Raw genomic sequence first — 57,671 nt, 5'->3', positions numbered from 1 at the left:
CGAAGCCGGATTAGCAAACATCTGGCAGGAATTGCTGGGCATTACTAAAGTAGGTATACACGATAATTTCTTTAGACTGGGTGGTGATTCTATTATCACGATACAGGTAGTCAGCCGGGCTAAGTGGATAGGATGTCATCTGAAACCTAAAGATGTATTCATCCATCAGACTATCGCACAGCTGGCAACTGTTGCTATTGCACGTAAAAATACAGCGGGGCTGGTTAAAGGAGAACAGGGACAGCTGGAAGGAACAGCTGGTCTTGCGCCGATCCAACAATGGTTCTTTGAAGAAGAACTGGTCGATAAAAATGCAATCAATCATTTCAATCAGAGTGTGTTACTGAACCTGGACAAACGTATTGATCAGGAAACATTATCCGATATACTGAAGCAATTACAGGAACATCATGATGCGCTCAGGTTCTCTTACCATAAGAATGAAAACGAATGGGTTCAAACTTATAGCGATGAATATGTACAGCTGAGTTATGAAGATCTGACTGTCGTAGCTCAATCAGCATTGGAAGAAACCATTACTGAAAACTGTGAAAATTATCAGGCTTCCCTAAATATTACCAACGGCCCGCTGATCCAGTTTGTGTGGATGGAAACTCCTGATTTCGAGGTGTATAACCGATTGCTTTTTGTAGTGCATCACCTTGCCGTAGATGGTGTATCGTGGCGTGTTTTACTGGAAGACATGGAACGCTTACTGGAAGCCGGGTTGAAAAAAGAAGTGATCAGCCTGGGTGAAAAAAGCAGCGCTTACAGACAGTGGCACAACCAGTTGGTACAGTACGGAAAATCTTCAGTATTGCGCTCACAATTGCCTTACTGGAAAGAGGTTGTCCGCTCAGCTACCTATTTGCCTACGGATAAAACTCCGGAAACTCTGGTTACGCTTAAAGACACTGGTTCGTTCGCTATGCAGCTGGATAAGGTGTTCACACAGCAGTTATTACAAGAAGTTTCAGCGGTTTACAATACGGAAATCAATGACTTGTTATTAACGGCGCTGGCCTTGACGATCAACGGTTGGAGTGGTGAAAAACAGGTGGTTATCGGACTGGAAGGTCACGGAAGGGAAGAGCTGGGAATTGATATAGATACGAGCCGTACTGTGGGTTGGTTCACTAACCTTTACCCGGTATTACTGGCTACTGATGAACGTGAAAGTAATGATACTGGTAATCTGATCAAAAGTATTAAAGAACAACTCCGACAAGTCCCTGACAAAGGTATTGGTTACGGTGTACTGAAATATATCAACAGAGAACCAGCACTTCAGGATGCTGCACCATGGAATATTGTCTTTAATTATCTCGGTCAATTTGATAACATCACTAGTGCGGATGGTGTGTTTACTTATGCAGAAGAATCTGCTGGTCAGGAAATAAGTACCAGTTATCCAATGCGTGAATGGCTTTCTGTAACCGGATTGGTGCAAGACGGACAGCTTTCTCTGAACTGGAGTTACAGTACGTGGCATTATGAGGCCTCTACGATTGAATCAATAGCTGTGCTTTATATCGTCCGTTTAAAAGAGCTGATTACACATTGTATCACGCAGGCCGGAAGTCAGCAGTCTTTAACACCTTCTGACTATGGATTAACAGGCGAAGTAAGTTATCAGCAAATGGACAAGTTTTTAAATAGCGACGAGGGAGATCTCGAAGACATCATTAGTTTTTAAAATTTATTACATGGAAATCAAAGAATTCATAGCCGAACTATATAACAGACATTTCTCTTTAAATGTACAGGATGGTAAACTCACTCTAAGAGGGGATAAAAACAAATTAACAAATGAACAGATCGCTGCAATCAGAAGTGATACTGAAGTGATCAATTATATAAAAAATAATAAACAAGCACTAATTGATTATCTGGAGCATGCAGAGGCACCTGAAACCAGGAAACGTCATCAGGGCATATCAGCTATTTACCGGCTGAGCGGTTTGCAGGAAGGCATGTTGTTTCATGGCTTATATGATGGCGGGGCCGCTGCTTATCTGGAACAATTTACCTGTGATTTATCGCAGGTAAATACCGGGCTGCTTCAGGAAAGCTGGAAGTTATTGTTACAGCGTCATACTATTCTGCGCAGTAGTTTTGATTATGAATCATTGGGTATGCCGGTGCAATGTGTTCATGAAGAGGTAGTCCTTCCTTTTCAGGTAGTCGATTTTCGCCAGCATAGCCCGGAAATCCAGCAAGCGGAGATCGCTTCCTTCATAGCGGCAGATCTGAAGAAAGGAATCGACTTTAAAAAGCCACCGTTAATGCGGATCAGCCTTTTGCAAACGGGTGAAGATACTTTTTTCATGGTATGGACTTATCACCACATCCTGCTGGACGGCTGGTCTATGTCAGTTTTAATGGAAGAACTGTTAGCATATTATGAACTGCTGGCAGACGGTCAGGAAGTGAAAATAACGGAACAGGATAAATATGAAGACTATATCCGTTATATAGAAAGCAGAGGTTTAGGGGCGCAGGAAGAATACTGGCGTACTTATATGGAAGGTGTAGAAGCTGGAAGTTTATTGCCATTTATTCAAACGCCGGAGGGAAGTACTAAAGGGGCAGGGAGCTTTAAGGAAGAACTGCTTGTGCTGGATCAGCAGCTTAAAGAAAAGGCAGATGCTTATATAAAGGCAGCTGGTCTGACCTTGAATACGCTGATACAAGGGGTATGGGCCTTTATTCTGCACAATTATACAGGTAAAACAGCTGTAACTTATGGGGTTACTGTATCCGGACGACCTGAGGAACTATCCAACATGGAAACCAGGGTAGGAATGTATATCAACACGCTCCCTTTACATACGGCAGTAAAACACGATACAGCAATTGCTGAATGGTTAGCTGCTATTCAGGATGGACAGATTATGTCCAGAGAATACGGTTATACCGCGTTAAGTACTATCCAGAAATGGACTGGTGTTACGGGAGATTTATTTGATAGTATCCTGGTTTTTGAGAACTATCCTGTTGGCAAAAGTGGCCCTTCTGGTCCGGGAAAATTATTGGTAGACAACGTGGTCATCAAAGAGCACAATAATTATCCGCTCTCTATCATTGTAGCGGTAATGGACGAGATCAATATTTTATTCATGTACAATGAAGAAATATTGGGGGAAGTATATGTGCAGCAGTTAAAAAGACATTTTGAACAGGTATTGTCGCAAATTATATCCCCGGGAAAAGACAAGGTAGGTGATTTGGTATTGGTCGAAGGAGAAGATAAAGAGCAGTTATTACATCATTTTAATGATAATTCTTCTGCATATGAACACGAAGATTCTATCGTTTCATTATTCCAAAAGCAGGTTGAACAGACACCTTCGGCGGTAGGCCTGGTGTTTTTGGAAGGCAAGTTAACCTATGCTAAACTCGATGAGCGCAGTAATCAACTGGCCAATTATCTGGTTGAACAGGGGGTTGAAACTGGAATGCTGGTCCCGCTTTGTATGGATAGAAGTTTGGAGGTGATGATCGCCATTCTGGCGATATTAAAGGCAGGAGCTGCTTATATGCCCATTGATCCGGGATACCCTAAGGAGCGGATTCGCTTTATGTTATCAGAAAGCAGCAGCCCGGTAGTGGTGACCACTTCGGACTATGCCGATCTGCTGGAAACACTCGGTGAAGGTATTGAACCGCTAAGTTTAGATAAACTGGCCTATCAGTTACATCAAAAACCAGTGACACCGACAGGTATTGTCTTGTCTGAACAAGAGCTGGCTTACGTGATTTATACTTCAGGTTCTACAGGTCAGCCTAAAGGCGTGAAAGTAACGCATGGCAATGTGGTGAGTCTGGTTCGGGGAGTAAACTATGTTTCTTTCAGTACGGATGATGTTTTGTTATCAACCGGAGCACCTTCTTTTGATGCAACGACTTTTGAATACTGGGGCATGTTACTCAACGGAGGCCGTTTGATCTTATGTGAAGAGCAGACATTGCTTGATCCTGTTTTATTGAAAAATGAAATAGTGGAGCAAAAGGTTACTCAAATGTGGTTTACCGCAGGCTGGTTTAATCAGTTGGTGGAAACAGCTATTGATGTATTTGAAACCCTGTCCGTTATTTTAGTGGGCGGAGAAAAACTATCAGCAAAACATGTACGTAAATTGCTGGAAACTTACCCTGCAATTGAGATTCTTAATGGTTATGGCCCTACAGAAAATACTACTTTTTCGCTAACCTATCCGGTTAAGCCAGGATTTGCTCAAAATATTCCTATAGGTTATCCCTTAAGTAACCGTACTGTGTATGTCTTAAATGAGCAGCAGCAATTGTTGCCAATAGGGGTAACAGGTGAAATTTATCTGGGGGGTGCTGGTTTGTCTGCGGGTTATCTGAACCGGCCGGTGCTGACTGAAGAAAAGTTTATTCCGCATCCTTTTGCCGAAAAAGAAGGAGAACGTTTATATAGAACAGGTGATTTGGGTAAATGGCTTCCGGATGGCAGCATTGCTTATGAAGGCCGTATAGATGAGCAGGTGAAAATCCGTGGTTTCCGTATTGAGCTTGGGGAAATAGAAAGTGTACTGCAAAAATGCGGGGCAGTGAGCCAGGCGGTAGTAACCGTTTTAACTGACGAAGAGGGTGGTAAACGTCTGATTGGTTATGTAGTTCCGAATGGTCCTTATAATCAGGAAAATATCATGGAGTTTTTACAACAAAAGCTACCTGATTATATGCTCCCATCCCTACTCGTCGAAATGGAATATTTGCCGTTAACAGCGAATGGTAAAGTCAATAAAAAAGAATTGCCTGCTCCTGAAGCCGGATCTCTGGCAGAGCAGGCTTACGTGGCCCCAAGAAATGAAACGGAACAAACGCTGGCATTCATCTGGCAGAAAATATTAAAAATCGAACAGATAGGGATACACGAAGATTTCTTTAAGCTTGGCGGACATTCTCTGCTGGCTATCAGACTGATCGGGACGATACGGGATCAAATGAAACTGGAAGTTACCGTCAAAGCGATGTTTGAAAATACAACGATCGCAGCCCTTTCTCAGTATTTACAGCTTAGTGGGAACAAAACATTGCTTCCGCCTATTACCGTGCTGGCAAGACCGGAGTTTATTCCTTTGTCCTTTAGTCAGGAGCGGTTGTGGTTTATAGATCAGCTGGAAGGGAGTGTGCATTATTATATGCCTTCCGTTCTGAAATTAAAAGGGAAGCTGAATCAGGATGCGCTTGCGCAGGCATTGCAAAGTATTGTCCGCAGGCACGAAGTGCTCAGGTCAGTCATCAAATCTACAGATGGTATACCTTATCAGGAGGTTATAGCAGCCGATCAATGGCAGCTTTCTACGATTGAAGTTAAGGAGGAATTGACTGCTGCTATCAACGCGCTTATCCTTCAGCCTTTTGAATTGTCTGCTGATTACATGCTGAGAGCAGGATTAATCAAATTGCAGGAAGAAGAACATTTGTTGGTATTGACGATGCACCATATCGCATGTGATGGCTGGTCAATCAATATCCTGGTTGATGAGCTAACTGCAAATTACCAGGCTGCACTACAAAATACAAAGGCTCAATTACCTGATCTGGCTATTCAATATGCTGATTATGCAATCTGGCAACGCACTTATTTAGCTGGAGAAGTATTAAAGTCACAGCAGGATTACTGGTCAGCAAAACTAGGCGATGCGGCTTTATTGGAGCTTCCGCTGGATTTTGAAAGACCAGCGATACAAAGTACCCGTGGTGCTTTGATGAGTTTTCATATCGATCGCTCATTGACCGATCAGCTGAATAAATTCAGTCAGCAGCAAGACGTTACTTTATTTATTACTTTGCTATCTTCATTTTATGTGCTGTTGTCCCGTTATAGCAGGCAGGATGATATTACGGTAGGTACCCCAATCGCCGGAAGAAGACAAAAAGAATCAGAAGCACTGATTGGGTTTTTTATCAATACACTGGCATTGCGATGTGATCTTAGCGCTTCACCAACTTTCCTGGAATTAGTAAAACAGGTCAAAACAACATCGCTGGAAGGTTATGACAATCAGGATATACCTTTTGAGAAAATCGTAGAAGCAGTAGTTAAAGACAGGGACCGCAGCAGAACCCCTTTATTCCAGGCGATGCTTGTGTTACAGAATACACCAGAAGAACCGGAACTGATATTAGGGGATCTGACGCTGAGCGGTGAAGCGGTAGAACACACTTCTGCCAAGTTTGACCTGAACTTCATGATGGAGGAAACAGCTGAAGGCCTGGATCTGACCATTGTTTACTGTACCGGTTTATTCAGGGAAACTACCATTGCCAGGATGGCTAAACATTATGAACAGTTATTAAAAGCTGCAGTAACCCTTCCTTCGCAAAATGTTAAAACCATGAAATTGCTTTCTTCACAAGAAGAAAATGAGATCGTTCACGTTTTTAATGAAACAGCAGCTGTACATCAGTATGTGCAGGATAAAACTATTATAGATCTGTTTCTGGAACAAGTCAATACGAATCCAGATGCAGTAGCTGCAATATATGAAGACCAGCAACTCACTTACCGGGAATTGGATCAGCGCACAGATGAACTGGGAAGGTATCTTCAAAAACAAGGTGTAAAAGAAGATACGCTCGTTGCTATCTGTATCAACAGAAGTCTGGAAATGGTCATCGCCATTATTGGAATATTAAAGGCCGGAGGTGCTTATGTGCCTATTGATCTGGCATTTCCTGAAGAGCGTATCCGTTTCATCCTGAAAGATACAGGTGCTGCAATTTGTATTACTGACGGAGCTGTTTATCCCGGCGAAGCTGTTACTTATCTGAATATTAAAGATGACTGGTCAGCTATCGGGAGTGAAATTCCACAAGAAGCCCCTTTAAATGCCAGTAAACCGACTAATCTGGTCTATGTAATTTATACCTCTGGTTCTACAGGTAACCCTAAAGGAGTGATGATTACACACGACAACCTGGTAGATTATATCTATGGTTTACAACAAAAATGTGCTGTTAATGCCTGCAGTTCATTTGCACTGGTACCTGCTATAGCTACCGACCTTGGAAATACGATTCTGTTTGGTGCTTTAGCTGCGGGTGGTACGCTTCACATTATCTCCGGGGATTTAACAACAGATGCGCTGTCACTTAACAATTATTTTGAAACCCATATTATTGATTGTCTGAAGATTGTCCCTTCGCACTGGAAAGCATTGTGTATCGACGGGAAGTTATTGCTGCCTGCTCAACTGCTGATTTTTGGTGGTGAAGCTTTGCAGGATGACGTGGTGAAGCAGCTCAGGTTATCTGAAACCAGTTGTGAAGTATTTAATCATTACGGGCCTACAGAAACTACCATTGGGAAATGTATGTATCAGCTGGATCTTCAGCAAGACTATACAGGCGTGCCGATAGGAAATGCTTTCTCTGATACCACGCTGTATATCCTGGATGCCGAAGGCGGAATTGTACCTGTAGGAGCAGGCGGCGAATTGTGCATCGGTGGACGCGGCGTAGCCAGAGGTTATCTGAATTTGCCTGAACTGACCACAGAAAAGTTTGTGCGTAATCCATACAGTACAGCTCCGGATGCACGGATTTATAAAACGGGTGACCTGGTTTGCTGGTTACCAGACGGCAATATCAGGTACATGGGACGGATAGATGATCAGGTGAAAATAAGAGGTTACCGGGTAGAACCAGGAGAAATAGAACGCGTACTGCAAGGAAGTGGTTTAGTAAACCATGCTGTAGTACTGGCTAAAACAGACCATGCCGGGAATAAATACCTCGCAGGATATGTAGTTCCAAAAGATGAGTTTAACAAAGAGCAGCTTATGGAATTCCTGTCAGGATGTTTACCAGCTTATATGGTACCTGCCATATGGGTTTCTTTAGCTGAAATGCCGCTTACCGTGAATGGTAAAATTAACAGAAAGGTGCTTCCCGAACCAGATACCCATAAATTAACGGATACAGCTTATGCTGGCCCCCGCAATATTATAGAAAGGAAACTGGCAGGTATCTGGCAGGAATTACTGGGTATTGAGACGATAGGTATTGATGATAATTTCTTTGAATTGGGTGGCCACTCCCTGATTACGGTCAGGTTACTGGCACAAATCAGAAAAATGGGCTATGCAATCCAATTGAATGCACTCATGATCCATAAAACTATTGAAACTCAGGCTGCCTTACTGACCGGGCTCTTGACGCAAAATGAAACCAGCCTCAATGAACACCTGATCTTATTAAGCAAGACCGAAGGAGATCAAAACTTGTTTATTCTGCCTGGTGGTGATGGAAACCCTGATTGGTACGATCAGCTTGCAGTAGAAATTCATCAGGAAGGCGCGGTATATGGACTTAAAATGATCGGTTTACTGGAAGGTGAAATTCCACTGGATACCGTGGCAGAAATTGCCGCACAAAATATTGAGTGGATCAAAGAAGTACAGCCAGAAGGCCCATACCGTTTAGCTGGCCATTCTTTTGGCGGATATGTCTTGTATGAAATGATCCGGCAGTTAGAAAACCTGGATGAGCAGGTAGAGCAAGCTATTTTACTGGATATACCTGTCAGAGCAAATATTTATCCGATCCCTGTGGATTCACTGGTCAATGATGCGCTTATTTATCTCGAAGAAAACAAGTTTATAACGCAACCTTATCCAGCCTGGATAGCGGAAATGAAAGCTGCTATAGAACAATTGCCTGTCCATGAAAGGCGCGCATTTATGCTGAACCATGTGAAAGTTCAATGTCTTGGAAAAGGTGTACTCACAGACTTCCTGGCCAGAACAGTTTACCTGATGATCTGTAATTCAACTATGGAATATTACATTTCCGGTAAAGTGAATGCGGCGCTGACTGTGGTCCGCGCACTGGAGCAGGAATGGGAAAAAATGGGCTTCGATGAAAACCTGGGATGGGCTCCTCACGCAGATGAAATTCAGCCAGTAGGTGCACCGGGAAATCACGTGACCATGCTCAAGGGTGAAAATGCCAGAACATTAGCCATTCGCCTGAATCAGTATCCCATTCATACCCCAATAACCAACCAAACGGAAGCTTAATCAGCTTCCATATAAAAATCTAATCATCTAACTATTAAATTATAAATTCTCTAATTTTTATTATTATGTCTACACAAGTTTTTGAAACTCTTGAATCCAATGTACGCAGCTATTCCAGAAGTTTTCCCCAGGTATTTCAGAAAGCAAAAGGTTCTTTCTTATACGGAGCAAACGGGGAAGAATATATTGATTTCCTGATGGGGGCAGGGGCGCTTAATTATGGTCATAACAATGATTACATTAAAGCGCAGCTCCTGGAATATATGGCAGGAGATAACATTATGCAGGGGCTTGATATGTTTACTGTGGCTAAAAGTGACTTTATCACCACTTTTAACGATTTGCTGTTGAAACCAAAAGGACTGGAATATAAGTTTCAATTCTGCGGGCCAACGGGTACCAATGCCATTGAAGCTGCACTTAAATTAGCAAGAAACTATACCAAACGTTCTAATGTGATTGCGTTTATGGGGGCATATCATGGTTTGTCGCAGGGTAGTCTTGCGCTGACCAGTAATCAATACCATCGCGATGTAGCTGGAGTAGGACTGCATAACGTTACTTTTCTTCCTTTTGAGAACTGTGGCCCTGAGGGTTTTGACAGTCTTGCTTATTTCGAAATGATTTTGGAAGATACCCATTCAGGAATTGAAAAACCAGCTGCGGTTATCCTGGAAACAGTACAGGCAGAAGGCGGGATTCATGTAGCCTCACCGGAATGGTTGTTTAAACTGAAAAAATTATGCGAAAAACATAGTATCCTTTTCATCTGTGATGATATTCAGATCGGTTGCGGAAGATCAGGTGACTTTTTCTCTTTCGAAAGAGCTCAAATTGCCCCTGATATTGTAGTGTTGTCAAAATCATTGAGCGGTTATGGCCTGCCAATGGCTATCTTATTAATTAAGCCTGAGCTTGACATCTGGCAGCCGGGTGAACATAATGGAACTTTCCGTGGTTATCAGCTGGCATTTATTGGGGGCAGAGCAGCGCTGGAATTCAGAGAAAAGACTGGTTTGGAAGCAGCTGTAAAAGAAAAAGCTTCTTTTATCAAAAGTATTCTTCAGGAAGAGATAGCGGCTGAGGATGAACGTATTGTAATCAGAGGTCTGGGCATGATGTGGGGGATAGATTTATCAAAATTCAGTGATCCGTTATTGGCGAAGAAAATTGCGAAAGACTGTTTTGAAAAGCATAATTTAATCGTAGAATGTGTGGGCCGTCATGATAAAGTGATTAAAATGCTTCCGCCATTAACGATAGAAAAAGAAGTACTTGAAAGGGCACTGGGAATCTTACAGGATACTATAAATTTACATGTTAACCAAAAAGCAGCATTACTTTCTTAACCATTTGGTGAGGCCTTTACCTTTTATCAATGAATAATAATGCCGCATTGCGGCAGAATATGTTTAAATTGCCGAAAATAGAAACGGGATGTCTAATTCAAGACTGAACAATAGTAATTTGAAACCATGAGTAAAGTAGTAAAAACAGAGGATAAAGCAGTAAAAGGTGATGTAGTACGTATCCCACGTAAATTGAAAAAATTAAACAAAAAGAATTTTGGTATTGTTTCTTTTAATGAAAAAGAAGCTTAAGAATTTAAAGCCTCACAGCGATGTGGGGCTTTTTTTTAACACTATAATTTAAAGGCCCCCTGCCTGTCTCTCTTTGCTCACATTTCCTGTAATCAGGAAATGAAATCCCAATCTGGTCTTTATAACCTGCTGTTTCAAACGTTTGAATTGAACAGAAAACGCAGTTTCCTTTTGTTTTATTTTTTCTTCTAAATCATTCTTTGTCAAATATTTATATTGCGTTAAAGTTCATATGCTTTGATTATTTATCGACGCGTACTGGATAAACCAAATATTTATTTACACTAAACTTCCCAGTGATCCCTCTTTGTATGAAGGCCCCTTCACACAAATACAATGCTGATAAAGCGCTTTTCTTTACAGAAAAATGGCTCTTAATCCTATATAACCAACCAACCTAACCAAAAACCAACCTCCAAAAATTAAACGTATGAAGAAAAAAATCAGCTTACTAACTGTGTTTCTATTCGCAGGTTTACTTGTTGCTACCGCTCAGGATATACAAGTGAATGGAATTGTTAAGGATGCTCAGGGAGAACCACTGCCAGGGGTTTCCGTAAAACTACAAGGCACAACAAAAGCAACCAGTACCACTGCCAAGGGTACTTTTACGCTCTCAGCTCCAGCTGCCGGGACTTTGATTTTCAGGAGTATAGGCTTTATAACCAAGGAACAGGCCGTAAACAACCGTCAGCAAATCAATATTACGCTTGAAGCTGACAATACCAATCTCGATGAACTCGTGGTTGTTGGTTACGGTTCTGTCAGAAAAAGTGACCTTACCGGGTCCGTTGCCTCCATCAGTTCCAAAGACATCAAAGCTACCCCGGTCGCTTCTTTAACACAAGCCATTCAGGGGAGGGCCGCAGGAGTCCGGGTTTCACAATCTTCCAATGCTCCCGGAGGCGGAATGAATATCCGTATTCGCGGAGGTAACTCTATTCAAGGCGGTAATGAACCACTCTATGTGATTGATGGTTACCCGCTTTACAATGAAAACGGGCCTGGAATTAACCCCAACGATGTAGAATCTATGGAGATCCTGAAAGACGCTTCTGCAGCTGCTATTTACGGTTCCAGAGGTGCGAATGGTGTAATTATTATTACGACAAAAAGAGGTAAAGCAGGACTTAACCGCATTCAGTTTGAAAGCTATTATGGGATTCAGAAATTAAGAAAAAAACTGGATCTTCTGGACGCATCCCAGCTTGCTACCTTGGTTAATGATGGAATTGCCAATGTAAACGGAGATAATATCGGGAAGCCAGGTTACCCGAAACCTTTAACTTATACTGATGCTCAAATTGCTGCGCTGGGTAAAGGAACTGACTGGCAGGATGAAATCTTCCAAACTGCACCTATTCAAAACTATCAATTGACATTTTCCGGTGGAACTGATAAATCGCAATATGCCGTAGCCGGGAATTATTTTAGCCAGGGCGGGATTGTCACCAACTCTGATTTTAACCGCGGCTCGGTAAGGGTAAATCTGGACCAGCAATTATCCAGCAAATTTAAATTCAGCAATAGCCTGACTGTGACCAATAGCAAGAGCAACTCTGTTGCCACAGACGGGGATGGCGGCGGTAATGGCGGTGTGGTCTATGGCGCATTATTTTTCTCACCAACAGTTCCTGTTTATGATGCCCAGGGAGACTATAGTATGAATAACAGGCCAGGCGGGCTTTTAATCAGTAATCCTTTAGCATTAGCAAAAGAACGTACCAATATTGAATTGAAAACCCGTTTATTGGGTAATACTTCGCTGGAATATAAAATTACTGAAGGCTTGACCTTGAAAACCATGTTTGGTGCAAATATGGCTTTCAATAAAACCAACTTTTACCTGCCAAGAACAGTTTATTCAGGACTGGCCACAAATGGAAGAGCAGAGATTACGAATTCAAGATACTTTGAGTGGTTAAATGAGAATACTTTAACCTATAAAAAGGTAATCTCTAAAATCCACAGCTTTAATTTCCTGGTAGGCTATACTTTTCAGAACGCTAACTATGAGGATGTAAAAGCCAGTGCGCAAAACTTTGCCAGTGATATTCAGAAGTACAATAATATGGGGGCTGCCCAGCAAACCAATCCCAATACTTCGAATGCCTACGACTGGAGTTTGCGCTCTTACTTAGGCCGTATCAATTATGACCTGGACAGTAAATATCTTTTCACCTTATCAGGAAGATACGATGGCTCTTCGAGATTTGGGGATGGTAAAAAATACTCTTTCTTTCCCTCAGGATCTGCGGCATGGAGACTATCGAATGAGCCTTTTATGCGCAAGCTGACTGCGGTAAGTGATTTAAAATTCAGGGCCAGTTATGGGCTCACAGGTAACCAGGAAATAGGTCAGTATCAGTCATTAGGAGCTTTGCAGACTGATGGTTATAACTTTGGAAATGTAATTGTTATCGGTTATGCACCAAATCGTATCGCTAATCCTAACCTGAAATGGGAAACTACCGCTCAGTTAAATTTCGGAGTGGACCTGGGTTTATTTAAAAACAGGATTACCCTGACTACAGACTGGTATCAGAAGAAAACCAAAGATCTCTTATACAACGTTTCCCTGCCTATTACCTCAGGATTTTCTACCTCACTGCAGAATATTGGAAAGGTTAAAAATGAGGGGCTTGAATTTGCTGTAAATACTGTCAATCTGAATGGTGCTTTCCAGTGGAATACGAACTTTAATATTTCCTTCAACAAGAATAAAATCCTTGACCTTGGGGCCGTTACAGATGATATTCCTTCAGGAGGGGCCAGTGGCCACTTGCAATTAGGAAGTTCTGGAATACTTCGTGTAGGACAGCCAATCGGGGTTTTTTACGGACTGGTTACGGATGGGATCTTTCAGAATGCAGCAGAAGTTGCCGCCTCCGGACAGAAAAATGCGAAACCCGGAGAACGCAGATATAAAGATGTCAATGGCGACGGTGTAGTCAACTCCACAGACCGTGTGATACTGGGACATGCACAGCCCGATTATACTTTCGGGTTTACCAATAATTTCTCTTATAAAGGATTTGATCTCTCTATATTCATTCAGGGCGTACAGGGGAATAGCATTTTCAACTTAAACAGGTATGAAATGGAATCCATGACAGGGGTTAGTAATCAGTCTGCCACTGTGCTTGACCGCTGGACTCCGGCAAATCCCGGTAATGATATGCCTCGCGCAAGTTCGGCAGGCTCTCCATACCAGGTAACCAGTCATCAAATAGAAGATGGCTCCTACATTCGTTTAAAGAATGTGCAACTGGGCTATAACTTTAGTCCCGGACTTTTAAAAAGGATCAGGCTCTCCAATGTTAAAGTATATATCAGCGGGCAGAACCTTATCACTAAAACCAAATACTCAGGCTATGATCCGGAAGTGAGCCGGTTTGGACAGGACAACTTAAGCCAGGGGACAGATTATGGAAGTTATCCATCGTCAAAAATATTCCTGGTAGGTATTAATATCGGGCTGTAAAAATTCAATAAACATTAAAAATTAAGCACATGAAAATCTTAAAATATATATTACTCCTGAGTGTGGTATGGATGTCATCCTGTAAAAAACTGGATGAAAACCCACAATCATTTATTTCACCTGTTAATTTCTATAAAACTAAAAATGATGCACTTTCAGCAATTACAGCGGTATACGCACCCGTTCGTTTAAATGGATTTGTGACCCGTAACTATGTTATTCTTGGTGAAATCACAACCGATAACATGTTTCCCCTAAATAACAGTGCGCCGAGAATTGAGCTCAATACCTATGTACATACTTCCCAAAATGGTATTCTGCGCGAAACCTGGGATAACTTTTATATTGGGATAACCAGGGCGAATGCTTCCATCAATAAAATACCTGCAATAAATATGGAAGAAGCACTGCGTACAAGGTTAGTTGCTGAAGCTAAATTTTTGAGAGCATTTTATTATTACCACCTGGTCCGTTTATTCGGGGATCTGCCAATTGTTACCGCCGAAGTAAGTTCCTTAGATCAGCTGACTTATCCAAAACGTGACCCTAAAGCTGATGTCTATAAACAGATTATTGCAGATCTTACCGCTGTAGAAAATGTATTGCCTGCAACTTATAGTGGTGCAGATCGTGGCCGGGCAACCAGTGGCGCAGCAAAATCCTTTCTGGCCAGTGTATATTTAACCTTAAAACAGTATCAGCTGGCTGCCGATAAAGCAAACGAAGTGACCACTTTAGCTGGTGCAGGTTATGGGCTCTGGGATACCTATACAGATGTCTTTGATATTAAAAATGAATTCGGAAAAGAAGCCATATTTGACGCGCAGTTTGTGAGTGGCCCGGGTGGACAAGGAGGAAATCTTATTGCCTTTTTTGCGCAGGAAAATAATAGTGTAGGCGGAAGAGGCTTCGGTTCATTCCAGCCAACCACAGAGATTTATGATAGTTATACCGCTGCCGATAAACGTAAAGCTGTTTTCTTTGTCAAAGGTACTGACGGTAAATATTACGTGAATAAATGGATAGATGCAGATGCAACAACAGAAAATCAAAGTGATAATAATTTCCCGCTCATGCGTTACGCAGAAGTTGTGTTAACTTATGCAGAAGCTTATAATGAATTAAATAGTCCTGTTAATGGTAATCCTGCCTATAAAGCCGTCAATAGTATCAGAAAAAGAGCAGGGCTGCCTGATCTTGAAAATTTAACACAAGATGGCCTTCGGAATGCAATTCTGCAAGAACGCAGGTTAGAACTTGCTTTTGAAGGCAGCAGGTGGTTTGATCTGGTGCGTACCGGTAAACTCGTTTCCACGCTAACTGCTAAAGGGACGACCAATGTCAGGGAATATCACAACTTGTTTCCTGTGCCGCAGTTTCCTTTGGGCGTAAATCCAAATCTGGCACCTCAGAATCCGGGTTATACGCAGTAACCCTGAATAATAAAAAAGACCCTTTGAAACAATTTATTTCAAAGGGTCTTTTTTAATAAAAGTCAAATATTACTTCATCGCCTTGTTCAATGCGATAATAGCCATCTTAAACTGCTCAGGAGCAATCAGGAACTGAATGTTTACTTTCCTTAATGCAAAACCGGCACTCTTGATATTGATATTGTTTTCGGTCAGCGCATTCGCACTTTTAGCCAATAGACCAGGCTGATCCATATTCGTACCCAGCAAACAAACCATAGCCACTTTTTCTATCGTCACTTTCTCAAAATCGTCTTCCAGTTTACTGATCAGCTTTTTGTTAAAGTCACGCGCCCAGATCACAATAGAAATACTGTTTGCGCTGGTCGCTTTAAATGTATAACTCACTTTATGATCATAAAATGCCTGCATGATCTGTAAGTCACTTCCTACATTGCCAACCATCGAAGGATCATATACATCAATCATTAATAACTTGTCAGTTCCGGTAATGACCTCTACGCGTTTATGTTCGCAAACAAACTCACGCGTAATCAAAGTACCCGGATGGGAAGGCTCAAATGTATTTTTAATCCGCAGATTAATACCACTTACTTCCAATGGTTTTGAAGCCTTCGGATGGATAGCTTCCATACCCACATCTGCCAGCTGATCTGCAATATCATAATTGGTATACCCAACCGGAGTACAATTTTCCAGGCCTACCAGCGCAGGATCAGCAGTAGACAAATGATACTCTTTATGAATAATAGCTTCTGCAGGTCTTAAAAACCCGGCAATTTTACTGAAGGTAACTTCTGAATACCCTCTGTCAAACTCACGCATAATCCCTTCAGTACCCTTGGCATAACCTGTAACAATACAAAGTGTCTTTTTAAGCTCAATATTTTTAAAAGCATGTTTAATACGCTGATCTATCGTAAAAGCACGGTGATCGTCAAATCCGCTCAAATCAACCAGTGCAGTATTGATGTTCATATTCTGCAGGATATTGGTAAAGTTAAAAGCCGAATGACTTTCACCAATCGAAGCTAATATTTCACGTGCCGCCTGCAATATCCCTTCTTTACTTACGTAACCAGAAGCCAAAATATTTGCTAAATTTTCCAGATATTTCTGAGCCTGATTAACGTGATTCTCAATAAACTGATCTGCAACTGCAAGATCCAGTCCGAGGTCAGCGTATTTTTTATTAATCACTTTTAATTTGACAATCAAATCTTTCAGCGGGCGATGAAAATTCTGGTGTTTCGCAATGCGGTGATAAACACCCGGCGCACCTGTTTTCTTGTTTTCAAGCAAAAGATCTGTAACGCCTGAGAACGCTGATACTACGAATATCCTGTTATATAACTGATCGCCCGTACGTTCAAATAGAATAATATTTTTAATGACATCCTGCAAGGCACTCATAGAAGTGCCGCCAATTTTTTCTACTGTTAACATCTAATATATTTATTATACCAGGATTATGCTGGTTCTTTGTTTAGTTTTCCGCCTAAAATACAGGATTATTTTGATAATTTTTCTACTCCAAGTTCAACAGAATCAAGGAAATTAATCTGTTTACCTTTATTGCTTTCAAAAATGAAATCTTTGATGCTCTGCCCGGGGTATTGGATAAATTCACCAACAATTACCAACCTTACTCTATAGTTAGAGAATTTTTGAAGAATTTCGCCTGCAATCCCTGTTTTCAGGTCAAAGAAAGCCGGAATAATGTTTCTCTCGCGGATGATAATTTTATCGAAATCCTGGTAATAAAGATCAACTAATAACTGCAGTCCTTCTTCGGGATTGTTAATCAGTACATCATCTGAAATTACTTCTGCTATTTTATGGTCACCAGCCTGGTGTGTTTTTATATTCATGTTATGTTTTGACAGGTATCAGTAAACTTACTTATTTATAAGAATTGGCAAGATTTTTATAAATTTATGGATTAAAAGTTAGCCTGATGAAATCCGGTATAAAGAAATAATAAATAAACAGATGAAAAAGAATGCCATTTTAATTGTTTTGCTATTTGCATTTACTACAACCTTTGCACAAGTGAAAACACAATATTTTGATGAAGATTGGAAACCTGTAGCTAAAGAAGATATGGTCTATTACAGACCCGAGCCGAAAGCTGTTAATGGAAAATATCTTTTCAAGGATTTTTATAAATCCGGTAAGCCGCAATTTGTAGGGTTCTCTCTCTCTAAAACAGAAGAGAAATTTGACGGAGAGGTTAAATATTATGGAGAAAATGGTAAAATCAGCGGAACATCTGTGTTTAAAAATGGAGTGCTGAATGGGGCAGTGAAAACCTACTTCGAAGATGGAAGACTAAGACAAGATGCTACCTATAAAGATGGAGAGGAGCAGACTGCTACAGTATACACCTATAAAGGAACAGAAATTGAAGGTATCCCATCAGTATACGATCTGATTACCATATTTGAAAAAGACGAACGCGTTAAACAGATTATTTATGATGGCAACCCGAAAGGTATCCGTCAGGAGTCCTTTTTAAGTGAAGGAAAAGCGAAATATTACGGAGCAGATGGAAAACTGCTGGGAGAGCTGATCTTCGATTTATATGGTAATCCTAACAATGGAACCATGATTGAATTTGATTTTAATCCGATGAAAGTTTCCGCTACGCGCTTTTTTGTTGACGGTGAGGAACAGGAAAATAAGCAGATCTGAATTTTTAATGCTGGCTATCAATAAACAGCTGGTTAAAGGTGTATCTTTAAAGAAAAGAGCAATTTTGATTTAAGAGATGAGCAGGAAAAATAGTCTTCAGGTAGTATGTTTTGGGGAAGTATTGTGGGACAACTTTCCAGCCGGTAAAAAGCCCGGTGGTGCGGTCATGAATGTGGCTTATCACTTAAAAAACCTGGGCGTAAACAGTCACCTGATCAGCAGGGTTGGCGCTGATCAGAATGGTACAGAATTAATGCAGGTCATGAAGGATTCCGGCGTAGCTACTGCGTATGTTCAGCTGGATCAGGAACATAAAACCTCCACTGTAGAAGTCACTACTGATCAGGACAATGAAGTCCGCTATGAAATTGTTAAGCCTGTGGCCTGGGATTATATCGCTTATGAAAACCCGCATATCCGTCTGGTGGCACAAGCCGATGCGCTGGTTTACGGAAGTTTATCCGGTCGCTGTGAAACCAGCAGGCGGACGCTGGAGAAATTGCTGGCACTGGCCCACTATAAAGTAATGGATGTTAACCTGCGCGCGCCCGATTACGAGCCGGATTATATCGCAACGCTACTCTGTCAAACAGATCTGCTTAAATTAAACCTGGAGGAACTGACAATTATCAGTGATTGGTTCAGTCAGGATTGTCAGACAGAAATTGAACGTATAGAGTTATTGAGGAACAAATTTAGTATTCCGGAGATTGTGGTCACAAAAGGAAGCAAAGGAGCCTCTTATTATGGAGATCAGGCCGAGCATCACTGGTCTGCTTACGCGATCCAGGTACAAGATACCGTAGGCAGCGGAGATTCTTTCCTGGCAGGGCTGTTGGCTATGAAACTATCAAACGAATATATCAATGATACTTTAGATTTTGCGGTTGGGCTCAGCGCTTTCATCACCACAAAAGCAGGGGCCTGTCCCCCTTATAAAATAGCAGAGGTAAATAAATTTATCAGGACCTATAAAAAAGAATGGAGTGTGGACCGCTGGCCGAATCCTGCTTCTTAAAAATCATGTCTGTTAAATTGGGACCAAGTCATAAACTTGTGGATCAGGGATTAAATTTCAAGTTTTGGGTTTGATATTTTCTGAGTTCAAAGCAGCTGGTTACGATTCTTTAATAAGCCAATTACTTCCTGATTTTTCCAGGCTTGCTACTTTGACGAAAGTTCTCTGATGCCTTTGGGTTTCCATTGATTGTTTCATTGTGCCCCTTACAGAACTTTTGAAACAACCTGTACTCCAAACTGCTGCTTTAAAAATGAAATCGCCCAGGATTCCCTTTACAAATTTACCCGTTAAACTTCCCATAATCAATAAATGCCTTTCCACCAATGTAGGCTATTCGTGTTAAAGATTATCCTGATGCGTAAAAAATGTCCGTAATTGTCCGTAGCTGTCTGCAATTGTCCGCAGTTGTCCATGGGTTAGTCAAAGGGAAAATTATAATTTCATTAATCTTCAACTAGTTATGGTTTGGTTGTGCCTGAGTGGTGGTCGGGATGACACCAGGTTGAGAACAGGCTTTAAGCATGGCAAGTCCATGTTGTTTCAACTAGTTGTTTTGACTTGGACTTGCCATGGACTCAGGGTACTCTTACCTTGGACTTACCCTAACGAGTACCCGGACAGTACCCGGACAGTACCCGGGCAGTACCCGGCCGATATAGATCTATTATTAAGCTATTTTGAATTTATTTACTAACAGCCCGGCCTTGTTTCGGCTGAGTCATTCCCATGCAAATTGAAAGCTTTCAGCGCAACTTCCAGAGGCATAACAGCATCCGTGATAGCAAAGACTTTCTGTTTAGCGTGTCAAAATTTATGCTTAAAAAAGAGCCTGCTCCACAAGTTTATGACTTGATCCTTAAATTGCCTGTCAATTTCGGGTATCACAAAAAAAGCAGCCCGATAAGCTGCTTTTTTTGTTAAAAAGAATATAAATAAAGCCATCAGGATGGCGAAATTACTTATTTTACACGTTCAACGTATTCACCCGTACGTGTATCTACTTTTACTTTGTCACCTTCATTAACGAACAAAGGAACTTTGATTTCAAAGCCAATTTCTGTGGTTGCATATTTTAATGCACCAGAAGAAGTATCTCCTTTAACAGCTGGTTCAGCATAAGAAATCAGCAACTCTACAAAGTTTGGTGCCTGAGCCATAATAGGTTCTTCACTTTCAAAAGAAACGATAACATCCATTCCTTCTTTGATAAACTTTGCAGCTGGGCCGAACAACGCTTTAGCCACACTGAACTGCTCAAAAGTAACGTTATCCATCACTACAAAGTAGTCACCTTCTTCATATAAATATTGGAAATCACTAGTTTCTACACGGCAAATTTCAACCTGCTCGTCAGTTGCTAAACGGGCCTCTACAATTTTCCCGGTTTTAATATTACGAAACTTTCCTAAGTAGAAAGCTCCACCTTTACCTGGTGTACGATGCAGGATTTCTGTAACTGTTACCAATTCGCCGTTGAAACGTAAAATATTTCCTACTTTGATTTCGGATGCCTTTGCCATAAAATATAGTTGTAAAATTTGAGTTCAAATATATGTGCTTTTTTTGTGTATTTATAGTTCATTTTATAACATCTTATCCTTTCTTAATCACAAAACCCATATTCAACAGCATATTTTAATTTAAAACATTTCATAAAACGGTTTGTTCTGGTTGCGAATTAGCGGAAAAGAGCCTGACTCTTAACTATAAAAGGCTATAACCACAGAAGATAATAACTACAAAAGATAAATATCGGATTATGAAAAAACCAGCAGTATCTCCACCGGAAGTAATTTCAAAAAATGAAGACCTCCAAACCAATAAAGAAGACGGGTCAGGCCAACTGCTGACCACTAATCAGGGATTAAAAATCAATGATGATCAAAACTCACTGAAAGCCGGTGAGCGCGGGGCGACACTGCTGGAAGATTTTATCCTCAGAGAAAAGATCACCCACTTTGACCATGAAAGAATTCCTGAACGAATTGTTCATGCCAGGGGATCAGGTGCACATGGTGTATTTGAATTGTATAAATCTCAGGCTGAATATACAAAAGCAGGATTTTTAAATGACACTACAGTAAAGACCCCGGTTTTTGTCCGTTTTTCAACAGTGGCAGGTTCCAGAGGCTCTACAGACCTGGCCAGGGACGTAAGAGGTTTTTCCGTTAAATTCTATACCCAGGAAGGTATTTACGATTTTGTCGGTAACAATATGCCTGTGTTCTTTATCCAGGATGCAATTAAATTTCCAGACCTGATTCATGCGGTGAAACCTGAACCACACCATGAAATGCCTCAGGCAGCTTCTGCGCACGATACCTTTTGGGATTTTATCTCCCTGATGCCCGAATCTTCCCATATGATTATGTGGCTGATGTCGGACCGGGCAATTCCACGCAGTTATAGAATGATGGAAGGATTTGGTGTCCATACTTTCCGCCTGATCAATGAAGAAGGAAAATCACACTTTGTTAAGTTCCACTGGAAACCACTGCTTGGTGTACATTCCGTAGTCTGGAATGAAGCTTTGAAGATTTCAGGAAATGACCCCGATTTTCATAGACGTGACCTTTGGGAAGCTATTGAAGCAGGTGCATTTCCCGAGTGGGAATTGGGAATTCAGGTGATTCCGGAAGAAGATGAACATAAATTCGAATTTGACTTGCTGGACCCGACTAAATTAGTTCCAGAAGAGCTGGTTCCTGTTCAAAGAATCGGAAAAATGACCCTGAACAGGAACCCTGATAACTTCTTTGCAGAAACAGAGCAGGTTGCATTCCATCCTGGTCACCTTGTGCCGGGTATTGATTTTACCAATGACCCACTTTTACAAGGTCGTTTGTTCTCTTATACCGATACACAGCTTTCAAGATTGGGAGGGCCAAACTTTCATGAAATTCCTATCAACAGGCCAATTTCACCCGTACATAACAATCAAAGAGACGGACATATGCGCCAAACCATCAATACCGGGCGCACCAGTTATCAGCCTAACAGTATCAATGATAATTCACCATTGCAAGCTAAAGTTTCAGAAGGTGGTTTCAGCTCTTACCAGGAACGCATAGATGCGAAGAAAATCAGGGCACGCAGTGATAGTTTCTTTGATCATTTTTCTCAGGCTACACTTTTTTACAACAGTCAGTCTGAACCAGAAAAGAATCACCTGGTTGACGCATTGCGATTTGAACTTGGAAAAGTAGAAATCGTGGAAATTAGAAAACGTATGCTGGGTATTTTAACACAAGTAGACCTTACACTAGCTAAACGTGTCGCAGAAGGTTTAGGTCTGGATGTACCAGCGGGGCCGGAAAAACCAGTTAATCACGGTGTTCCTGCAGATGCTGATCAACAAAGCTACGAGCCGAAAATTGTAAAAAGCACATTGAAAGCAAGTGCGGCACTCAGTATGAAAGATACGCCAAAGGATACTATCAAAACCAGGAAAATTGCTATTCTGGCCGCTGACGGTGTGAATGGAAATCAACTGGACGCTTATAAAAAGGTACTCGAAGCAGCCGGAGCAATGACGAAAATTGTAGCTACTCACGACGGACATATTAAAGATGACTCAGGAAAATTAATCAAAGTTGATTTTACTTTCCTGACTACCGCATCTGTTTTATTTGACGCGGTTTATGTACCTGGTGGTGAAAAGTCAGTTCAAGCCTTAAGTGCTGAAGCAGATGCAGTACACTTTGTTGAAGAAGCTTTCAGACATTGCAAAGCTATTGCCGCCAGTGCAGAAGGAGTGGAGTTCATCCTGCTTTCTAACATCCCGGTAAAAGATGAAAAGGAACCGGTTGAAGGATTATTGCTGAACAAGACAGCTAAAGATTTTGAAAAAGCGATACAACAACACCGTTTCTGGGAACGGGAGAAAAAAGGAAAGATACCAGCTTAGTTGAGATCTGGTAATAATCATAAAGGCTATATCAATTGATATAGCCTTTATGATATAATTTAAAAAATAAACTCAGTTTAAGATGCGTTATGATTTACATCGTCTTGTTCCAGCAACGCGATTCCAGCCTCATTTCCCTGCTGCGCAGCCAAATCAAAAACTGATAACCCTCTGGAATCCAATATTGTCTTGTCCGCCCCATGGCTTAACAGCAAACTAACCAGCTCATTTCTGCCGAACATGGCTGCAAACATCAAAGCAGTTCCGCCATTTCCGTGCTGAAGGTTCAAATCAGCCCCATGACTAATCAGCAATTCAGCAATATCACGATAGCCTTTAAAAGAGACACCCATCAAGGCCGTATTACCGCCAAAGTCCTGCGCATTGACAGCTGCACCCGAGTCCACCAATAATTTTACCGCCTCATACTGGTTATTATAAGCTGCAATAATAAGCGGAGAATACCCCTTTTCGTCCTGAGCATTTAAATCAGGATTATCCTGAAGTAATTTCTTTAATTGATCAACGTCTCCCGTTCTTGAAGCATTGATGAGCGCATAAGTTTGATTATCCATTTGTTGATCTGATTAAATTCCGTATTAATGAATAGGTGAACACCAGAATTCTGAAATGGTTTATTAAAAAGCTCAAAAACCGTTTAAGATTCGCTTATTATGCCCTTTTGCCGGAAAATGATTATTTTTGAAGATCACCACGAAAAATAAGATATGACTTTGAGTGAATACATCGCTGAAATGCTGAGTACAAATGAAACCTTTCCATTTCCTACAGTTACTGCAGTGTATTCCAAAAAATCCGTTCTGACCAGTATAGGTCAGGTGGAAAGAAATATCTATTTTCTTAAGGAAGGGATTATAGAGATCGGTATGGAAACCGAAATCGGGAATAAAATCATTGACTTCTGTTTCTCCAATGATCTGGTTTCCTCTTATACCTCTTTCCTGGCGCAAGAAACATCAGATGTATATCTCTATTGCTTAACAGATTGCATTGTAGAAATTGTCCCCTATGCTCAATTAAAAGAAGCCTATAAAACGTCTCTTCTCGCTAATCAATTTGGCAGGCTTGCTACCGAAGGACTCTATATGAAAAGAGTGAGAAAAGAAAAAGATGCCCTCACTAAAAATGCAGAACAACGCTACCTCGAACTAATTAAATACAGACCTGAAGTGATCAAGGAAATCCCCGTCCACCGGATTGCCAGATACCTTGGTATTCATCCTGAAAGTTTGAGCAGGCTTCGTAAATCAATTTCCTAACATAGGTCAGTATAATAAAAAACGGCTATATGTTACCTTTGTCCCTATAAATAATCCGTAGAGATCATGGTACATTTTCAGAAAAGATTAGCATTACGCTGGGCCGATTTAGACCCCAACTTTCACCTCAGACATAGCAGTTATTACGACCTGGCTGCCCAATCCCGGTTAGAAATTTTAGGTGAACTCGGCCTGACAATGACCGTGATGCAAGAACAGCACTTTGGCCCGGTTATCTTCAAAGAATCCTGCACATTTCTCAGGGAGATCAAATCTGAAGACGTGATCAACATTAATATCAAAGTGGAGAAGATGAGTGCAGACGGATCAAAATGGTCTATTCTGCAAGAATTTACCGATCAGGAAAATAAAGTAAGAGCCATTCTTACCGTCGAAGGCTCCTGGATAGATACAAAATTACGTAAACTGGCCCGGCCAGTACCCCAGGTTGCTCAGGATGCTTTTAACCTGTTACCGAAAATAGAAAAAACATTAAACGATAGTTTTTAGTTTAAACTAGTATAAACGCAGTATTCACTGATTAAAAATGTAAATTAGAATTATTGCGGGAAATTCATTACCCTATGAGAAACTATTACCCAACCAGGCTGGTGTTTACCGCTGTTCTGTTTATTTCACTATTGTGGATAAACACTGTACAAGCCCAGGCAGTACCGGATTTACCTACGCTGATGCAGCGCGCTGTCAATAAAGACGCAGAACTGGCCAATAAACAACTCGACGTAGAACAAAGCAAAGATTCCAGACAAGCCTTATCAGATGCCTATTTGCCACGTGTAAGCAGTATGGCGAGTTATGCTTATTTAAACAGCAGTGTCAATGCGAGTTTGCCATCCTCCACCTTTCCTATTTTAAATATTCCTATTCCAGCTTTGGATGGTAGCTTTAACATGCACAATAATACCTGGCTGGCCAATGTAAGTGTAAAAGCATTACTCTTTGACGGATTTAAAATTGGCAATTATAAAAAGGCAATCACCGAAAAGATGAAAGCTCAAACAGTCATTTTAGAGAATGACAGGCAGATAATTATTGGTAAAGTCAGTGAAACCTATGACATGCTTGCGCTGCTAAAACAAAGTAAAGTAGTGCTGGATAATAGTGGCAAGCAACTGGAAGCACAATCAAAGATTGCCGATAAAGCGCTTTCCTACGGTCTGATCACTAAATATGAACACAAGAAGATTGAAGTTGCCCGGGCACAATTAGCAGCAAAACTGGTAGAATATGACGGGAAAAGGAATTTAGTCCTTAAACGATTAGCACAGCTGACCGGAACCGGCACAGATACACTTCAATTAATTGATAACAGCCTGGTGCCTTACCTGAATGTAATTCCGAATCAGGATGTCAATAACCGTCCCGAATTTGCCGCACTCGAAGCTCAGGACAGAGCATATAACTATCAGCTTAAAGCTAAAAAGAATCATTTGATACCTACTGCTGCGGCCTTCGGTTCGGTATCTTATATGAGCTTAAACAATCTTGTCTTTCAAAATAAAGCCGGAACACTCGGCCCTAATACCGGTGATGTCAAACTTCAGATGAACAAACTGGAACTATTCCCCACTTTTATTGCGGGCGTGGGTGTAAAATGGGACATCTTCGATGGATTTGAAAGTAAACATGAAATCAGGAAAATAAAGATTGAATTACAACAGGTCAGGAATAAAAAAGAAGAAGCAAAAGAATTATTGTCGCTTGGTCTGGTTAAAGCAAATACCGATTACAGTATTGCTACCGCACAGATTGCTGCCAAAGAGAAAGAAAAAGAAGTATCTCTGGATGCCTTACAAATTGCTACAAAAGAATTCCGGGTCGGACTGATCAAACCAGCCGATCTGATCGCGGCCATAACCGATAGTGAAAAAGCTGAACTAGGTTACTTAGAAACCGTATTCAATCAAAGAAGGGCCGCTGACGAAGCACATAAAGCTGCCGGAAACCTGACTATAGACAAATTCAAATCAAAGAAATAAACATTCTATCAAGATGAAGCATATTAAAATATTATTACCGCTGATTATAATTTTCTTTGGTGTTACCTCTTGCAGCCAGAAAAAATTGGAGAACGCATTTGAAGGAAAGATAAAAAGAGAAACCATTGCCTTTACAACTAAAGTAGCAGGGCGGATCCTGAAAATATATGTAAAAGAAGGAGATCTGGTACATCGCGGAGACACGCTGGCTATGTTGAATCTACCAGAAGTTACCGCTAAAGTAGCTCAGGCACATGGCGTGGTTAAAGCTGCATCAGCACAACATACCATGGCCGATAATGGTGCCACTTCAAACCAGCTGAAACAAATACAGGCTAAATATAAAGCTACTGCAGAACAATTCTCTTTTGCGCAGAAATCCTTTAAACGTGCCAGTGCAATGTATGCCGACAGTATGATGGCCCCCCAGGCTTACGACGAAGCGTTTGCTAAATATCAAGGCGCAAAAGCACAACTTGAAGCCACAACAGCAGAACTGAACGAAGCCAAAAAAGGCCCGCGTGCAGAAACAAAAGAAGCTGCAATGGGACAGCAGCAGCAAGCAGAAGGCGTATTACAAGAAGCAGAAGTTGCTTATTCTGAAAGATACATTATTGCCACCAATGATATGGCTGTAGAAACCATTACTTTACACGAAGGAGAACTGGCAACCCCAGGTTATGCAATCTTCAGCGGCTATATTCCAAGCAGTACCTGGTTTCGTTTCACTATCCCTGAAAGTCAGATTTCTGAACTTAAACAAGGCGCAGAGGTGACTGTAAAGGTTCCTTATAACCAGGAAACATTTACCGGGAAAATAGTGACTATTAAGCAGATGCCTAAATATGCCGATATTACTACAGCTTATCCGGACTACAAAATGGACGAAGCTGTTTATGAAATTAAAGTTATTCCGGCAGATATTAAAAAAACTGAAACCCTGCTTTTTAACGCTGCTGTTTTACTGCCAAGGGCTAAGCTATAAATCCGATGCACCAGCAGATCAATAACTTCTTCTATTTGGTTAAACGAGAGTTTGGCTTGTTCTGGAGCAACAAAATATTTGTGGTTGCCTTTCTGATCATGCCCGTTATCCTTGCTTTTTTATTAGGCAATGTTTACATGGACGGCGCAGTGAAACACCTGAAAATTGTGGTGGTAGATAAAGACAATACCCCGATGAGCAACAAGCTGATCGATATGTTTTCCGATCACCCAACCCTGCACGTACTGGAAGTCAAACATGAAACTATAGACCTGGATCAAACCATACTCGATACACGTGCAATTGCTATTGTGGTGATCCCGGAAAGGTTTGAATCCGATGTGCTGAATAAACGTAATCCTGAAGTCAACAGTTATCTGAACATGAGTAATACCGTTGCTGCGGGGGCAGCCGGAACTGCGATTGCACAATGTAACGGAACCCTGAACGCAGGAATTGGTATAGAGGCGATGAAGAAATCGGGTTTGCCTGCCAGTGTAGCTGCCCAAAGAATTCAGCCGTTCCAGCTCAACCTTTTTCAACTCTATAACCCCGGGCAAAGTTACCTGGTATTCCTCTGGCCTGCACTTATTTTCTCCATCCTGCATCAGCTCCTTTTATTGGCAATGGCTGTTAGTTTTTCGCAGGAAATAGAAAACAATACCTTTAACACAGCGGGTATTTTAGGCCGTACTACTTCAGCCTTTCAACTCATCATTGTCAAGATGTTCCCTTACGTAATGCTGTCGATGATTACCCTGCTGGTCTTTTACTTATTCAGTCTGCACTTTAAACTGCCCAATCCCGTGCATCCCGAAGTGCTTTTTCTGTCACAAATTCTGATGGTGATCAGCACCTGTTTACTCGGCGGTTTATACAGTCTTATTTTTCCCTCTCAACTGAAAGCGACAGAGCTGCTTTTATGTATTGCTTCACCCGCATTTACCGTATCCGGCTTTACCTGGCCAGCAGATCAGACCCCTGTTATCCTGGAAGTTTTTGGCAAAATTATCCCATTGACCCCATATTTAAGAAGTTTGAGAGCCTTACTGCTTGAAGGGGCGAATATTCACGATGTAATGCCCTTTATCCAGCATCAGCTTATTTTGATTGCAGTATATTTTTTAATAAGTTTTATACTGCTGAAATTAAAAATCAGGAAAAGCCTTCGGGTATCAGCAGAAGTTAAGACACAAGAGGAATAACCATGAACAGATTTAAAACATTTCTATCCTTAACAGGCAGAGAATTCAGGTTGTTCAAGAACAATCCGATTATGGTGATGCTGTTTATTGGTGGACCCATTTTGTATGGAATCATATTTGGAGCGGTCTATCAAAAAGGTAAGTTTACCGATTTGCCTGTGATGGTCGTTGATAAAGATAACTCTGCAATGAGCACCAGATTTATTGATATGCTCGATGATATGGATGTGCTGAAGGTGGTAGCCGTGAAACACGAAACCATAAACATGAGAACCGCCTTAATGAATGACAAAGCATTGGCGGCCGTAGTGATACCTGATGGGTTTGAAGCTGACCTGTTGCAGAACAGACATCCCGAAATCAATGCCTATGTAAATAGCGCGAACCTGATGACCTCCAGTTATGTATCCCGGGGTTTACTGACTGCTGGCGGAACATTAAATGCAGGTATAAAAATAGGGGCAATGCAGAAGCAGGGGTTGCCGGTGGCAGTAGCTGCGGGCCAGTATGAAGCCTTTCATTCCAATACTTTCCGTTTATATAATCCGGCTTCTAATTATATGATTTATTCCTGGCCATCTTACCTGGCTATCATTTTGCAAACGGTAACTATTGTAGTGATGGCACTGAGTTTTACCTCAGAATATGAAGCCAGTACTTTCAAAGAATTATGTCAGAAAAGCAAGTCTGTATCGATGATGATGGCTATCAAAGTTATTCCTTACTGGATCATATCCATAGGTTTGGCAGGTATTATGGCCTGCTTCTATGTGATTTTCAGAGAGCCCTTTCCCAAACATATACTGGACGCAGCCGTCATCTTTTTCCTGTTTATTGCTGCTGCAACTTTTATGGGAATGGTAGCCAGTATAATTTTTAAAACCCAGTTAAGGGCGGTACAATTTTTAATGGTACTTTCCATGACGGTATATATTGTGTCCGGATATAGCTGGCCTTTTGATCAGACCGGGTGGGCAGCAAGAGTATTTGCTTATATTTTTCCAATGATGCCTTTTGTTAACGGATACCGGATCTTGTTATTTCAAAGCGGTACGCTGAGTGCTATCAGTGATTATACCACTATTTTAGTTATTCAGGTTTGTTTTTATGCTTTACTATCTTACCTGCTTTTGAAAATAAAGACCTGGAAGGACATGAAAAATAGTCAGTCCTGAGCTAAATTTGAGGAAGCCAAACTTTTTGACTGGTTTCATGTTCTCCTGATGATATTAAGCGAATAGAGATATGAAAATGCAATTAAATCCAACCAGCAAAGCACAGACTATTGCCCGTATCCTGTTAAGTCTGATTCTGCTGACTGCAGGGATCGGACACCTGAGCTGGGCAAGGATAGAATTCCTCGCGCAAGTGCCTGATTGGGTTCCCCTGAATAAAGATCTTGTCGTGATCTTATCCGGAATTGTAGAAATATCTATGGGGTTATCCCTTTTATTCTGGAGCAGCCAGCGTATCAGGATTGGCTGGATTGTGGCGCTGTTTTTTGTACTCGTTTTTCCCGGTAATATTTCTCAGCTCATCACGCATACCAATGCTTTTGGCCTGAACTCAGATTTGCTTCGTGGCATCAGGTTATTATTTCAGCCAGTGCTGGTGATCTGGGCATTGTGGAGTACAGGAGCATGGGCGGCATGGCGTAAACAATAAATTGTTGAATTAAAACAGAACATAACCTGTGTTATAAGCGTTATAGCCAGGTAAAACCTATAAAAGCAGCACAATGAAGCACACAACCTATCAGGAAGCGATTGAAGAATACGAATTAAAAGAAAATGAACAAGCGCTATTGCTTTATGCCCATTATGGCAGAGCAATCTATATGGGGCAGGTTTTAGAGCAGCAGACTATCAATATGTTAGCTATAGATGACATCGTTAAAAACAAACCTGATTCACAAGATGCCTATGAAGCAATCTGGGCTAAATATGACCATAGTAAAATGATGGTAGGGGTGATGACTACTTTATTACAAGAAGCTTATCAAATCAGTGATATTGATATGGAGGAATTCAGAGAAGTTTTGGTCTTGAGAAATAACTTGGCCCACAGATACTTTAGATTTAATGATGTATTATTCTCCTCGCATGGCGGACGTAAGCGCATGGTCAAAGACTTTGTAGATTTCACTAACAGTATCAAAGCAATAGAAGAAAAACTATCAGCTTATATTGCTTCTTATAACAATGCTGCGGGTTTAAGTGCAGAACGGATTGCTGAACTGCTGGCAGAAAGAAAAGAAGAATGGAAAGACAAAGTGATCGATGATACTTATGACAGTTCATTAAAGTATAACTAACCTGTTACACAAACAGGCTCGTAATTTCTATAATTTGATCATATTTACGGATCTGGTACTAAATCCTTAAAATGATCAAATCAATTGCTATTCATGACTTTATCAATTTACCTGAATCCGTTCCTTTAATTGATGTCAGAACTCCTTTAGAGTTTCAGCAAGGCAGTATACCCGGTGCATTTAATGTGCCGATTTTCACGAATGAAGAACGTGTTCAGGTAGGTACAACCTATAAACAAGTTGGAAGAGAAGAAGCGATTTTATTAGGCTTTGATCTTACAGGGAATAAATGGTCGTCTTTTATTAAGACGGCTTTAGCCATTTCACCCGAAAAAAAGATTGCCGTTCATTGCTGGCGCGGGGGCATGAGAAGTGGTGCAATGGCCTGGGCACTTGATTTGTATGGCTTTGAAGTGTATCTTATTGAAGGTGGGTATAAGAATTACCGCAGATGGTCTGTCGCACAGTTTGAAAAATCCTATCAATTAACTATCCTGGGCGGGATGACGGGCTCTGGTAAAACCAGGCTTCTTCATCAGCTTCAGGCTATGGGTGAACAGATCATAGATTTGGAAGAATTGGCGCAGCACCAGGGATCATCCTATGGCACGATGAATAAAATGGTGCAGCCTACACAAGAGCAATTTGAAAATAACTTCGCTTTTCAACTAAATAAACTCGATCCTGAAAACCGGATATGGGTAGAAGACGAAAGTCTGACCATTGGTAAAAGGTGTATCCCGAACCCTTTCTGGTTTCAAATGAGAAGCTCGTTAGTTTTAAACATAGCGGTTCCACAGGAACACCGTGTCGAAATGCTGGCTGTAGAATACGGAGCCTTAGACCCTGAATTTTTAATCGGATGTACCCAGCGTATCTGGAAGAGGCTTGGCCCCGAACAGACTAAAAATGCTATCCTGGCAATCGAAGATAACCGTATGGCCGACTTTATCCGGATCGTATTGGTTTATTATGATAAGACCTATAAAACAGGCCTTCATAAACGTGATCCGGAGAAAATTAAAACAATAGCTATTGATAGTAAAGACATCAAAGTGAATGCGGCCAAAATACTGGCATCTATACAGGAATTACATTCCGCTCAATAAACATAACTCAGAAAAATGGAACCGACTTCTATAAAACTTACCCAATACTCACATGGCGCAGGATGTGGCTGTAAAATTAGTCCCGCAGTGCTTGACAAAATCTTGCACACTACAGTTCCGGCTACAGCTGACCCTCGTCTTTTAGTCGGAAACGATAAAAGGGATGATGCTGCCGTATTTGATTTGGGCAATGGAACAGCCTTAATTTCGACTACAGATTTTTTTATGCCTATTGTCGATGATCCCTATGACTTTGGCAGAATTGCCTCTGCAAATGCGATCAGTGACGTTTACGCGATGGGAGGAAAGCCAGTAATGGCCATCGCTATTTTGGGGTGGCCTATTGAAAAGCTTGCTCCGGAAGTTGCACAGAAAGTTTTAGAAGGCGCGAGAGCTATTTGTGCTGAAGCTGGGATTACCTTGGCCGGCGGACACAGTATTGATTGTCCTGAACCGGTTTTCGGATTATCAGTTAATGGGCTGATTAATATTCCTCACCTGAAACAAAATTCTACCGCTACTGCCGGCTGTCGTTTATATTTAACCAAAGCATTGGGCGTAGGCATTTTATCGACCGCACAAAAGAAAGGTGTTTTACTTCCGGAAGATGCAGCAATTGCACTCAAAAGTATGACTACACTTAATAAAATGGGGGAGTTATTTGGTCAGTTGCCAAGTATAAAGGCGATGACTGATGTAACAGGTTTTGGTTTGCTTGGTCATTTGGCTGAAATGTGTGATGGAAGCAGTTTAAGTGCAACTATTGAATTCGATAAAGTACCTGTAATTGCATCATTGCCATATTACCTTAACCTGAACTGCTATCCGGGTGGCACACAAAGAAACTGGAATAGTTACGGGCACAAGATCAGTACATTAACAGCTCATCAAAAGTTTATTCTGGCAGACCCTCAAACCAGCGGCGGCTTATTGGTTGCTGTAGAAGCTGAAGGAGTAGAAGAATTCGAAGCACTTTTAAAGAATCAGGGCTTAATTGATGCAGACGTTGTTTCTTTTGGCTGGCTGGAAAATACAGTACACGAACCCTTGATTAAAGTAATTTAAAACGTTAATATTATAGAACTATGCTTAAGAACATTTTATTAAAAATATCATTTACTGCATTGTTATTCACAGCGATCACAGCTGTTTGTTTTGCGCAAGTATCAAAACCTCATTTCCAAAGTAATCCCTGGAAAGAAGAGCAATTGATTTCGCCCGCTGTATTAGCGAATATGATCAGTAAAAAAGAAGATGTTAAAATTTACAATATTGGAGTTGTTCAAAATATTAAAGGAGCAACGAACCTGGGGGCTGCCAGTGAGGCTGAAAATTTAGATAAGCTGAAAGAAATCCTGAAAACTACCCCTAAAAATAAAGCGATTGTGATTTATTGCGGATGTTGTCCAATGGATAGATGCCCAAACATCAGACCCGCATTTAAAGCATTTGTGGATCAGAAATTTACAAATGTGAAATTGCTGGAGCTTCCTGAAAATATCAAAATTGACTGGATTGATAAAGGATACCCGGTGGAATAAAACGCAAATGAGAAAAATATCAGTATACCTCACCCTTATCTATTGTCTTTTCCACTTCAAAACTTCTGCTCAATCCAACCAGGGTAATAGTTTAGCTTTAAAGCCGCCAATGGGCTGGATGACATGGAATTATTTTGCAGATCAGATCAACGAAAAAGACATTATGGAAATGGCCGATGCCATGGTCAGTACCGGCATGTTAAAAGCAGGCTATAATTATGTACTCATTGATGACGGATGGCAGGGAGGAAGAGATAACAAAGGCCGAATATGCAAGTCAGATGAGTTTATGGTGTATGCTGGCCTCGCCGCTGGCAGCTACTAATGATATTCGTCACATGACTGAAGAAGTTAAACGGATTCTGTTAAATCCTGAGGTGATTCTGCTCAATCAGGATTCTTTAGGAAAACAAGCTGTCCGTAAATTAAACAATGAAACCTGGATAGTTTTTCTAAAACCACTGGCCAATGGTGACTACGCATTAGCCATCTTAAACCGCACAGATCAAACCCGGAAAATCACTTATAATTTTGGGTTAACCGGGAACTATCAAATCAGAGATTTATGGCAGCATAAAGTTATCGCAACAGGGAATAACTGGAGCGGTAATGTTAATTCATATGAAACCAAGCTGTTCCGTCTGATCAGAAAATAAAAATATGTCATATAATTTGCGCAATTGATCGGTTGCATGTATATTTGCAACTGATCAGTTGCTTAAATTGTGTATCCTATGAGAAGAGACGTATTTCAGGCCATTGCCGATCCTACCCGCAGAGCTATCCTGGCTTTATTAGCCATTCAGGCCATGACTCCGAATGCCATTGCTGAACATTTTGACAGCAGCCGTCAGGCTATTTCCAAACACATAAAAATACTGACTGAATGCCAGCTCGTTAATCAAGAACAATCCGGCCGTGAAATACACTATCATTTTAATCCTCAAAAGATGAAAGAAGTGGATACCTGGGTAACGCAATTCCGTGCACAATGGGAAAGCCGCTTTGATCAGTTGGATGAACTATTGAAAAACCAAAACCATAAACAATCATGACAAAAAGAGAAGCAGTCTTTTCAAAGGACATGGAAAACAAAAAACTTAGCGTAGTCAGGCTATTTGATGCCCCGCTGGCGCAGGTATGGAAAGCCTGGACCACAGCAGAAATTCTGGATCAGTGGTGGGCTCCCAAACCCTACAAAGCGGAAACCGGGCATATGGATTTTCGCGAAGGCGGGCAATGGCTTTACTGTATGGTGAGTCCTGAAGGGGAAAAAACCTGGTGCAGGGTAGATTATCATACTATTGATGCTCAAAACAGTATTACCAGTGTGGCGGTATTTTGCGATGCACAAGGCAATGAAAATCCAGACTTTCCTAAAGTGAGCTGGAAAAAGGAATTCAGCCAGCTGGATAGTAAGAGGACTCAGGTCACTATTGAAATTACTTTTGAGCAAACAACTGATATGGAGATGCTCCTGAAAATGGGCTTCGAGGGAGGCTTTACTGCAGGACTGAATAACCTTGATCAATATCTGGAGAATTTATAATTGAGCATACCCTGAGCATTCAATTTTTGGCACTCTAAAAGCCATAATTGTTAAGATGTTCAGGGTATATCAAATTAAATGGCTGGATTGATCAGTCGTTTTATAGTTACCAGGTGTGACAGTAATACGATCGGTACTATGCATCATGGCAGCCATACAAAAGGGAAATATAATAAGGCAATATTTGGTTGATCGAATGCGAATTGCTGAATAGGAAATGGGGCAGATAAGACAGCTGTACTCACAATATTAGCAAGAGATAGCAGACAAAGGATATTCCATGCGATTAATATTTTTCTGCTCAGCACATTTTTGATAGATTCAAAATAATAAACTAAAGGTGCCGTTAATCCACATAGGATATCAAAATTCCGTCCGTCAAAGGTCATGATTCCCGGAATAACTCGGTGCATAAATAGCCAATATAAACCAATTTCTACCGGGATTCTTACCACGTGGAGTAACGTCAATATTTTCACGTTAAAACTATCAAGTATATCTTTTCTGGTAAAAAAGAGGACTGCAATGAGTACCACAGGAGGGAAAACTAACAAGGCAAACCGGGGTGGGATGGTTGTGGTAACCGTATAAAATCCAGACAGACCAACAATAGCTTGCAATGCCAGCCATGAAAGTATGATCAGGATTAAAGATTTTGAATAATTGCTGGCTTTGTAGAGCATCCATACACTGAAAATTGTACTGAGTATAAAGATGAGTCTGATGTAAAAAGGTAAATGTTCCATAGCTTTTTTGTTTATACAAAGGAAGCATTGCGAACACCTGGATTTCTTGCCAAATGACAAGAAATAAACTTACTTTTTCTTTGACAGCTCTTTTCGTATCCTGCTTAAAGAGGTATCTGTAACCCCAAGATAAGAAGCAATGTTTTTCAAAGGCGCATGCTGAAAGATTTCCGGATTTGCCATTAACAGTTGTTCATACCTTCCTTCTGCTGTTTCTGTAATCATAGACAACGTTCTGTTTTTAAACGCTGCGAATCCTTTAACCAAGACTGATCTGCCAAAGTCTCTGAATTCGGGGAGCGTATGAAAAAGATTATTCAGTTGCTCATAGTTGATACTCCAGCCTTCACAGTCTGTCAATGCCTGGATATTTTCCTGAGATCTTGTGCGATTGAAAAAGGAAGAAACTTCAAATATAACCTGTCCTTGTGTATAAAAATTTGTGGTGACTTCATGGCCTTCCGTATCCTGCGCAAATGCACGCATATATCCTTTTTCCAGGAATAAATATTCATCACATATTTTACCTGCGCTAAGTTGGAATTGATTTTTAGAAATGATTTTTCTTATAAAGTGATCCGCAATTTCAGCAGCCACAGCAGAAGAAATCAGGTTCGTGTTTTTGAGAAAGCTGACTAGATTTTCCTGGCCCATGGTTTTTTACTGATGCTATAAAAAAACAAGATAGAGATTTGAGTTCAAAACTTGCATAAAAACTGCTTTGAAAGCTGATAACCTGCACCAATTACGATTAAATAAATGGAAATACACAACAACACAATCGTCCAGCTAAAGACACCGAAATAGGTGAATATCCTGGCAGAACCCGGATCGTTGGGATCGTAAGCAAATGTAGCTTTTTCTCCAACTTTCCAGCTTGCAGGTGAACTGGACGAAGTATGTTTATAAATAAAAATCTGATTATTCTTAGTTTGAATGGCAAATACTGGTCTGTAACTATCTCCGTCAGAATCGCTTAATAACTCTAACTTTGTTACTGTTCCTGTTGCCGTCTAACTATTTTTCAGGAACGTTAAAGATTCACTCAGAATAAATAAAGAAACAAATAATAAAATAATGCCAAATATTAAAGTTATACGGTAATACAAGCAGTCCCTTGAGTACAGCAGGAAGTGGGATTATCACTGTTACTTTGCCAAAGGATTTCAACGCGCAGGATTTTGAGATATTAGGATTGATTCATGATAAAAATAATGGTGGAATTTTAGGGGCTGCTAAAGTCGTATTTAATTTAGGCAGGGTAAGTCAATGAACCAAGTAACAGTTATCTATACAATTGTATTTAGGTCTTAATAACATGTTTTTTTAACTATTAATATTGTATTATTGCGGAAAATTAACAATATTAACAATGAATTTATCAAAATTAACTCTCTTATTAGTTCTTACTGGACTATTTTTAAATTTTAATGCTACAGCGCAAGATGTGATTACCTGGAGTACGCAACGCAATGGAGCAAAAGTAGCTGATACAGTATCTTTAGAAGATTATCTTCCTGTTAAAGACAATGTAGTTTATGTTGAATCAGTTTTAGAGCTGCCTGAGACCACAAAACAAGAATTGTTCTCAAGAGCAAAACTGGCTATACAAAAAACATTTACCAGTAGCAAAATGGGAACTTCAAATTATGATGCAGAAGCCGGAATTTGCAGTATAAATAATTTTTATGATATCTCAGATATGACGGCTTTCAGTGCAATCACAAATGGCTCGAATCCTGTTAATGATAAATATTATTTTAATGCACTGTTATCTGTAATTGTAAAAGATGGCAAGTATAAGATCAAAATGGAAATACCACAATATGCCTATGGAAAAGAGAGCAGGTATAAAACATATACTGATTTTCAGTCACAAAGTATGCCTATTTCGAATATAGCCAATAATCGTCAGGGTGGTAAACGTCAAAGGATGAGGGTTCTTAAAACTTTAAATGAAAAAATGTTATCAACCTTTAACCTGGTGAGAGTTGAAATGCAAAAGAAACTTGATACTGATTTTTAAATATTAGCTAAACTTTCTGAAAAAGGGGTCTGAAACTATTCAGATCCCTTTTTCATGTATTTATTGCCTAAAAGTTTTAATTATCCGGAGTAATCCAGGTGATTTCCAGTTCCCATTCTTTTTTTAGTTCGCGACTTTGAGCAATGCACACATTGCACTCCAGAAAACGGCGAATCCTCCACCTATCAGGATTAACTTTTTTCTCATGATCTGCTGGTTATTTCGTTAATTGTAGTGTGGATGTTTTTAATGGATTGTTCAAATAAATCACCTCCAAAAGCTTCTCCATTTAAAGAGAGTTCCTGAATATCATCGATCCCCATAATGTTAAAGACAGTTTTAAGATAGTTGCTCTGGAAATTCATGTGCTCATAATATTCGCCTTTTCCATAACCCCCGTTACCTCTGCTCAATAGCAAATAAACGGATTTGTTTTTCAAGAGTCCTTCATAAGGATTCTGAGGATCTGTACCACTTATTTTGATTGTTTCATTGACACGGATTACCTGGTCTAAATAAGCCTTTAGCGCACTTGGAATAGACCAGTTGTACATTGGTGATCCTAAAATGATGATATCTGCGGCTTTCAGCTCAGCAATCAGCTGATCACTTATTTTGAGTGCATCAATTTCTTCAGTTGTACGTAAGCCGGCGGGCTTAAATGCACCAGCAATCCATAACTCTGAAACATGTGGAATCGCTTCCTGTCCAACTTCACGGTAATGCACACTGGACATTGGATTTTTTTCTTTCCATTGTTTAACAAACACTTCGGTTAAACCTCTGCTATTTGATCTGCTGCTTCTTGGACTGGCATTAATAATCAATAATTTTTTCATTGGAATATAATTGTTATTTATTTCTAAAACAGGAGCTCTAAAACTTTTCCTGTGTGTTTTTTCTTTGGTACCGGGGTAAAAGTTTCTCTATCTGGCCTTCAAAGAAGATATATGAAATTAAGTTGCTCGCAATTGCTTTCTTATATCCTTTAGGAAATGATATGGTTGTATTGCGTTGTCATTCAGTGTTTTGTTCTCTATTTTTTCTTTGTCGGGTACAAATTTACTGTGGTGCCGTCGCCGGTTAGGGTACCAGTTCTTCTTAATTAAATGGACCAGATGAATGTGATGTTTCTGTGATAAAAGCTTAATTTAGCCGCCTATGCTTCCATTCAAAAACTTATTGCAAATTGATAAAAGTAGTTCCACATCTGTATTCAGGCAGATTGCTTCGCAATTAGTCTTATTGATACAAAAAGGTATTTTATTGCCACAAATGGAATTACCAAGTACCCGTGTTTTAGCTATTGACCTTGGATTGCACCGTAAAACAATTATGGCTGCCTATAATGATCTGATTGCAGAGGACTGGATTGAAAGTGAAGAAAGAAAAGGATATCGTATTTCTTCACGTTTGCCTATTATAAAACCAAGATCTTATGCAAATAAAAGTTCTCTGAAAGGATATAAAGGGAAATCTGAATTCTCATTTGATCAACTTGAGCATGTACCATCGCTGCCCAGAATATTGCCTGGATATCAATTGATTGTAGATGATGGATTTCCTGAGACCGATATTTTTCCGATTGAAAAGATATTAAAGGAATACCGGAAACTTTTGGGGTTCAATGTGCTGAAAAAATCGGCTTCCAGCTGGGATATAGGAGGGAGCAATAGTTTTAAGGAGGCACTGCATTCCTTTTTAAATGAAACCAGGGGGCTGAATATTACGACAGATAATTTAATGATTACCCGTGGTGCACAGATGGCTATTTATATTGCAGCGTCACTTATTCTTAAACCCGGTGACCAGGTATTGGTGAGTGATCCCAGCTATTTCATGGCAGATGCTGTTTTCAGACAGCTTGGCGCAGAATTGATCCGTGTTCCTGTAGATAGTGAGGGGATGGATATTGATGCCGTAGAAATTGCACTGAATAATAAAAAGATAAAGTTATTATATATTATTCCTCACCATCACCACCCCACTACTGTGACTTTAAGTTCTGCACGCAGAACAAAATTATTAGAATTGATCAGGGCTTATCAATTACCAGTTATTGAAGATGATTATGATTATGATTTTCAATATCAGTATAGCCCGTATTTACCTTTAGCAAGCGGTGAACATGATGGAAACGTTATTTATATTGGTTCATTAACTAAGGTATTGGGTGCTCCGTTCAGGTTAGGTTATATGATTTCAACAACCGATTTTTTGCAGAGTGCGATGAAGTTTAAATCACTGATTGATTTAAGGAGTGATGTTTTAATGGAAGGGGCCATAGCGTCATTAATTCGTAGCGGGGAATTTTCAAGGCATATTAAAAAGGCGATTAAATTATATGGATCACGCTGTGATTATAGCGCCTGCTTAATTCAGCGTGAGTTAAGTGAAATGATTGAATTTACAAAACCGCAAGGAGGGATGGCACTCTGGTTAAGATTTAAAAAAGAATTCCCGGTTTCACAGGTGATAAGTAAGGCTTCGTCCATGGGGTTGCAACTTTTAGGCAGTAGTTACACTAAAGGAAAAGACATGAGTGGGATCAGGTTTGGTTTTGCCTCTGTGAATGAGGCTGATATTGACTTTGCGGTAGAAGTTTTTAAGAAAATAAGTTTGAGATAGTTTGTCGAAAAAACAATTCAAATAAAAATTGGGCAAACGCGTTAAACCTGGTTGGCCCAATTTCATTATTTTAAAGATTACTTTGTATAAGTTTCGCTACTTTTCGATAGCTCCTTTGCATTTTTTGCAAGATTGATAAATTCTGCCCGATAGCCCTCTTCATCTTTACCTTTGGCTGCTTTTGCTCTGGAAATCAAGCTTTCATAGTCAGCCTGTTGTTTGTAATCCGAATCGCTTAAAAGCTGCCCTAATTCTGCTACAGCGCTGGCAAATCTAAAGTCATCGCTTGTTTTTAGTATTGGAATTGGATTGTCATTAACTGAAACTTTTTCCATCTCACTTTTTCCAGCATCCGGCGTTTTGTATCTGAATTTAATAGTTAATAGCTCTGGAGAAGAATTTGATGCATTCGCTTTTTCTGTTTTTTGATATTTTAGCGGATCAATATTTAATGAATAATCATCTTTTAAGCCTGCCGGAATAATTTCATACAATGCTGTAACAGTGTGTCCGACACCCATATCACTACCTATTTTTTTATCGTTGTTAAAGTCTTCTTTTTGCAATAAATGGTTTTCATATCCGATTAACCGATATGCCTGCACTTTAGCCGGATTAAATTCAACCTGAATTTTGACATCTTTCGCAACAGTAAAAAGTGTACCTCCAAATTCAGTCACCATTGCTTTTCTTGCTTCAGAAATGTTATCAATATAAGCGTAATTGCCGTGCCCCTTATCAGCAATAGTATTCATTTTACTGTCTTTCAAATTGCCCATACCGAATCCAAGAACAGACATGCTGATGCCACTGTTATTCTGTTTTACAATCATCTGTTCCATATCTTCATCACTGGATGCACCAACATTGAAATCTCCGTCGGTAGCGAGAATTATCCGGTTATTACCATTTTTAATGTAATTCTCCTTTGCAATACGATAAGCCATTTTTATTCCTTCACCACCAGCGGTAGATCCGCCATCCTGAAGTTCATCTATTGCGTTTTTAATTTTAATTTTTTGATTACCTGTTGTGCTGGCTAATTTTAAACCTGCTTCTCCGGCATAAGTGACAATGGCTACATGATCTGCAGGTCTTAACTGATCTACCAGAAGTTTCATAGCGGCTTTTACGAGTGGAAGTTTATTGGCATCAGACATCGATCCTGATACATCAAGTAAAAAGACGAGATTTGAAGATGGGAGCTCGTCTGTTTTAACTGATTTTGCCTTGATTCCTATTCTTAGTAAACGGTGTGCAGGGCTCCACGGTGCTGAAGAAAGTTCAGTATGTATGGCTACGGGAGCTTTATTCACTGGCCCGGCAAGATCGTATTGGAAATAATTGATCATTTCTTCGATCTTTACTGCATCTTTTGGTGGCAACTGGCCATTATTTACAAACCTTCGGAAATTACTGTAAGATGCGGCATCTACATCTGCTGCAAAGGTAGATAGCGGATTTTTCCTAGGATCAGTAAATTGATTCTCTGCATTTTTCTTATAGGATTCTGAATCTGATGTTACATTGGAATTATTTCTGATAAGCATGCCAGGCACGCTGCTTTTTAAACCTATACTGCTGGAATTTGTTGAATTTATTGTGCTAACTGAACTTGTTATTGATTGTTTTCGTTGCATAGTATAACCAGTTATCACTACCTCATTCAACGTTTGTTTGGAAGCTATCAGCCATACATCTATTTTATCTGATGAGCCAATTTTTATCCTTTGATTATCATAACCTATAAAGGAGAAGATAAGCACTTTTTTGCTGTCAGTTACAGGAACGGAGTAGTGTCCGTTCGCATCTGAATTGAAATGGAGGAGGGTTCCTTCAATGCTGATTAAAACTCCGGGGATAGGCTTACGGTCGTTCTGATCGTAAACAGTTCCGCTGATTGTTCGCGCTTCGCTGTTTCTGAATCCTGCCAGGCTAAGAAAGAGCATTGTCAAATAAATTTTTGTCTTCATGATATGGATTTTTGCAGGGGATGCAGATTGGTGAAGATTTCCATAAATGAATAAAAAAAAAGTATTTTTATAGGGTAAATGAATTGGTTTAAGAACTCCAGTAAATCAGATCCTGTAGAGGATGCAGAATTATTAAAGCGTTATCTGAAAACAGGGGATCTATCCGCACTGGGGGAGCTGTTTGATGGCCATTCTACTATGGTATATTATGTCTGCCTGAAATACCTTCAGGACAGTGAGAAAAGTAAAGATGCAGTAATGGGTATTTTTGAAGAACTCATCGTTAAAGTGAAAAAGCAGGAAATCAGACAATTTGCAAGCTGGCTTTATGTGTTGAGCAGGAATTATTGTTTGATGCAGCTACGTTCTAAAAAGCACGTTCAATACGTAGATTTTGAGAGTATTGTGGAATTTACGCCATTAATGCATCAGGACGAGCAGGAAAATAAGGAAGGGAAATTGACGCAGCTTGAACTGTGTTTGGAGAAGCTTCCTGAAAAGCAAAAACGGAGTGTAGACTTATTTTTTCTTAGAGAAAAGTGTTATAAAGAGATCGTCGATTTTACAGGTTACAGATTAAATGATGTTAAGAGTTATATCCAGAATGGAAAAAGGAATTTAAAAATTTGCATGGATAAAAATCGTGGAGAAGAATAAAGTGGGCATATCGTTATTACAGAAGTACCTGAATGGGGAGCTTGATGCCCGTGCTATGTATGAAATCGAAAGACAGGCACAGGACGACCCTATATTGATGGATGTAATGCTTGGGATGGAAAATGGGAAGAAAGAAACTGATAAAGCTAACTTGCATGAAATTAGTATCCGCATAAAAAAACGTGTCAAATCAGGCAGCAGCATGAAGTTATTTACTTGGAAAACATGGTCTGCTGTGGCATCTCTGTTCTTTGCATTTTCATTGACGGGATTATGGTTCTTTAGAACAGCTGAGAAAAATCAAATGCAAATTCAAAAGAATGCGGTCGTTCAACAGAAAGTGTCTCCCGAAGTGGTGAACAAAGTTAAGGTGCCAGGTGTACTTTCGGAAACAAAACCAGCTGTTCCTGCTGGTGATCTTGCTGTGAACAAATTTAGTTTGGCTAAATCAGCCAGAAAAAGAAAGCGTATTTCTGGTAAACTTCCAACTGCCGGTGATGCTCAGGTTTCTTTAAACGGGGCGCTCACAGCATCAACTATGTCATTAAAAGATAGTAGCACTGTAAATGCGGGTACTTTGGCTGAAGTAGTAGTTATGGGATATCCTCTCGCGGCCAAAAAGAGTGTAGCAATGGCCGTTCAAACGATTGTATCTGATACCTTGCACCGGAATTTGAGTGGAAAGGTTGCTGGTATACAAATTGGAAAAGACAGGTATATTTCAACAATGGTGATTACTGGAGTTGTGAATGATAAAGAATACAACTCTCCATTACCCGGCGTTACAGTAAGATTGAAGGAAAATAAAAGCGTGGAGACTTTAACAGATGCCCAAGGTAGATTTAGCATTGCTTTGCCATCAAAGAAGTCTGTTATAGAAGTAATCGCAATTGGTTATAGCCGTCAGCAAGTTAAAGCAGATTCGATTGGGCATTTAAGTATAATCCTTGAACCAGATTATTCAGCTTTAAGCGAAGTTGTTGTGACAGCTCTGGGGCGCAATGCTAAATCAGGAAAAGCACAGCCAGAAATTGGCTGGAAGGCATATAATCAATATCTTAAAGAGAATGGAAAAGTCCAAACAGATGATATCAACGGAAATGTCAAGCTGACTTTTATGATCAATGAAAATGGCAGACCTGTGTCTATTAAGATTCTGAAAGGGTTGAATGATGATCTTAACCAAAAGGCATTTAAAATTGTAGCTGATGGCCCAAAATGGAGGAGGAGTGAAGCTAATCCAGATGAAGAAATCAGATTAGCGGTTAAATTTCACCATTAATTAAATGCGTATCTGATTCTTATGATTTGATCTTATATAAGTAGATACTTTTATTTCCTGTCTTGTCTTCTTTAGTCAGGACACCTGAATCTGTTAACCTGTTCAGCTGTCTGGAGATTTCTTTGCTGCTGAAATCTCGTTTATATTCTTTTTTTATATATTTTCTGACATAATTAACTTCTCTCTGTTCAGCAAAGAACATTGTAGGAATTAATTCTTTTTTTATGAAATAAGCTACACTTTCCTCTCCTTGTCTGGCGACAAAGAATTGAGGATTGTTGACATTTTCTGCGAAAAATTTTTTGATAGTTTCTATCGTCTCCCATTTTTTCAGCTTAAAGAGTTTAGTTGAGAAGATCACATCAATTTCTACCCCAAAAAAAATTGCTATTTTTCCTGCAGTTTTACTTGAAATAGAGGCCTTTCCATTTTTTATTGTTCGAAGATGATTTACAGAAATCTCTGTTGCACTGGCCAATCCAGTTACATTAATGCCCGTCTGATCGAGTAAAGAAGTAAGTTGTTTCCCCACCACTTCAGCACTGTGATGCTCATTCTCTTTCGTCATAAATCAAAAAGAGATATAAATCTGTCTTCATTGTTAATGAAATAGTTGTTATTCTGGATTCAGAATTATATATTTACACTATAGTTTAATAGATATTTCATCAGAGAAATATTAAGATTTATTTATCCTTCCTTCCGACAATTGTCGTGATGCATCCTGTATGCACAGAAAACCTAAAAATCATAGCCTAAATACTTTTGACAGCCGATCAGTCCATTCTGATAAGAATTGATATTGATCTGGTTTTTTAAATATATTGTTAATCAACATTATCACAAAGCGGGCGGCCTAATGAGCGGAGGTTCTGGTAGTGCCGCCTTGCTTTGTTTTATCAATACAAACCAATCCAAATTAACTAACTCAAATTAGAAACAGTATGAACGTGATCAAATTCCTTTATTGGAAGAAATACAGGTTTCAGAAAACACCATTTGAAACCATTGTTAAACCACCGGTTTAGCAGGGCAATAATGCGAATACATCTTTAAAATTTTCTTAATCAACTAGACTATTAGAAATGAAAAAAATAACGATATACATCGTAATAGCAGCGCTTTGTCTAAATTTTACTGCTTTAGCCCAGGTTACCATTCAGAATTTAAAGGGTAAAATAATAGACGAAAATGGACTGCCAATTCCTGGGCTTAACGTGTCCATAAAAAATACAAAGACTCATTTTCTTACGGATAGACAGGGTGTTTTTATATTGAGCAAAGTTGCAAGAGGTGCTACAATAACAATTACCGGGGTAGGTTATAAACCAGCGGAGATAACAAATATCCAGGATGGAGATTTAGGAACTATCACTATACAAACAGACAATAATCGCTTAAATGAAGTGGAAATTGTAAGTACCGGCTACCAGAGTATTCCAAAAGAAAGAGCAACCGGGAGTTTTGTCCAAATAGACAATAAACTATTGAACAGGAGCGTAACCACGAATATACTTGATCGCTTAGCCGGGGTTACCAGCGGACTAATCTTTAATAAAAATATCAACGTAGGCAATAATAGCAATCAATCATCCATTTCAATACGAGGGAGAAGTACTATATATGCGAATCCAAATCCATTGATTGTAGTCGATAATTTCCCCTATACAGGTGACTTATCTTCCATCAATCCTAACGACATAGAATCTATAACTGTTTTAAAGGATGCTGCTGCCGCATCTATCTGGGGTGCATTTTCTGGGAACGGGGTAATTGTGATCACCTCAAAAAAGGGTAAATACAATCAGGCTCCAACTATAGAACTGAATACCAGTATTACCATAGGAGAGAAGCCCAATCTCTTTTATACGCCCAGGCTGAGTTCTGAAAACTATATTGATGTTGAACACTTTTTATTTCAAAAGGGATACTATAACTCAGCAATTAGCAGATCCAGCCACCCGGTACTCTCACCTGTAGTAGATATTCTGGTAAATAGAAGAAATAAACTGATTTCATCCGCAGATTCTGCAAAGCTCATCAATCAATATAAAGGGCAGGACACCCGCAGCGAGCAGTCAGCTTATTTGTACCAGCGGTCCGTTAACCAGCAATATTCACTGGGAATTAGGGGAGGGGGGAATAATAACCTTTATTATTTCAGCACTGGTTTTAATAAAGATTTAAGCAATCTTAAAGGTAATGACTTTAACCGGATCACAATTAATGCTTCTGATACCTATACTTTTCTGAACAAAAAAATCCAGTGGACAAATTCAGTATACTTTACCAAAGAAAAGACAAGTAACAATGGTGTAAGTCCGGGAAACCTGCTTTATCCATACCTAAAATTAAAGGATGAAAGTGGGAATAATCTAAGTGTACCTTATCAGTACAGGCAAGGTTATATTGATACTGCCGGGCGTGAAAACCTTTTGGATTGGCATTACCGTCCCTTAGATGAACTTGGAAACAATGACAATACAACCAGGTTGACGGAATACAGGTACAATATGCAATTGCGTTATACCATTTTTAGTGGTTTTGATGCTTCACTTCAATACCAGTATGATGAAGGGAATTCAGTTCAAAGTAACCTGTATAATCAGGATAGTTACTATGCCAGGGACTATATCAACCAGTTTACCCAGTACAATAAACCAACAGGTATTTATACCATGCCGGTTCCAATAGGGGGAATACTGGACGATCTCAATAAAACCTTTTCTTCCCAAAACTTCCGGGGGCAATTGAATTATGCCCATCAGTGGAATGATAAGCATGGATTATCGGCTTTAGCGGGATATGAAATCAGGGATATCAATGCAACTTACAAAAATTCCAGGTTATATGGCTATGATGATTTAGGTAACGTGGCTTTGATAGACTATACGCCTTACTATAAGTATTTCTATAGTTCTGGCACTGGGCGAATCGCGCAAAATGCATCACAGACTGGTACGGTAAACAGGTTCATCTCTTACTTTGCCAATTTTTCTTACACCTTTAAAAACAGGTACATTCTTTCTGCGAGTGGCAGAAAAGATGAATCCAACATTTTTGGGGTCAATACAAATCAAAAAGGTGTTCCCTTATGGTCTGTTGGTGGAAGCTGGGAAATCAATAAAGAGCTTTTTTATCACTTAAACTGGTTGCCCTATGTCAGGTTAAGAGTAACCAATGGGTATAATGGAAACGTTGACAATACCCTGTCCTCATCGATTACTGCTATTGCAGGTTCCGGTAACGCTTATAATCAGCCTTATTCCACCTTGACCAACCCGCCCAACCCACTGCTGAGGTGGGAAAAAGTAAATACAACCAATTTTGGGTTGGATTTCTCTTTGAAGAAAGTTTTAAGCGGAACGATCGAGTATTACCTTAAGAAGGGTAGCGATTTAATAGGCACAAGTAATGTTGATCCGACTGTAGGCGTGTCCATATTCAAAGGTAATTCTGCAAATATGCAGGGGCATGGTATAGATATATCTTTGAACTCCAGGAATATTGAGGGAGCTTTTGGCTGGAATACGACACTGTTGTTTAGCTATTCTACGAATAAAGTGACTAAGTATCTGCTGAAATCTGCTTCGGTTAGCAGTGCAGTTTCCTCAGGTTTGAACCCGGTAGAAGGGAACCCGCTGTATAGTTTATATAGTTTCAAGTGGGCAGGATTGGATACCAAAGGTGACCCGCAGGTCTATTACAATAATGAGGTCAGCAAAAAATACAGTGCTATATACAACTCGGCCGACCTTTCTAATTTACAGTATTCAGGCCCTGCAAATCCAACAACATTTGGCAGTTTAAGAAACGAGTTTAGTTATAAAGGATTTACGCTTTCTGCAAATATTATTTATAAGCTTGGATATTATTTCCGCCGGCCATCGTTGAATTCAAGCGATGTTTTTACCGGGCAGTTATACTTTCCTGATGCTGAATATGCCGGCCGCTGGCAAAAAGCAGGGGATGAAAAGCTGACTCAAATTCCAGCGTTAAGTTATCCCGCAGATGCCGTAAGAGATCAAATTTATAAATACTCAGACATTCTGGTTGAAAAAGGAGACCATATCAGGCTTCAGGATATCAGTTTAAACTATGAATTCACTAAAGGGAAATTTTCCGGGTTACCAGTGGGCAGCCTTAGTTTATATGGGTATATCAGCAATGTTGGAATTTTATGGAAGGCTAATAAAGCTGGCCTGGACCCGGATTATGTGCCTAATGGTGCGATGATCTATCCGAATCCCCGTACTTATTCAATAGGTGTCAGAGCGAAATTTTAAATAAAAAATAGGATGATGAAGAATATAAGAAAAGTAAGCTGTGTACTGCTGATCATGGCCAGTTTGTTTACTATAAGTTGTAAAAAGGATTTTTTGGATAAAAAACCAGCAACAAACCTCAATATACCCACCACGCTGGCAGACATGCGATTATTGCTGGATAATACGGCTGTTTTAAACCGCAGCCCTGCAATTGGTGAGGAATCTGCAGATGATTACTACATGACCTTTGAAGAATGGCAAAACCAGTATTCTCCAAAGGATGCAAATGCTTATATCTGGGCTAAAGAAATATGGGCTGGAAAAACAAATGTTGTGGAGTGGAATAAGCCTTACGGGCAGGTTTTATATGCAAATGTGGTTTTGGAGCAATTAAATAAAATCGTTAAAAATTCATCAAATGAAATAGACTACAATAATATAAAAGGGAATGCCTTATTTTTAAGGGCGTGGTCTTTCTTTGATCTGGTTCAAATCTTCGCAGTACCTTATGATACTAAGACCTACGATACTGATCCGGGCATTCCCCTAAGGTTGACCGCTGACATCAATAGCCCTACAACCCGGGCATCACTCAGGGAAACCTATCATCAGATTCTTGACGACGCTATTCAGGCTAAAGCCTTGCTCAGTTTGCCAACGTCTGTGAAAAACGGTAACAGGTCTTCAAAAGCGGCTGCATTTGCATTTCTATCCCGCATATTTTTAACTATGAGGGATTATAAACAATCAGGATTGTATGCGGATAGTGCATTAAATCTAACAAGTGCTTTAATGGACTACAATACCCTGGATACGGCCTCTTCAACTCCCTTTTTGTATGATAACGCAGAAGTTATTTATCAAAATTATTTGGTTGACAATAACCCGATTATATATGTGTCCAATTCCATTAATTATTCTATTGACACCACTTTATATAAAGCCTACGAACCAGATGACTTACGCAAGTTTCTATATTTTCAAAATAATGCCGGGTTTATCAATAAGAAAGGAACGTATTCCAGTAATAGCCTTAATTCAAATGGACTAACTACCGATGAGCTTTTCTTGACCAGGGCAGAATGTTCAGTACGCAATGGAAATATTCATGCTGGATTGGAGGACTTAAACAAATTACTACTGACCCGTTATTCTACAGGGAAATATCAATTGTTTACAACTTCAAACCCTGCCGATGCTTTGAATAAGATATTATTGGAAAGGCGAAAAGAGTTAGTGATGAGAGGGTTGAGGTGGAATGATATCCGCAGGCTCAATAAGGAAGGATACAATATCCTATTGAAAAGATCTTTAAATGGGCAAGTTTATACTTTGCCGCCAAATGACCCAAAATATGCGCTTCCCATTCCGCCAGATGTGATTTCGCTTTCAGGAATTAAACAAAATGATCGTTAACATGAAAACTAAGATGATGAAGATTAAAATGACAATATGTACGCTGTGTCTTGGCTTTATTGCCTTGATTTCGTACTCGAATCCAAGTGGTATCAGTTTATCAGGAAATGATAGCGTAAAACATAAGGACTCCTTAGAAGTAATGGATTATACATTTAAAGACTTGCTCGACAATGATGTCCATATTTCCGACTTTAAAGGAAAAGTTGTACTTATTGATTTATGGTATTCTGGTTGCGGGGCCTGTATTAAAAGTAATCAGGCTATAAATTCAATACATAAACAATTAATAGGTGAGAATATTGTGTTTTTGAGTATCTCAGTAGATAAGAACAAATTAAAATGGATGCAAAGCCTTACTAAAAATGCGGCAAAAAGTGAACTAAACCCGTGGGCAGGTAAATACTATTCTTCACCCGGAACTGTAACTTTATATTGTGGGGAAACAGGTTCGAACAATGATTTTGTTAAACTGTATAATCCTGAAAATGCCTATCCTTCGCTTTTGTTAATTGATACTAATGGAAAGCTGGTTTCAAAAGATCCTCCAAGACCTGAGATTGATCGGGAAAAATTGATTCGTCTGATTAAAGCGTTATTGAAGTAACCAGTTCTCAATTATTTGTTAAATCAATAAAAGGATGGCCAAATTTTGGCCATCCTTTTATACTTATTGAAATGATCCTTCTGCCAATTGAGCTACCATTCCATCTTCATCAATAGAATAGGTACAAACTTTCGCAGATTCTATACATCGGTAAGAATTAGGAACTAATTGATAATGCGATAGATCCTGGTCGATTGCACTATTCCAGTTTTGCGGTGTAAATGCAGGTTTTAACCAATAAGTACCTGCATATTTTCCGTTCGCATTTGGCGTACTATTTGTGAATGCACTGAATCCAATGGCTATTACACCTACCATAAGTGCAATTGCTAATTTTTGAAGATTTTTCATTTTTTGTAAGGTTAAGATTTAACATTTGTCTTATTAATTTTAATAGCTAAAACGGACAGCCCGATGATTATTAAATTAAACCATATATGTCCAGCCCAGCTGAGATTTTTAATGATCAAATTACACTGACATGGAAGTTCTTTGGCCCACAGAAACATACTAAGTATATAAATGGTAAAGACAATCATAGTACCTGTAAAAGCATAAAGCCCTTTTATATTCGTTTTAGGCACAATCAACAGTAGCGATATAGCTATTTCAATAATCGGTACTATCCATGAAATAGTCCTCGCAGAGGAACCTATTAGAGCTATATTTGCCAGGCCAAATTCAAACCTTTCGTGATCTGTGAACTTACTGTATCCAGCAGTCAGAAATAAGAAAATGCAAATCAAAGTAATGATAAAGGCAATAGATTCTTTTACTCTTTTTGCTAAACGAATTGACTTTTTTAAATTGATAAGTTCCATCTTGATAATTTTAATCATCATATAATCATAATAGAGGATTTTAATCCTCAACGGATGCGTAATCCGTTATTAATAATGCTATACTTTTTGTCATTGTTCTCCTTTCTTTATGGTGAATAACTATATATTAAAGATCGTTAGTAAATGAAAGAATACATCGGTCATTTGACCCAAAATCATGATCAATTGAATAAATACCGGACACCAAACTGCATTTGATAAGTTGAGTTAGTACTGTAATCATTTCTGAATGAATCAGTAACCAATTTCCCGCCGATAGTCGCCATTTGAAATGTTGGTAACGTTGTACCGCCAGATGAGATCATATCAAGATTAGCAGGGGCCAGAAGAGAACTTGCATTGACTATTTTTTTTAAACCAGAGCCAGCGTTGATCAGGTTTCCGATATTTAGAATATCCAAACTTAATTGCAATGTATTCTGATTACCCTTTAAGCCAATCATGAATTCATGAGAAAGTCTTAAGTCAAACTGATGTCTCCAGGGTAGTAAAGCACCATTTCGTTCAGCATATTTTCCTTTTCTATTTTTCAGATAGTTATCCTGATCGATATAATAGAAAAATGCAGCACTCTGTTCTGCCGGACTATAGGTTTTTGCTACATTATCCAACAATACAGTTAATGGTGCGAACTGTATTGCTGAAGGACCAGACGGAATATAAATCAGGGATTTGTTGGTACCATCTCTTACAAAATCCTTTGAATAGGTATAGGAAAAACGGCCCTCGTTGGAGCCTTGATAAACCATTCCAATGCTAAATTTTAAATTCTTAGCGTATTGTTTAGTAAACGTAAAGGTAGAAATAACTCTATCAGGCACAACATAGGAGGCATATCCTAAACTAAGCTGATTAATTCCGTTAACAGATGCTGTTGCATTCAATGCAGAAAGGGTCTGATCGCCATCTCCGTCATTGTAGTTTTTAGCTGAACTTTTACTATAGGCTAAAGAAAAATTAAGTGTTGTACCTATTCTTTTTTGTACTTGTGCTATAGCAGAAAAATAGTACCCCTTTGATGAATTGTATACATAAACGGCATTTAAAGGAGAAGTTCCATTTGGATCAGGCTGCCCTTTGTTATTTAATGGATTAATAAACTTATCGGAATTATTGGCTGGATATACGAATCGGTTATCCGGATAACCGGCAATATTCAAAGGTACTGGGTCAACCAGATTAACGTCCCTGAATAAAATTCCCCTGATATCCTTATTCAATAATGCTTCCAACGTTCCTGTAAATCCTGCTGGCAGATTAAGTTCCAGCGCTATACTGGACTTCCAGCTTTGGGGCATTTTAAAATCTCGTGACAATACACTCACAATAGATGGAAGTATACCATTTGGTGAAACATCAGTTTGCAAGTATGGGGTCGGCTGGAAAATACCGGGTGTATTTTGGGTACCCTGCCAGGTCTGAGTGAGTTGATACATTCCCGAATACCTGGCCTGGCTAATAATCCATACAAAAGGGATTCTACCCGTAAATATACCAGAACCACCTCTTAACCGGATAGTCTGGTTAGCAGTCAGCTCGTAAGAAAATGAAAACCTGGGTGCAAAGAGAAGACCCGGTTTTGGTAATAAGGATGTATTTAAATGCAGGTTTTCTGAAAATGTAAGTTTTGCCAATACGCTGTTTTCTGGTAAAATCTGTGGAAAAAAGGGGAGGTCTGCCCTTAGCCCTGCTGTGATAAACAGTCTTTCACCAACAAGTTTTGTTTGCTGAATAAAAACAGAAGCATTTAAATAATCAAAGCTATATTCTGGAGTTTGCTGGCTATTCAGTGCAGTAGTCTCCGCATAATCCATAGGTTGATTACCACTAGTAAAATCCTCCCATGAAGCATAGGTGTAATAACCTGTGCTAAACGGAACATAGCTATTTTTGGTTCTGCTGTAATCAAGTTGCACACCCGCTATCCAGGTGTTTTTATGCGCAGCATAATGAATGTGGTCGCTGAAAGAGATTACATTGACATCTCTTTTATTAGCATAAGTATAAGGCTCATAACCAAAAGACGTAAATGGGATTCCATCCTTCAGAATATCAACAAAAGGAAAGCGCTGACTATTGGAACTCCGGGGCTCGTATTGACGGGTATAAGAGCTGCGCATCGTATTGGTCAGCTTTTTATTCAGCCTGCTGTTCCATTCTGCGGATAAGGAATAAAAATCAGATTGTGTAGTAAAATTGGAATTGCTGAAATGAAGCGCATTATCAGTCCTTCTGCCGAAAGTTAAGGAATAGGGAGTAAGCGGACTTCTTGAGCCATTCATTAACTCTGGTTTACTGCTGCTCAGCTGATTGTAACGGATACTGAAAGTGTTGTTTTTTGCGATGTTCCAGTCTAATTTTACAAGTATTCTGGTGCTTTTATTTTCAAAAGAATAGCCTTGATACGGACCGGTAACATAACCGTAATTTGATAAAAGGTAATTACTAATCTGGTCAAGTTCTGTAACAGACGGCCGGGTAATATTTGGAGAGCTTCCGTAAGGATGAGTTGGGGTCGCTGCCTGGAATACTTGAGGCTGATAATTTTCCTGTTCTTTTTCAACGCTTAAAAAATAGAATAGCTTATCAGTTAAAAGTGGGCCGCCAATTCTGAAACCATGCAGATTATATTGTAACGGGGTACTGGCTATTTTAACCTCCCCAATACGATGACCAAAATTGTCTTGATTTCTAAAATAACTATATACTGAACCTGCTGTGCGGTTACTTCCCGATCTGCTGATCATATTGACAGCACTGCCGATAAAACCAGATTCCCATAATGAATTATAAGGCGCAACATTTACAGAGATTTCAGCGATAGCATCAAGAGCAACCGGCTGGGCCCCGTTTCCTGGCAGATTATCGCCTACACCGAAATTGTTGTTGAATTCAGACCCGTCGATGGTAATGAAATTCTGACGGTAATTACCTCCGGCTATTGCAGACCCAAAAGCTAAAGGATTCAGTTTAATGAAATCACTTACACTTCTTTTAATGGACGGTAATAATATAATCTCTTGATGGTCAGTATGATAAGCTGAATTATTCCTTCCTTTTTTTTTGGTCAAGTCTGATTTTGAAGAAGTTATGGTTATTTCTTCTAGTGAATTGATCATACTATGAAGAATAATATGATGTACCTGAGGTTCGTCAAGCTTATAAAAAACATCAGTTTCCTGATGTTTTTTATAGCCTAAACTACTTAATTCTATTTGATAAGGCCCTCCGGGCTTAAGATCCGGAATGAAATACATTCCAGCCTCGTTGGTTGGACAACCATAAACTGTCCCTGTGGGAATATGTTTAATTAAAAGTGAAGCCCCAATCACAGGTTGTCCGGCTTCATTAACCACCTTTCCAGATAAACTGGTTTTAGTCGTTTGAGAAAGGACCGTTACCGGGATAAGAAAAAAGAAAAAGAAAAGTAGTTTATCCATTTTTAAACTACCTGGCCCATTAAAGGATCAGTCTTCGTGATGGAGCCTGTCTCTACACGTCCGGCAAACCTTTCCATAAAGTTGCTACCTACTTTGGCGCGCACACTGAAATCATACCAATTATAATTTTTGCCCAGGTCTAAAATAATGCTTGCTTTGCTTTTAGGATTCACCCTTAATAATTTAACACCGGTTTTATAACTCTCATCTTTAATTTCCATTTCCTGTAAAGTGCTCCCGGTATTGGTTACGGTGACAATAACGTTTCCGCTTAAGCGTAGCGGATTTTTGTTGTCCTGCTCATAGCGGCATTGTACCTTAACTTCCGGATTTTTATGCTCACCCATAAACTCTCTGAAAAAACCATTCGGACCATATACTTTTAAATGATATTGTTCATCAGCGAAATTTTCCAGCTGCCATTCGTCCTGTAAAGTATCACCAGCTGAGACGGTATAATCCCATACTCTCAAAACTTCATCCTGATAAGGATTCAGACTATAAACAGTAAAAGGAGATCCTGCTGCTTTTTTACCGGCATATTTATTTGAAGCATTAAAACTGATTATGAATTTTCCGTCTTTCAATTCTCCATTTACATAGAGCTCATAAGGTAAAGCACAAGCAGACCGGGTTCCCTTTTCCTGCTTGGGGAAATAAGGAGAGGTAAGGGGATCGGTATTGATCTGTGCAATCTCTTCAACAGTAAGCTTTTTGTAATTGTCCGGAACCTCTTTGAATTTGCTGGAATAGACCTTTTCCATAAATGGAATCTTTTCCAGAAGCTGTGGTTTTTCAACTTTTTCTCCATTATAAGGTCTGAAAGCAGAAGTAAGATCACCACATATTGTTCTTCTCCATGGAGTAATATTTTCTTCAATGATTTTCTTATTCAGTTTTTTCTCGATAAAAGTCTCCAGAAACTGGAGAGAAGAAGTATGATCAAACACCTCTGAACATACATAACCTCCTCGTGTCCATGGGGAAACAATAACCATAGGTACACGGTAACCCAGGCCAATCTGACTTTCTCTGATATTACTTTCTTTCATCGAAGGATTTGTTTGCTGAGATTTCTCTGCGAAATCAAGCTTTGTATCCAGTCCTTCAGAGACTTTTCCTGCATGTTCTTTAAAAGGATGCGGTGGCACAAATGGAGGTACATGGTCAAAATAACCATCATTCTCATCATAAGTCAGGATGAAGATCGTTTTTTTCCAGATCTCAGGGTTTTTAGTCAGGATCTCCATTACTTCACTCACAAACCATGATCCGAACCAGGGTACGCCAGGATGATCTGAGAAATTAGCAGGCGTCATTAACCAGGATACCGTAGGCAATGTATCTGCATCCACGTCCTGTCTGAATTGATGCAGTACATCCCCCTTGGGAATATTCAACTCTCTTTTAACTCCGTTTTCTTCATACGCTAACGGACTGAGGCTATGGAAATCAGGATCGTTGGAATTGATACCAAAAGCTTTAGCATTCAGATTTTTCGAAGTTTCCGATAAGGCATCATGTGCTGCCATGGTGTATTTTTTCTCATCTTCCTCTGTTTTAAGCAGTAACTTTTTCACTGCTTCAATTTTAGCCTGTTGCTCTTTCGTAAGATTTGTTGTTGGAGCAGTAGAAAGCTGCTCAAGCAAAGCCTTTTTCTTCTCTTTCAAATTCTCAATCCCACCAGGATGCAGCCGAACATTATACTGCTCAAAATATTCCATTACGTTTGTTCCGAAATTACTTAACCAGGCACTCTCTTCCCCATTCAGACCAAACCCCATAGTCAATTCATTCTGATAAATCTTCCACGGCACTCCATTTTCTTCTAAACGTTCCGGATAGGTCTTCCAGTTTAAAGTTGGCTTATCGTAATTACTAATGTTCCAGAGATGGGCCATTCCGGCAGCACTGTTTTCTTCACGAACAGTGCCCGTCATCCAATAATAACGATTAGGGTGTGTTCCAGCAATTACAGAGCAGAAATTCTGATCACATACCGTAAAAGCATCAGCTAATGAATAATAGAAGGGGAAATCTTCCCTTTTACAATAACCAACGGTTAATGGCATATGTGCGTAGGTTGGCTTATATGCCTTTTTAACATCCAGCCACTTATCATATTTACCACCATTTCTCGCATCTGTCTGATCTGTCCAATTGTGAGGTATAGAACCCATCCACGCTATTTTCGTATCTTTAGTATTCAGGTGGAATGGTGCATAAGTTTCCCCTTCTTTATTGGATTGCAACCATACTTTGTTCTTATTGGGTATGGAGTTGCTATATTTGAGTAGACACAGAGTTAAGAGGATTTACATATCTTAACAGAATATTATGTCACGAGAGAGAAAAGCATACCCGAAGGAGTTCAAGCTGATGAGCGTTGAACTGAGTAACACCCGTACAGATCTAATTGCACTTGCGAAAGAACTGGATATCAATGTGACTTTATTATATAGATGGCGTAAGGAATTCACCAGCAAGCAAGGCAGCAGTTTTCCTGGGAATGGAAAGGTTATCCTCAGCGCAGCTGAGCAAGAGGTGGCTAATTTGAAAAAAGAACTGCGTGAAACGCAGATGGAACGGGATATATTAAAAAAGGCC

At 39.8% G+C, this 57,671-nt stretch carries 47 protein-coding genes and 1 pseudogene (1 of these 48 running past the window's edge); 33 read left to right on the top strand and 15 right to left on the bottom strand.

All coding sequences use genetic code 11. The features are described 5' to 3' along the window. The 6 genes from LY11_RS14555 to LY11_RS14535 form a co-directional block, all read left to right on the top strand. On the top strand, nt 1-1,696 hold the 3' portion of the coding sequence (locus tag LY11_RS14555) for a non-ribosomal peptide synthase/polyketide synthase (RefSeq protein ID WP_111634399.1). The gene continues 21,827 nt to the left of window position 1, outside the view; 1,696 of the gene's 23,523 nt are visible here — the last part of the coding sequence; its start codon lies beyond the left edge, outside the window; the stop codon is at nt 1,694-1,696. A 10-nt stretch (nt 1,697-1,706) separates the two neighbouring features. Then, entirely contained in the window at nt 1,707-9,056 is a 7,350-nt protein-coding gene (locus tag LY11_RS14550; RefSeq protein WP_111634398.1) for a non-ribosomal peptide synthetase, read from the top strand. Between the two features lie 65 nt (nt 9,057-9,121). After that, entirely contained in the window at nt 9,122-10,405 is a 1,284-nt protein-coding gene (gene ectB / locus LY11_RS14545; RefSeq protein ID WP_111634397.1) for a diaminobutyrate--2-oxoglutarate transaminase, read from the top strand. A 126-nt stretch (nt 10,406-10,531) separates the two neighbouring features. Beyond that, nucleotides 10,532-10,657, top strand: a complete 126-nt coding sequence (locus LY11_RS27180; protein ID WP_262510928.1) for a hypothetical protein — start codon at nt 10,532-10,534, stop codon at nt 10,655-10,657. Between the two features lie 430 nt (nt 10,658-11,087). Next, complete coding sequence (locus LY11_RS14540) at nt 11,088-14,141, top strand: SusC/RagA family TonB-linked outer membrane protein (RefSeq protein ID WP_111634396.1); 3,054 nt, start codon at nt 11,088-11,090, stop codon at nt 14,139-14,141. A gap of 29 nt (nt 14,142-14,170) precedes the next feature. Further along, nucleotides 14,171-15,574 carry a RagB/SusD family nutrient uptake outer membrane protein gene (locus LY11_RS14535; RefSeq protein WP_111634395.1) on the top strand — a complete coding sequence of 468 codons (1,404 nt, stop codon included), beginning with the start codon at nt 14,171-14,173 and terminating at the stop codon, nt 15,572-15,574. Between the two features lie 69 nt (nt 15,575-15,643). On the opposite strand, the gene LY11_RS14530 is transcribed toward LY11_RS14535, so the two are convergent. Then, nucleotides 15,644-17,020 (bottom strand): aspartate kinase, encoded by a 1,377-nt coding sequence (locus tag LY11_RS14530; RefSeq protein ID WP_111634394.1) that lies wholly within the window; start codon nt 17,018-17,020, stop codon nt 15,644-15,646. Nucleotides 17,021-17,085: 65 nt separating this feature from the next. Further along, nucleotides 17,086-17,445: a DUF4180 domain-containing protein gene (locus tag LY11_RS14525; protein WP_111634393.1), complete on the bottom strand. Its 360-nt coding sequence runs from the start codon at nt 17,443-17,445 to the stop codon at nt 17,086-17,088. Between the two features lie 121 nt (nt 17,446-17,566). On the opposite strand from LY11_RS14525, the gene LY11_RS14520 reads away from it, so the two are divergent. Next, complete coding sequence (locus tag LY11_RS14520) at nt 17,567-18,268, top strand: toxin-antitoxin system YwqK family antitoxin (RefSeq protein WP_111634392.1); 702 nt, start codon at nt 17,567-17,569, stop codon at nt 18,266-18,268. Nucleotides 18,269-18,344: 76 nt separating this feature from the next. Then, nucleotides 18,345-19,286 (top strand): carbohydrate kinase family protein, encoded by a 942-nt coding sequence (locus tag LY11_RS14515; protein ID WP_111634391.1) that lies wholly within the window; start codon nt 18,345-18,347, stop codon nt 19,284-19,286. Between the two features lie 99 nt (nt 19,287-19,385). On the opposite strand, the gene LY11_RS14510 is transcribed toward LY11_RS14515, so the two are convergent. Beyond that, the gene (locus LY11_RS14510) at nt 19,386-19,589 is read right to left on the bottom strand and encodes a hypothetical protein (protein ID WP_111634390.1); all 204 of its coding nucleotides are present in this window, start codon (nt 19,587-19,589) and stop codon (nt 19,386-19,388) included. Nucleotides 19,590-20,248: 659 nt separating this feature from the next. After that, nucleotides 20,249-20,809: an elongation factor P gene (efp, locus tag LY11_RS14500; RefSeq protein ID WP_111634388.1), complete on the bottom strand. Its 561-nt coding sequence runs from the start codon at nt 20,807-20,809 to the stop codon at nt 20,249-20,251. A gap of 239 nt (nt 20,810-21,048) precedes the next feature. Here efp and katE point away from each other — a divergent pair, with 239 nt between their 5' ends. Continuing rightward, entirely contained in the window at nt 21,049-23,196 is a 2,148-nt protein-coding gene (gene katE / locus LY11_RS14495) for a catalase HPII (protein WP_111634387.1), read from the top strand. A 77-nt stretch (nt 23,197-23,273) separates the two neighbouring features. On the opposite strand, the gene LY11_RS14490 is transcribed toward katE, so the two are convergent. Continuing rightward, entirely contained in the window at nt 23,274-23,771 is a 498-nt protein-coding gene (locus LY11_RS14490) for an ankyrin repeat domain-containing protein (protein ID WP_111634386.1), read from the bottom strand. A gap of 153 nt (nt 23,772-23,924) precedes the next feature. Here LY11_RS14490 and LY11_RS14485 point away from each other — a divergent pair, with 153 nt between their 5' ends. From LY11_RS14485 to LY11_RS14415, 15 genes are all read left to right on the top strand, one after another. Next, the gene (locus LY11_RS14485; protein ID WP_111634385.1) at nt 23,925-24,476 is read left to right on the top strand and encodes a Crp/Fnr family transcriptional regulator; all 552 of its coding nucleotides are present in this window, start codon (nt 23,925-23,927) and stop codon (nt 24,474-24,476) included. 66 nt (nt 24,477-24,542) lie between these two features. Next, a complete protein-coding gene (locus tag LY11_RS14480) occupies nt 24,543-24,986 on the top strand; it encodes an acyl-CoA thioesterase (protein ID WP_111634384.1) in 444 nt (147 codons plus the stop codon). Nucleotides 24,987-25,060: 74 nt separating this feature from the next. Further along, on the top strand, nt 25,061-26,476 hold the full coding sequence (locus tag LY11_RS14475; RefSeq protein ID WP_111634383.1) for a TolC family protein: 1,416 nt from the start codon (nt 25,061-25,063) through the stop codon (nt 26,474-26,476). A 13-nt stretch (nt 26,477-26,489) separates the two neighbouring features. Next, nucleotides 26,490-27,461 (top strand): HlyD family secretion protein, encoded by a 972-nt coding sequence (locus LY11_RS14470; protein WP_111634382.1) that lies wholly within the window; start codon nt 26,490-26,492, stop codon nt 27,459-27,461. 5 nt (nt 27,462-27,466) lie between these two features. Further along, nucleotides 27,467-28,666, top strand: coding sequence for an ABC transporter permease (locus LY11_RS14465; RefSeq protein WP_111634381.1), 1,200 nt, complete (start codon nt 27,467-27,469; stop codon nt 28,664-28,666). A gap of 2 nt (nt 28,667-28,668) precedes the next feature. Further along, entirely contained in the window at nt 28,669-29,841 is a 1,173-nt protein-coding gene (locus LY11_RS14460) for an ABC transporter permease (RefSeq protein ID WP_111634380.1), read from the top strand. Between the two features lie 70 nt (nt 29,842-29,911). Then, on the top strand, nt 29,912-30,331 hold the full coding sequence (locus LY11_RS14455; RefSeq protein ID WP_111634379.1) for a DoxX family protein: 420 nt from the start codon (nt 29,912-29,914) through the stop codon (nt 30,329-30,331). 73 nt (nt 30,332-30,404) lie between these two features. Continuing rightward, the gene (locus LY11_RS14450) at nt 30,405-30,980 is read left to right on the top strand and encodes a hypothetical protein (RefSeq protein WP_111634378.1); all 576 of its coding nucleotides are present in this window, start codon (nt 30,405-30,407) and stop codon (nt 30,978-30,980) included. 71 nt (nt 30,981-31,051) lie between these two features. After that, on the top strand, nt 31,052-32,089 hold the full coding sequence (mnmH, locus tag LY11_RS14445) for a tRNA 2-selenouridine(34) synthase MnmH (protein ID WP_111634377.1): 1,038 nt from the start codon (nt 31,052-31,054) through the stop codon (nt 32,087-32,089). A gap of 15 nt (nt 32,090-32,104) precedes the next feature. Beyond that, the gene (gene selD / locus LY11_RS14440) at nt 32,105-33,154 is read left to right on the top strand and encodes a selenide, water dikinase SelD (protein WP_111634376.1); all 1,050 of its coding nucleotides are present in this window, start codon (nt 32,105-32,107) and stop codon (nt 33,152-33,154) included. 20 nt (nt 33,155-33,174) lie between these two features. Continuing rightward, complete coding sequence (locus tag LY11_RS14435; protein ID WP_211321555.1) at nt 33,175-33,630, top strand: rhodanese-like domain-containing protein; 456 nt, start codon at nt 33,175-33,177, stop codon at nt 33,628-33,630. 7 nt (nt 33,631-33,637) lie between these two features. Beyond that, nucleotides 33,638-33,955 carry a Sip1-related alpha-galactosidase gene (locus LY11_RS14430; protein WP_111634375.1) on the top strand — a complete coding sequence of 106 codons (318 nt, stop codon included), beginning with the start codon at nt 33,638-33,640 and terminating at the stop codon, nt 33,953-33,955. Then, entirely contained in the window at nt 33,912-34,286 is a 375-nt protein-coding gene (locus LY11_RS14425; RefSeq protein ID WP_170132692.1) for a hypothetical protein, read from the top strand. The genes LY11_RS14430 and LY11_RS14425 overlap by 44 nt, the downstream gene beginning before the upstream one ends. Before the next feature lie 78 nt (nt 34,287-34,364). Beyond that, nucleotides 34,365-34,685, top strand: a complete 321-nt coding sequence (locus tag LY11_RS14420; protein WP_111634373.1) for an ArsR/SmtB family transcription factor — start codon at nt 34,365-34,367, stop codon at nt 34,683-34,685. Then, a complete protein-coding gene (locus LY11_RS14415) occupies nt 34,682-35,179 on the top strand; it encodes an SRPBCC family protein (protein ID WP_111634372.1) in 498 nt (165 codons plus the stop codon). Before LY11_RS14420 ends, LY11_RS14415 begins: the two co-directional genes overlap by 4 nt. Before the next feature lie 143 nt (nt 35,180-35,322). On the opposite strand, the gene LY11_RS14410 is transcribed toward LY11_RS14415, so the two are convergent. From LY11_RS14410 to LY11_RS27300, 3 genes and pseudogenes are all read right to left on the bottom strand, one after another. Next, the gene (locus tag LY11_RS14410) at nt 35,323-35,925 is read right to left on the bottom strand and encodes a hypothetical protein (protein ID WP_111634371.1); all 603 of its coding nucleotides are present in this window, start codon (nt 35,923-35,925) and stop codon (nt 35,323-35,325) included. Between the two features lie 69 nt (nt 35,926-35,994). Further along, nucleotides 35,995-36,579 carry a Crp/Fnr family transcriptional regulator gene (locus tag LY11_RS14405; RefSeq protein ID WP_111634370.1) on the bottom strand — a complete coding sequence of 195 codons (585 nt, stop codon included), beginning with the start codon at nt 36,577-36,579 and terminating at the stop codon, nt 35,995-35,997. A gap of 44 nt (nt 36,580-36,623) precedes the next feature. Continuing rightward, nucleotides 36,624-36,920, bottom strand: a pseudogene (locus LY11_RS27300) (DUF3592 domain-containing protein); the annotation flags it as partial. 122 nt (nt 36,921-37,042) lie between these two features. On the opposite strand from LY11_RS27300, the gene LY11_RS26705 reads away from it, so the two are divergent. Continuing rightward, complete coding sequence (locus tag LY11_RS26705) at nt 37,043-37,198, top strand: hypothetical protein (RefSeq protein ID WP_170132691.1); 156 nt, start codon at nt 37,043-37,045, stop codon at nt 37,196-37,198. A 99-nt stretch (nt 37,199-37,297) separates the two neighbouring features. Beyond that, a complete protein-coding gene (locus LY11_RS14400; RefSeq protein WP_111634369.1) occupies nt 37,298-37,951 on the top strand; it encodes a DUF4468 domain-containing protein in 654 nt (217 codons plus the stop codon). Between the two features lie 203 nt (nt 37,952-38,154). On the opposite strand, the gene LY11_RS14395 is transcribed toward LY11_RS14400, so the two are convergent. Further along, on the bottom strand, nt 38,155-38,790 hold the full coding sequence (locus tag LY11_RS14395; protein ID WP_111634368.1) for an FMN-dependent NADH-azoreductase: 636 nt from the start codon (nt 38,788-38,790) through the stop codon (nt 38,155-38,157). Nucleotides 38,791-39,112: 322 nt separating this feature from the next. Between LY11_RS14395 and LY11_RS14390 the strand changes: the two genes are divergently transcribed. Further along, entirely contained in the window at nt 39,113-40,579 is a 1,467-nt protein-coding gene (locus tag LY11_RS14390) for an aminotransferase-like domain-containing protein (RefSeq protein ID WP_111634367.1), read from the top strand. A gap of 77 nt (nt 40,580-40,656) precedes the next feature. Here LY11_RS14390 and LY11_RS14385 read toward each other — a convergent pair whose 3' ends face one another. Beyond that, nucleotides 40,657-42,552 (bottom strand): vWA domain-containing protein, encoded by a 1,896-nt coding sequence (locus LY11_RS14385; RefSeq protein ID WP_111634366.1) that lies wholly within the window; start codon nt 42,550-42,552, stop codon nt 40,657-40,659. A 78-nt stretch (nt 42,553-42,630) separates the two neighbouring features. On the opposite strand from LY11_RS14385, the gene LY11_RS14380 reads away from it, so the two are divergent. Both LY11_RS14380 and LY11_RS14375 read left to right on the top strand, forming a co-directional pair. Further along, nucleotides 42,631-43,209 (top strand): RNA polymerase sigma factor, encoded by a 579-nt coding sequence (locus LY11_RS14380; protein ID WP_111634365.1) that lies wholly within the window; start codon nt 42,631-42,633, stop codon nt 43,207-43,209. Nucleotides 43,210-43,264: 55 nt separating this feature from the next. Then, nucleotides 43,265-44,491: a carboxypeptidase-like regulatory domain-containing protein gene (locus tag LY11_RS14375; protein WP_146610848.1), complete on the top strand. Its 1,227-nt coding sequence runs from the start codon at nt 43,265-43,267 to the stop codon at nt 44,489-44,491. Between the two features lie 19 nt (nt 44,492-44,510). Here LY11_RS14375 and LY11_RS14370 read toward each other — a convergent pair whose 3' ends face one another. Continuing rightward, complete coding sequence (locus LY11_RS14370; RefSeq protein WP_111634363.1) at nt 44,511-45,059, bottom strand: helix-turn-helix transcriptional regulator; 549 nt, start codon at nt 45,057-45,059, stop codon at nt 44,511-44,513. A 517-nt stretch (nt 45,060-45,576) separates the two neighbouring features. Here LY11_RS14370 and LY11_RS14365 point away from each other — a divergent pair. The 3 genes from LY11_RS14365 to LY11_RS14355 are packed head-to-tail and all read left to right on the top strand — an operon-like array spanning nt 45,577 to nt 50,782. Then, the gene (locus LY11_RS14365) at nt 45,577-48,777 is read left to right on the top strand and encodes a SusC/RagA family TonB-linked outer membrane protein (RefSeq protein ID WP_111634362.1); all 3,201 of its coding nucleotides are present in this window, start codon (nt 45,577-45,579) and stop codon (nt 48,775-48,777) included. 12 nt (nt 48,778-48,789) lie between these two features. Then, nucleotides 48,790-50,175: a RagB/SusD family nutrient uptake outer membrane protein gene (locus tag LY11_RS14360; protein ID WP_111634361.1), complete on the top strand. Its 1,386-nt coding sequence runs from the start codon at nt 48,790-48,792 to the stop codon at nt 50,173-50,175. Nucleotides 50,176-50,188: 13 nt separating this feature from the next. Then, a complete protein-coding gene (locus tag LY11_RS14355; RefSeq protein WP_170132690.1) occupies nt 50,189-50,782 on the top strand; it encodes a TlpA family protein disulfide reductase in 594 nt (197 codons plus the stop codon). A 63-nt stretch (nt 50,783-50,845) separates the two neighbouring features. Here the strand turns inward: LY11_RS14355 and LY11_RS14350 are convergent, their stop codons facing one another. The 4 genes from LY11_RS14350 to LY11_RS14335 all read right to left on the bottom strand — a co-directional run bounded on the left by LY11_RS14350 (nt 50,846) and on the right by LY11_RS14335 (nt 57,340). Beyond that, nucleotides 50,846-51,133, bottom strand: a complete 288-nt coding sequence (locus LY11_RS14350) for a hypothetical protein (RefSeq protein WP_111634359.1) — start codon at nt 51,131-51,133, stop codon at nt 50,846-50,848. A gap of 11 nt (nt 51,134-51,144) precedes the next feature. Next, on the bottom strand, nt 51,145-51,603 hold the full coding sequence (locus tag LY11_RS14345; protein ID WP_170132689.1) for a MauE/DoxX family redox-associated membrane protein: 459 nt from the start codon (nt 51,601-51,603) through the stop codon (nt 51,145-51,147). A gap of 182 nt (nt 51,604-51,785) precedes the next feature. Next, the gene (locus tag LY11_RS14340; protein WP_111634357.1) at nt 51,786-55,064 is read right to left on the bottom strand and encodes a TonB-dependent receptor; all 3,279 of its coding nucleotides are present in this window, start codon (nt 55,062-55,064) and stop codon (nt 51,786-51,788) included. Between the two features lie 2 nt (nt 55,065-55,066). Next, nucleotides 55,067-57,340 (bottom strand): phosphocholine-specific phospholipase C, encoded by a 2,274-nt coding sequence (locus tag LY11_RS14335; RefSeq protein WP_262510929.1) that lies wholly within the window; start codon nt 57,338-57,340, stop codon nt 55,067-55,069. Nucleotides 57,341-57,401: 61 nt separating this feature from the next. Here LY11_RS14335 and LY11_RS14330 point away from each other — a divergent pair. Further along, a partial coding sequence (locus LY11_RS14330) for a transposase (protein WP_146610836.1) occupies nt 57,402-57,671 on the top strand: 270 nt, incomplete at its 3' end.

It is taken from the genome of Pedobacter cryoconitis (assembly GCF_003259615.1).
In the GTDB taxonomy this organism is placed as follows: domain Bacteria; phylum Bacteroidota; class Bacteroidia; order Sphingobacteriales; family Sphingobacteriaceae; genus Pedobacter; species Pedobacter cryoconitis.
The sequence above is the reverse complement of the archived record's forward strand: the minus strand, read 5'-3'. Positions and strand labels throughout refer to the sequence as shown.

What these genes read in the sequence shown, in the direction of transcription:
- LY11_RS14550 (WP_111634398.1), top strand. Translation starts at nt 1,707, where the DNA reads ATGGAAATCAAAGAATTCATAGCCGAACTATATAACAGACATTTCTCT.
- ectB (WP_111634397.1), top strand. Translation starts at nt 9,122, where the DNA reads ATGTCTACACAAGTTTTTGAAACTCTTGAATCCAATGTACGCAGCTAT.
- LY11_RS27180 (WP_262510928.1), top strand. Translation starts at nt 10,532, where the DNA reads ATGAGTAAAGTAGTAAAAACAGAGGATAAAGCAGTAAAAGGTGATGTA.
- LY11_RS14540 (WP_111634396.1), top strand. Translation starts at nt 11,088, where the DNA reads ATGAAGAAAAAAATCAGCTTACTAACTGTGTTTCTATTCGCAGGTTTA.
- LY11_RS14535 (WP_111634395.1), top strand. Translation starts at nt 14,171, where the DNA reads ATGAAAATCTTAAAATATATATTACTCCTGAGTGTGGTATGGATGTCA.
- LY11_RS14530 (WP_111634394.1), bottom strand. Translation starts at nt 17,020, where the DNA reads ATGTTAACAGTAGAAAAAATTGGCGGCACTTCTATGAGTGCCTTGCAG.
- LY11_RS14525 (WP_111634393.1), bottom strand. Translation starts at nt 17,445, where the DNA reads ATGAATATAAAAACACACCAGGCTGGTGACCATAAAATAGCAGAAGTA.
- LY11_RS14520 (WP_111634392.1), top strand. Translation starts at nt 17,567, where the DNA reads ATGAAAAAGAATGCCATTTTAATTGTTTTGCTATTTGCATTTACTACA.
- LY11_RS14515 (WP_111634391.1), top strand. Translation starts at nt 18,345, where the DNA reads ATGAGCAGGAAAAATAGTCTTCAGGTAGTATGTTTTGGGGAAGTATTG.
- LY11_RS14510 (WP_111634390.1), bottom strand. Translation starts at nt 19,589, where the DNA reads ATGGGAAGTTTAACGGGTAAATTTGTAAAGGGAATCCTGGGCGATTTC.
- efp (WP_111634388.1), bottom strand. Translation starts at nt 20,809, where the DNA reads ATGGCAAAGGCATCCGAAATCAAAGTAGGAAATATTTTACGTTTCAAC.
- katE (WP_111634387.1), top strand. Translation starts at nt 21,049, where the DNA reads ATGAAAAAACCAGCAGTATCTCCACCGGAAGTAATTTCAAAAAATGAA.
- LY11_RS14490 (WP_111634386.1), bottom strand. Translation starts at nt 23,771, where the DNA reads ATGGATAATCAAACTTATGCGCTCATCAATGCTTCAAGAACGGGAGAC.
- LY11_RS14485 (WP_111634385.1), top strand. Translation starts at nt 23,925, where the DNA reads ATGACTTTGAGTGAATACATCGCTGAAATGCTGAGTACAAATGAAACC.
- LY11_RS14480 (WP_111634384.1), top strand. Translation starts at nt 24,543, where the DNA reads ATGGTACATTTTCAGAAAAGATTAGCATTACGCTGGGCCGATTTAGAC.
- LY11_RS14475 (WP_111634383.1), top strand. Translation starts at nt 25,061, where the DNA reads ATGAGAAACTATTACCCAACCAGGCTGGTGTTTACCGCTGTTCTGTTT.
- LY11_RS14470 (WP_111634382.1), top strand. Translation starts at nt 26,490, where the DNA reads ATGAAGCATATTAAAATATTATTACCGCTGATTATAATTTTCTTTGGT.
- LY11_RS14465 (WP_111634381.1), top strand. Translation starts at nt 27,467, where the DNA reads ATGCACCAGCAGATCAATAACTTCTTCTATTTGGTTAAACGAGAGTTT.
- LY11_RS14460 (WP_111634380.1), top strand. Translation starts at nt 28,669, where the DNA reads ATGAACAGATTTAAAACATTTCTATCCTTAACAGGCAGAGAATTCAGG.
- LY11_RS14455 (WP_111634379.1), top strand. Translation starts at nt 29,912, where the DNA reads ATGAAAATGCAATTAAATCCAACCAGCAAAGCACAGACTATTGCCCGT.
- LY11_RS14450 (WP_111634378.1), top strand. Translation starts at nt 30,405, where the DNA reads ATGAAGCACACAACCTATCAGGAAGCGATTGAAGAATACGAATTAAAA.
- mnmH (WP_111634377.1), top strand. Translation starts at nt 31,052, where the DNA reads ATGATCAAATCAATTGCTATTCATGACTTTATCAATTTACCTGAATCC.
- selD (WP_111634376.1), top strand. Translation starts at nt 32,105, where the DNA reads ATGGAACCGACTTCTATAAAACTTACCCAATACTCACATGGCGCAGGA.
- LY11_RS14435 (WP_211321555.1), top strand. Translation starts at nt 33,175, where the DNA reads ATGCTTAAGAACATTTTATTAAAAATATCATTTACTGCATTGTTATTC.
- LY11_RS14430 (WP_111634375.1), top strand. Translation starts at nt 33,638, where the DNA reads ATGAGAAAAATATCAGTATACCTCACCCTTATCTATTGTCTTTTCCAC.
- LY11_RS14425 (WP_170132692.1), top strand. Translation starts at nt 33,912, where the DNA reads ATGAGTTTATGGTGTATGCTGGCCTCGCCGCTGGCAGCTACTAATGAT.
- LY11_RS14420 (WP_111634373.1), top strand. Translation starts at nt 34,365, where the DNA reads ATGAGAAGAGACGTATTTCAGGCCATTGCCGATCCTACCCGCAGAGCT.
- LY11_RS14415 (WP_111634372.1), top strand. Translation starts at nt 34,682, where the DNA reads ATGACAAAAAGAGAAGCAGTCTTTTCAAAGGACATGGAAAACAAAAAA.
- LY11_RS14410 (WP_111634371.1), bottom strand. Translation starts at nt 35,925, where the DNA reads ATGGAACATTTACCTTTTTACATCAGACTCATCTTTATACTCAGTACA.
- LY11_RS14405 (WP_111634370.1), bottom strand. Translation starts at nt 36,579, where the DNA reads ATGGGCCAGGAAAATCTAGTCAGCTTTCTCAAAAACACGAACCTGATT.
- LY11_RS14400 (WP_111634369.1), top strand. Translation starts at nt 37,298, where the DNA reads ATGAATTTATCAAAATTAACTCTCTTATTAGTTCTTACTGGACTATTT.
- LY11_RS14395 (WP_111634368.1), bottom strand. Translation starts at nt 38,790, where the DNA reads ATGAAAAAATTATTGATTATTAATGCCAGTCCAAGAAGCAGCAGATCA.
- LY11_RS14390 (WP_111634367.1), top strand. Translation starts at nt 39,113, where the DNA reads ATGCTTCCATTCAAAAACTTATTGCAAATTGATAAAAGTAGTTCCACA.
- LY11_RS14385 (WP_111634366.1), bottom strand. Translation starts at nt 42,552, where the DNA reads ATGAAGACAAAAATTTATTTGACAATGCTCTTTCTTAGCCTGGCAGGA.
- LY11_RS14380 (WP_111634365.1), top strand. Translation starts at nt 42,631, where the DNA reads ATGAATTGGTTTAAGAACTCCAGTAAATCAGATCCTGTAGAGGATGCA.
- LY11_RS14375 (WP_146610848.1), top strand. Translation starts at nt 43,265, where the DNA reads ATGTATGAAATCGAAAGACAGGCACAGGACGACCCTATATTGATGGAT.
- LY11_RS14370 (WP_111634363.1), bottom strand. Translation starts at nt 45,059, where the DNA reads ATGACGAAAGAGAATGAGCATCACAGTGCTGAAGTGGTGGGGAAACAA.
- LY11_RS14365 (WP_111634362.1), top strand. Translation starts at nt 45,577, where the DNA reads ATGAAAAAAATAACGATATACATCGTAATAGCAGCGCTTTGTCTAAAT.
- LY11_RS14360 (WP_111634361.1), top strand. Translation starts at nt 48,790, where the DNA reads ATGATGAAGAATATAAGAAAAGTAAGCTGTGTACTGCTGATCATGGCC.
- LY11_RS14355 (WP_170132690.1), top strand. Translation starts at nt 50,189, where the DNA reads ATGATGAAGATTAAAATGACAATATGTACGCTGTGTCTTGGCTTTATT.
- LY11_RS14350 (WP_111634359.1), bottom strand. Translation starts at nt 51,133, where the DNA reads ATGAAAAATCTTCAAAAATTAGCAATTGCACTTATGGTAGGTGTAATA.
- LY11_RS14345 (WP_170132689.1), bottom strand. Translation starts at nt 51,603, where the DNA reads ATGGAACTTATCAATTTAAAAAAGTCAATTCGTTTAGCAAAAAGAGTA.
- LY11_RS14340 (WP_111634357.1), bottom strand. Translation starts at nt 55,064, where the DNA reads ATGGATAAACTACTTTTCTTTTTCTTTTTTCTTATCCCGGTAACGGTC.